Origin of the sequence: Streptomyces sp. NPDC046821 (genome assembly GCF_040645335.1) — a bacterium.
Classification (GTDB): domain Bacteria; phylum Actinomycetota; class Actinomycetes; order Streptomycetales; family Streptomycetaceae; genus Streptomyces.
Genome location: NZ_JBEYYB010000004.1, coordinates 284966 through 340764, shown reverse-complemented (window position 1 = coordinate 340764; position 55799 = coordinate 284966). Strand labels below are relative to the sequence as shown.

Below are 55799 nucleotides of genomic sequence, written 5' to 3'. Positions count from 1 at the left end.
CGTTCGCCGCCGGGGCGTTCGACAAGGACAAGAAGGACACCGCGAGCGCGGGCCCGTGCGAGAAGCCCGCGGCCGGCAAGGTGAAGCCGCTGAGCTGGAAGAAGGAGCCGGCGCTCGCCATCGACAAGTCGGCGAACTACACGATGAACCTGGCGACGACCTGCGGCGACATCGGCCTCGACCTGAAGGCGAAGCAGGCCCCGCACACGGTGAACTCCTTCGACTTCCTCGCAAACAAGGGCTTCTTCGACCACACCAAGTGCCACCGGCTCACCACCAGCGGCATCTACGTACTGCAGTGCGGTGATCCGAAGGGCACCGGCGCGGGCGGCCCGGGTTACACGATCCCGGACGAGAACCTGAAGGACAAAAGCCTGAAGGGGAACGTCTATCCGGCGGGCACGGTGGCGATGGCCAACCAGTACAACGCCCAGGCGAAGAAGGGCCGGAACACCGGCGGCAGCCAGTTCTTCCTGGTCTACCAGGACAGTCAGCTCCCGCCTGACTACACACCGTTCGGGACCATTTCCGATTCCGGCATGAAGGTGCTCAAGAAGATCGCCGCCGCTGGTGAGAGCTCCGGCCAGGGCGACGGCGCCCCGAACGCCGACGTCGTGATCAACAAGGCGACCGTGACGAAATCCTGACCGCCCGAGGTGAAATTTCGGTCGCGCGGGATGCGGACAGCCGCCCCGCCGGTCGCCTATGTTGGCCGTGACGAAACTGTGGACGATGCCCGGGGCACCAAGGCGCCTCGCAGGCATCATGTGGAGGAGGCGCTGTGAGCAGCGACCCGTGGGGCCGCGTCGACGAGACGGGGACCGTGTACGTGCGTTCGGCCGACGGCAGCGAGCGTGAAGTCGGTTCGTGGCAGGCAGGTTCTCCTGATGAGGCCCTCGCCTACTTCAAGCGCAAGTACGACGGCCTCGTCGTCGAGATCGGGCTCCTCGAGCGCCGGGTGCAGACGACCGACCTGTCGGCGAAGGACGCCACGACCGCCATCGAGCATCTGCGCGAGCAGGTGACCGACGCGCACGCGGTCGGTGACCTGGAGTCTCTGGCCAAGCGCCTGGACAAGCTCGTCGAGACCGTCGAGGCGCGCCGTGAGGAGCGCAAGGTCCAGAAGGCGAAGCAGTCCGACGAGGCGCGGCACGCCAAGGAGGCCCTGGTCGTCGAGGCCGAGGAGCTGGCCCAGTCCGAGCAGTGGCGGTCGGCCGGTGAGCGGCTGCGGGCGCTGGTGGACACCTGGAAGGGGCTGCCGCGGCTGGACCGCAAGTCGGACGACGAGCTGTGGCACCGCTTCTCGCACGCGCGCTCGGCGTTCTCGAAGCGCCGCAAGGCGCACTTCGCCTCGCTGGACGCGCAGCGCGAGGATGCCCGTCAGGCCAAGGAGAAGCTGGTCGCCGAGGCCGAGTCCCTGTCGGGCTCGCAGGACTGGGGGGCCACGGCCGCCCGGTACCGCGAGCTGATGACGGACTGGAAGGCCGCCGGCCGTGCCCAGCGCGAGCACGAGGACGACCTGTGGAACCGTTTCCGCGGTGCGCAGGACGTGTTCTTCGCGGCGCGCAGCTCGGTCTTCGCGGAGCGCGACGCCGAGCAGGGCGAGAACCTCAAGCTCAAGGAGGAGCTGGCCGACGAGGCCGAGAAGCTTCTGCCGATCGGGGATCTGAAGACGGCCCGTGCCGCCTTCCGCTCGATCAACGAGCGCTGGGAGGCCATCGGCCACGTGCCGCGCGACGCACGGCCCAAGGTCGAGGGCCGTATGCACGCCGTGGAGCGGGCCCTGCAGGAGTCCGAGGAAGCGGAGTGGCGTCGTACGAACCCGGAGGCGCGTGCGCGTGCCGAGGGGCTCACGGGCCAGCTGCAGGCCGCGGTCGACAAGCTGCGGGGTCAGATCGACACGGCGCGTGCGCAGGGCAACAACGCGCGGGCCGACAAGCTTCAGAGGGAGCTGGACGGGCGTCAGGCGCTGCTGGACCAGGCTCTTAAGGGGCTGCACGAGTTCGGAGGCTAGGCGCTGGGCGCTTCGCGCTGAGCTGGATGTATGTGGGGCCCGGGCTTTGTGAGCCCGGGCCCCACTTTTTGCGCCTTCTCGTCTGCTCGGTTCTGTCGTTGCGCGGGTGCGGATAGTGGTCCGTCCTCGCGCAGTTCCCCGCGCCCCTTCCGGGGCGCGGGACTTCAGGGGCGCGGGCTCTACGGGCGCCTTGCCGACGTCACCCGATACACGTCGTAGACGCCCTCCACTCCCCTGACGGCCTTCAGGACGTGGCCCAGGTGTTTGGGGTCGCCCATTTCGAAGGTGAAGCGGGAGGTGGCCACCCGGTCGCGGGACGTCTGGACGGCCGCGGACAGGATGTTGACGTGCTGGTCCGACAGGACACGCGTGACGTCCGAGAGCAGCCGCGAGCGGTCCAGGGCCTCCACCTGTATGGCGACGAGGAAGACCGAGGACTGCGTGGGCGCCCACTCGACGTCGAGGATCCGCTCGGGCTCGCGGGACAGCGACTCGACGTTCACACAGTCGCTGCGGTGCACGGAGACGCCGCTGCCGCGCGTGACGAAGCCGATGATGGGGTCGCCGGGGACTGGCGTGCAGCAGCGGGCCAGCTTGACCCACACGTCCTCGACGCCCTTGACGACGACGCCCGGGTCCGCGTTCGACCTGCGCTTGGAACGGCCGCGTGACGGGGGCGCGCTCTCGGCGATGTCCTCGTTGGCGGCCTCTTCGCCGCCGAGGGCCTGCACGAGCTTCTGGACGACGCTCTGCGCGGTGACATGGCCTTCGCCGATCGCCGCGTACAGGGACGAGATGTCCGGGTAGCGCATCTCGTGCGCCAGGGTCACCAGTGAGTCGCCCGTCAGGATGCGCTGGATCGGCAGGTTCTGCTTGCGCATGGCCCGCGCGATGGCGTCCTTGCCCTGCTCGATCGCCTCTTCGCGGCGCTCCTTGGAGAACCACGCGCGGATCTTGTTGCGCGCCCGCGGCGACTTGACGAAGCCGAGCCAGTCGCGGGACGGGCCCGCGCCGGCGGCCTTGGAGGTGAAGACCTCCACCAGGTCACCGTTGTCCAGGGTCGATTCGAGCGGCACGAGCCGCCCGTTGACCCGCGCTCCTATGGTGCGGTGGCCGACCTCGGTGTGGACCGCGTACGAGAAGTCGACCGGGGTCGCGCCCGCCGGGAGCGCTATGACGTCGCCCTTCGGCGTGAAGACGAAGACCTCGTTGCGCGAGAGGTCGAAGCGCAGGGACTCCAGGAACTCGCCCGGGTCCTCGGTCTCCTTCTGCCAGTCGAGCAGCTGGCGCAGCCACGCCATGTCGTTGAGGTGGTCGTCCTTGCCGGTGGTCCGCGGCGCGTCGCTGCGCACCTTGGAGGTACCGGCGACGGCCTCCTGCTTGTACTTCCAGTGCGCGGCGATGCCGTACTCGGCGCGGCGGTGCATGTCGAACGTGCGGATCTGCAGCTCGACGGGCTTGCCGTTGGGGCCGATGACCGTCGTGTGCAGCGACTGGTACATGTTGAACTTGGGCATCGCGATGTAGTCCTTGAACCGCCCAGGAACCGGGTTCCAGCGGGCGTGGACGGTGCCCAGTGCCGCGTAGCAGTCGCGGACCGTGTCGACGAGGACGCGGATGCCCACCAGGTCGTAGATCTCCGCGAAGTCACGGCCGCGGACGATCATCTTCTGGTAGACGCTGTAGTAGTGCTTCGGGCGGCCGGTGACGGTCGCCTTGATGCGGGCCGCGCGCAGGTCGCTCTGCACCTCGTCGGTCACTATGGCGAGGTACTCGTCGCGCTTGGGCGCGCGCTCGGCCACCAGACGCACGATCTCGTCGTACATCTTGGGGTAGAGGATCGCGAAGGCGAGGTCCTCCAGCTCCCACTTGATGGTGTTCATGCCCAGGCGGTGCGCCAGCGGAGCGTAGATCTCCAGCGTCTCGCGGGCCTTCTTCTCCTGCTTCTCGCGCTTGAGGTAGCGCATGGTGCGCATGTTGTGCAGGCGGTCGGCGAGCTTGATGACCAGGACGCGGGGGTCCTTGGCCATGGCGACGACCATCTTGCGCACGGTCTCGGCCTGCGCGGCCTCGCCGAACTTGACCTTGTCCAGCTTGGTGACGCCGTCGACGAGGAGGGCGACCTGGTCACCGAAGTCCCGGCGCAGGGTGTCGAGGCCGTACTCGGTGTCCTCGACGGTGTCGTGCAGCAGCCCGGCCATGAGCGTGGCCGGGTCCATGCCGAGCTCGGCGAGGATCGTCGTCACCGCGAGCGGGTGCGTGATGTACGGGTCGCCGCTCTTGCGCTTCTGCCCGCGGTGCCAGCGCTCGGCGACCTGGTAGGCCCGCTCGACCTGCCGGAGCGTGGACGTCTCGATCTTCGGGTCGTTGCTGCGCACTATCCGCAGCAGCGGCTCCAGAACGGGGTTGTACGGGTTCGAGCGCTGCACGCCGAGGCGGGCCAGGCGGGCGCGGACGCGGTTCGAGGAGGCGGAACGCGCGGGCTGTCCGGCGGCCGGGCGCGCCATGGGGGGCGGCGGCGACGGAGTCGGGGTGACCCTGGCGGAGCCCGGCACGGGGCGCTTCTCGGCGGGGGGCTCGGGGCGTGGCTGCTCGGCCGCCTTGCCGCCGGGGGTGCCGGTGGCGCCCTGCCCGGCCTGCTCGGACGTCACAGGCACGACGGCAGCGGCAGCCTGCTCGGCCTGCTGATCGGGCTTGGCGGCTGGGGCTGTCCCCAGGCGTTCAGCGCTGGGGGAGAGTGGCTTGGCCTCGTCTGGCAACGGCGCTCCTCGTGCGCGACGGGTCCCCGGTTCAGGTCCCGGGAGCCCATGGTATCGACACTAGGCCCGTCCCTCGCCTCCGGCGAAGAGAACGGCTTTCAACTGGGGGAACGCCGAAGGCGGGCACCGGATTCCTCCGGGCCCGCCTCGACGCCTGTGAACAGGTGCTCAGACCGTGAGCAGGGCGTCCAGCGGTACGCCGTCAAGAGCGGGAAGCAGCCGTTCCCGGCCGCCCAGGAAACCCAGCTCCATCAGGACGGCCACGCCGGCGACCTCGGCGCCCGCGCGCCGGATGAGCCGCAGCGAGGCCTCGGCAGTGCCGCCGGTGGCGAGGACGTCGTCGATCACCATGACGCGGTCGCCCGCGGTCAGGTCCTCGGCGTGCACCTCGATCTGCGCCGACCCGTACTCCAGGTCGTACGACTGGGCCAGCGTCGCCCCGGGGAGCTTGCCGGCCTTGCGTACGGGGATGAAGCCGAGCCCGGCGCGGACGGCGACCGGGGCGCCCAGGATGAACCCGCGCGCCTCGAGGCCGACGATCTTGGTCGCGCCGTTCGCGACGCAGATCTCCGCGAGCGCGTCCGTGAGGGCCGCGAAGGCCGCCGGGTCCGCCAGGAGCGGGGTGATGTCCTTGAACATCACGCCCGGCTCCGGGTAGTCCGGCACGTCACGGATGCGGCTGAGCAGCAGCGTGCTGACGTCGGCTAGCTCGGTCATCGGCGCTTCCCGGACGGGCGGCCGCGGCCGCGGTTGCGGGACGCGGGCTGGTGACGGGGGCCGACGACCGCGGTGGCGGCGTCGCCGTCCTCCGGGTCACCGGTCTCGTCGTCGTAGTCGCCGTCCTGGGGCTCCGGGGTCTCGGCGGACCCGCCCGCGGCCGCCGCCGACGCGCGCTTGGCGAGCACGCGCTTGCGGAGCGCCTTCATCTGCGGGTCGCGCTCCTTGAGGTCCGCGACCAGCGGGGTGGCGATGAAGATCGACGAGTAGGCACCGGCCGCGAGGCCGACGAACAGCGACAGCGAGATGTCGTTGAGCATTCCGGCGCCGAGGAAGCCGCCGCCGATGAACAGCAGGCCCGCCACCGGCAGCAGCGCGACGACCGTGGTGTTGATCGAACGCACCAGCGTGCCGTTGATCGACCGGTTGGCGACCTCGCTGTACGTGAAGCGGGTCTGCTTCGTGATGTCCTTCGTCGACTCCTTGAGGGAGTCGAAGACGACGACCGTGTCGTAGAGCGAGTAACCGAGGATGGTCAGCAGACCGATCACCGTGCCCACGGTGACCTCGAAGCCGACCAGGGCGTAGATCCCGACCGTGATCGTGATGTCGTGGATCAGCGCGATCAGGGCCGCGATCGCCATCCGCCATTCGAAGGCGATGGCCAGATAGATCACCACGAGGATCATGAACACGATCAGGCCGGTCCATGCCTTGTTGGCGATCGTCTCGCCCCAGCTGGGTCCGACGAGGTCGGCGTTGATCTTCGACGCGTCGACGTGCAGATCCTTGGAGAGGTCCGCCTTGATCTGGTCCGACTTGGCGGTGTCCACACCGGAGATCTGGATGCGCAGGCCGCCGGTGCCGAGCTCCTGCACGATCACGTCGTGCCCGGAGGCTGCCTTCGCGGCCTCCTCCGCGGCGGGCGCGGAGACGCTGGTCTTCGGGGTGGTGAAGACGGCGCCGCCCTCGAACTCGATGCCCATGTTCAGGCCGCGCACCGTGAGGCCGAGGATGGCCGCGACGGTGATCAGGATCGAGACGCCGTACCAGATCTTGCGCTTGCCGATGAAGTCGTAACCGACTTCACCGCGGATGAGCCGGGCGCCGAGGTGGCCGAGCTTCGACATCTCACGCCTCCTTCGGGTCGACAGAGCCCATGGCGGAGCCGGGGGCACGGCGGGTGCGGCGCAGCGGCGGCTTGGCGCCGAGCCGCTTCGGGTCGAGCCCGGACCACGGATGTCCGTTCGCGAAGAACTTCTTGCGGGCCAGGATCGTCATGAGCGGCTTGGTGAAGAAGAAGACGACGACCACGTCGAGCACGGTGGTGAGGCCGAGCGTGAACGCGAAGCCCTGCACCTTGCCGACGGTGACGACGAACAGCACGGCCGCGGCCAGGAACGACACGAAGTCGGAGACCATGATCGTGCGGCGGGCGCGCGGCCAGGCGCGCTCGACGGAGGGGCGCAGGGAGCGGCCCTCACGGATCTCGTCCCTGATCCGCTCGAAGAACACGATGAACGAGTCGGCGGTGATACCGATCGCCACGATGGCGCCGCAGACCGCCGGCAGGTTCAGCGCGAAGCCGATGGCCGGACCGAGCAGCGTCATGATCACGTAGGTCAGGATCGCGGACGCGCCGAGCGAGGCGAGCGCGATCAGCGACAGGCCGCGGTAGTAGACGACCAGGTAGATGACGACCAGGGCGAGGCCGATGGCGCCGGCGATCAGACCGGCCTGCAGCTGCTCGCCGCCGAGGGCCGCGGTGACGGTCGTGACGCTCTGCTCCTGGAAGGAGAGCGGCAGAGCGCCGTACGACAGGACGTTGGCCAGGTCCTGGGCGGACTGCTGGTCGAAGCTGCCGGAGATCTCCGCGCTGCCGCTCAGGGTCGAGCTGACGCTCGGGGCCGAGACCACGTCACCGTCGAGGACGATGGCGAACTGGTTCATCGGGGGCTGCTGCTGCGAGAGCTTGCTGGTGATCGCCGAGAACTTCTTGGAGCCACCGCCCGTGAAGTCCATGTTCACGACCCACTGGCCGGACTGCTGGTTGATCGTGGCCTGGGCCTTGTCGACGTCCTTACCGTTCACCTCGGCGGGGCCGAGGATGTACTTCTCCCACTGGCCGCCGTTCTGGCCACAGGCCACGGCGTTGTCCGTGGGGAGGACGCCGGTGGTGACGCGGGTGCGGGCCGCCTTGTCGGTGCAGTCGAGTTCCATGAACTTCTTCTGCAGCGCGGCGGTGGCCGCGTCCGGCGTCGGGGTGGCCGGCGGAGGCGTCGGCTTGCCGCTGGCGGAGGCGCTCGGCGACGGGGAGGCGCCGGCCTTGAGAGCGTCGGTGACGGGGCGGCCCTGCGAGGTCGCGGACGGGCTCGGCGTCGCGGACGGGGCGCCGGAAGCCGTGCCCTTGCCGCCGTCGGTCGCCTTGTCGGTGGCCTTGCCCGGGTTGCCGGTGGCCTTGCCGGCGCCGCTCGACGGGCTGGCGGAGGGCTTGGGGGTGGGCTGACCGGCGGCGACGGTGAGCACGGGGCGGAAGTAGAGCTGGGCGGTCGTGCCGACCTGCTCGCGCGCCTGCGCCTCGTTCGTCCCCCGGGGGATGTTGACGATGATGTTGTCGGAGCCCTGGGTCTGCACCTCGGCCTCGGAGACACCGAGTCCGTTGACACGGCGCTCGATGATGCTCACGGCCGTGTTCATGTTGGTCTGGTTGACCGCGTTCTTCTGACCCGGCTCGCTCTTCGCCTTGAGCGTGATGCTCGTACCACCGGCGAGGTCGATGCCCAGACGCGGCGTGTGGTGGCCGGACAGGAACATCCCGCCGGTCAGTGCCACCATCGCGATGAGCATGATGGCCAGGGTGCGGCCCGGCCTGCTCTGGGCGCCTCGACTTCGGCCCTTCTTGGGTGCTGCCACCTTCTCGTTCTCCCTCTCCATCCGTCCGGCAGCGGGTTACGTGCCTGGACGGTCATGAAATGGTGTCGAGAATCCGTGCGGAAATCACACGTCCGGGACCGCGGCACGCGGTCGGGCGCGCGCGGTCCTGGGGCTGTGACTACTTCGCGTCGGACTCGCCGTCGGTCTTCTTCGGCTCGGTGCCGTCGGCCTCGGGGGCTGCGTCGTCGGCAGCCTCGTCCTTCTTGCCGAGGTCGATGCGCGAGTCGTCGGACTCGTCGGCGGTCTTGTCGGACTCGGTGAGGGAGGACGCGTCGTCCGGCACGACGGTGCCTTCGAAGGCGTCGTGCTCGTCACTCTCGGTGCCGTGGACGATGCGGTTGTACTCGTCGTCGTCGAGGACGGCGCCGATCGCGTTCTTCGCGTAGCAGGCGTGGACGCCGGGGGCCACCTCCAGGAGGACCATCTCGTCGTGGACCTCCTTGACGGTGGCGTACATGCCGCCGATCGTGCGGACGCCGGAGCCGGGCTGCATCTGGTCCCGCATCTGGCCGGCCGCCTGCTGCTTCTTCTTGGCAGAGCGGGTCATCAGGAACATGGCCCCGATGAGCACGATGAACGGGAGGAGGGTCACGATATTCACGGGACGGAAATTTCCTTCGCACGACCGCGCACTTGGGCGGCCTGTTGATGGGGGTGGGCACGCCGTCCACTAGGGCGGCATCGGCGGAGTCTAGGCGAGTCCGCGCTCAAGGAACAACGCTCAGCATGGCACCGGGGTTCCTGACTCCGCGACTACCCTGCGCGATCAGGCCCCGAAGAGGTCCTGTTGTCCGCTTGTTCCCCTGTTCTGCTGGGGCGGCGTGAGCCCGAGGTGCACCCAGGCGGCGGGCGTGGCGACACGGCCACGCGGCGTACGGGCCAGCAGCCCCTCCCGTACGAGGAAGGGTTCGGCCACTTCTTCGACCGTCTCGCGCTCCTCCCCCACGGCCACCGCGAGCGTCGACAGGCCCACCGGTCCGCCGCCGAAGAGCTTGAGCAGCGCCTCCAGGACGGCGCGGTCCAGACGGTCGAGGCCGCGCCCGTCGACCTCGTACACGGAGAGGGCTGCGCCGGCGATGTCCTGGGTGATGTGCCCGTCCGCCTTCACCTGCGCGTAGTCACGGACGCGGCGCAGGAGCCGGTTGGCGATACGGGGCGTGCCGCGGGAGCGGCCGGCGATCTCGGCGGCGCCGTGGGGGTCGATCTCGACGTCGAGGAGGTTCGCGGAGCGGTGGATGACGCGCTCCAGCTCGGCGGGCTCGTAGAACTCCATGTGCGCGGTGAAGCCGAAGCGGTCGCGCAGCGGCGGCGGCAGCAGGCCCGCGCGCGTGGTGGCGCCGACGAGGGTGAAGGGGGGCAGTTCCAGCGGGATGGCGGTGGCGCCCGGGCCCTTGCCGACGATCACGTCGACCCGGTAGTCCTCCATCGCCATGTAGAGCATCTCCTCGGCGGGCCGGGACATGCGGTGGATCTCGTCGAGGAAGAGGACCTCGCCCTCCTGGAGGGAGGAGAGGATCGCGGCGAGGTCGCCCGCGTGCTGGATGGCCGGGCCGCTGGTGATGCGGATCGGCGCGCCCATCTCGGCGGCGATGATCATGGAGAGGGTGGTCTTGCCGAGGCCGGGCGCTCCGGAGAGCAGGACGTGGTCGGCGGTGGCGCCTCGCGCGCGTGCCGCCCGCAGGACCAGGTCGAGCTGTTCGCGCACCTTCTCCTGGCCGATGAACTCGCCCAGGTCCTTGGGGCGCAGGGCGGCCTCGACGGCCTGGTCCTCCCGGTCGGCGACCGAGCCCACCAGGCGCTCCCCGGCGGAGGCGGCGAGCCCTTCCGCGTCGGGTGCCGCGTCGGTGGTGTCGTCCCAGTTCATGAGGTGTGCCTCGCGATGGTGGTGGTTCGGGCGGGGTGGGGTGCTTGTCCTGCCGACGCGCATGCGGTGTGACGCGGCGTCAGCGGGTGCGGTTCAGCGTCTGGAGCGCGGCCTTGAGGAGCTTGCCGACCTGCGGAGTGCCGTCCTCCGCCTCGGCCTGCGGGGCGACCGCCTCGATGGCCTCGTCGGCCTCGCGGGTCGCGTAGCCGAGTCCGATGAGCGCGGCGTGCAGCTGGTCGCGCCAGCCGCTGGTGACGGGGGCGCCGACGCCCGTACCGGTGCCGAGGGGCGCGCCGAGCCGGTCCTTGAGTTCGAGGAGCAGCTTCTGGGCGCCCTTCTTGCCGATGCCGGGCACGGCGGTCAGCGATTTCTCGTCACCGGAGGCGACCGCGCGGCGCAGCGCGTCGGGGCTGTGCACGGCGAGCATGGCCTGCGCGAGCCTCGGTCCGACACCGCTCGCGGTCTGGAGCAGCTCGAAGGTCTGGCGCTCGTCGTCGTCGGCGAAGCCGTAGAGCGTGAGCGAGTCCTCGCGTACGACGAGGGAGGTGGCGAGCTTGGTCTGCTGGCCGATGCGGAGCGCGGAGAGCGTGTTCGGCGTGCACTGGACGGCCATGCCGATGCCGCCGACCTCGACCACCGCGGTGTCGGGAGCGAGGGCGGCCACGGGTCCGCTGACGAAGGCGATCATGCCGTACGGCCTTTCGGTGCTGTGGCTGGTTTCGACGCGTGCAGGGCGACGGCCTGCTGGAGCCTGTTCTGCGCGGGGGCTCGCCAGATGTGGCAGATGGCGAGGGCCAGGGCGTCGGCCGCGTCGGCGGGCTTGGGGGGTGCGTCGAGTCTCAGGAGGCGGGTCACCATGACGCCGACCTGCGCCTTGTCGGCGCGGCCGCTGCCGGTGACGGCGGCCTTGACCTCGCTGGGGGTGTGCAGGGCGACGGGGATGCCTCGGCGGCTGGCGCAGAGCATGGCGACCGCGCTGGCCTGGGCGGTGCCCATCACCGTCCGCACGTTGTGCTGGCTGAACACGCGCTCCACGGCGACGAATTCGGGCCGGTACTCGTCGAGCCACTGCTCGATGCCCTGCTCGATGGCGACGAGCCGATGGCCCAGCTCGGCGTCCGCCGGGGTCCGTACGACGCCGACGCCGCGCATCGTCAGGGGCCGCCCCGCGACCCCCTCGACCACGCCGACGCCGCACCGGGTCAGCCCCGGGTCCACACCGAGTACGCGCACCCCGCCCCCTTCTCCGAAGACCTGTTCGTGCAGGCTATCGGGTGCCTCTGACAATGCGACGGGCCGACGGGGTGTGTCCCGTCGGCCCGTCGCTGTGCCCGTGTGTCAGGCGTCGACCTTCTCCATGACCTCGTCGCTCACGTCGAAGTTGGCGAAGACGTTCTGCACGTCGTCGCTGTCCTCGAGCGCGTCGATGAGCTTGAAGATCTTGCGCGCGCCCTCTTCGTCCAGCTCGACCTGCATGGTCGGGACGAAGTTGGCCTCGGCGGAGTCGTAGTCGATGCCGGCCTCCTGGAGCGCGGTGCGGACCGCGACCAGGTCGGTGGCCTCGCTGAGGACCTCGAAGGTGTCGCCCAGGTCGTTGACCTCTTCGGCGCCGGCGTCGAGGACGGCGCCGAGGACGTCGTCCTCGGCCAGCTCACCCTTGGGGACGATCACGACGCCCTTGCGGTTGAACAGGTACGAGACGGAACCGGGGTCGGCCATCGAGCCGCCGTTGCGGGTCATGGCGACGCGCACGTCCGACGCGGCACGGTTGCGGTTGTCGGTGAGGCACTCGATGAGCACCGCGACACCGTTGGGACCGTAGCCCTCGTACATGATCGTCTCGTAGTCGGCGCCACCGGCTTCGAGACCGGCACCGCGCTTGACGGCCGAGTCGATGTTCTTGTTCGGGACCGAGCTCTTCTTGGCCTTCTGGATGGCGTCGAAAAGGGTCGGGTTGCCGGACACGTCGGCGCCGCCCGTGCGGGCCGCGACCTCGATGTTCTTGATCATCTTCGCGAAGAGCTTGCCGCGCTTGGCGTCGATCACGGCCTTCTTGTGCTTCGTCGTAGCCCATTTAGAGTGGCCGGACATCTGCCTGTCTCCTTCGCGTAACCAATCCAGTACGAACTCCCCCCGGCCCGGCAGGGTCTGGGGAACCCCAAGAGATCCTACAAGGACCCGGCGGCCTGCTTCGCCCGCACCATGTCGACGAACAGCGCGTGCACCCTGTGGTCGCCGGTGAGCTCGGGGTGGAAGGACGTGGCCAGCGCGTTTTCCTGGCGTACGGCGACGATGTGGCCGTCGTACTCCGCGATCACCTCGGCCTTGGCGCCCACCGACTCGACCCAGGGCGCGCGGATGAAGACGCCCTCGACGGGGCCGCCCTCCACACCGCGCACGTCGACGGCCGCCTCGAAGGACTCGTTCTGACGTCCGAAGGCGTTCCGGCGCACGATCATGTCGATCCCGCCGACCGTCTCCTGGCCCGAGCGCGGGTCGAGGATCTTGTCGGCGAGCATGATCATGCCCGCGCAGGTGCCGTACACCGGCAGGCCTGCGCGCACGCGTGCGCGCAGGGGCTCCATGAGCCCGAAGAGGACGGCCAGCTTGGAGATGGTGGTCGACTCGCCGCCGGGGATGACGATGCCGTCCACCTCGGCGAGTTCCTCGGGCCGTCGCACGGGCCTGGCCACGGCGTCGGCCGTGGCCAGGGCGACGAGGTGCTCCCGTACGTCGCCCTGGAGCGCCAGGACCCCCACTACGGGAGTCGTCATCACCAGCCCCGGTTCGCGTAGCGCTCGGCCTCGGGGAGGGTGTCGCAGTTGATGCCGACCATGGCCTCGCCCAGGTTGCGGGACGCGTCCGCGATGATCTTGGGGTCGTCGTAGAAGGTCGTGGCCTTCACGATGGCGGCGGCGCGCTTGGCCGGGTCGCCGGACTTGAAGATGCCGGAGCCTACGAAGACACCCTCGGCGCCGAGCTGGCGCATCAGGGCGGCGTCGGCGGGCGTGGCGACGCCACCGGCGGAGAACAGGACCACGGGCAGCTTGCCGAGCTCGGAGACCTCCTTGACGAGCTCGTACGGGGCGCGCAGCTCCTTGGCGGCGGCGTACAGCTCGTTGTTGTCGAAGCCGCGCAGCTTGGCGATCTCGTTCTTGATCTGGCGCAGGTGGCGGACGGCCTCGACGACGTTGCCCGTGCCGGCCTCGCCCTTCGAGCGGATCATGGCCGCGCCCTCGGCGATACGGCGCAGGGCCTCGCCCAGGTTGGTGGCGCCGCATACGAAGGGGGTCGTGAACGCGAACTTGTCGCTGTGGTTGATCTCGTCGGCCGGGGTCAGCACCTCGGACTCGTCGATGTAGTCGACGCCGAGCGACTGCAGGACCTGGGCCTCGACGAAGTGGCCGATCCGGGACTTGGCCATGACCGGGATGGAGACGGCCTCGATGATCTCCTCGATCATGTTCGGGTCCGACATCCGGGCCACGCCGCCGTCCTTGCGGATGTCGGCGGGCACCCGCTCGAGCGCCATGACGGCCACCGCACCGGCGTCCTCGGCGATCTTCGCCTGCTCGGCGTTGACCACATCCATGATCACGCCGCCCTTGAGCTGCTCGGCCATGCCGCGCTTCACGCGCGCGGTGCCGGTGGTTTCGACGGACTGGGGGGTGCTGGACACGGATGACCTCGCTCGATGGAAAGGGGGGTTGCTACTCCCCAGATGAAACTTCCGGGGACCAGTCCACATCAAGGGCCAATGTTCGACCGGTGGATCGTTCTCCGCAAGCGGACCCGGTCGCTCCGTCGCCACCCAGCTACGTCGCTACGTGGTCGGCCGGTCGGCGAGCGCGACGGGCGGCTCGTCGTCCATCTCGAAGGCCAGCGGGAACGGGGCGTGGCCGGCGAGCCGGAACCAGCGCACCTTGCGATGCCGGCGAAGGGCGCGTGCCGCGCGTACGGCGTCGTTATGGAAGCGCCGGGCCATGGGCACCCGGCGGACCGCCTGGGCCAACTCCTCGACGGCGGCGGGGCCGCCAGGGGCGGCGCGTACCGCCTCCATCTGCCCCTCCTCCCCGAGGACCGCCCGCAGCGCCTGGCTCAGCTCGCTCTCGGCGACCTCACGGTGGTCCTCCTCGGCCTGCCGCGCCGCGTGTGCGGCCTCGTACAGGACGATCGAGGCGGCGGGGTCGAGCACTCCGGAGGTGGCCAGTTCCTGCGCCACGGAGGCGCGCCGCAGCAGTTGGGCGTCCAGGGCGGCGCGGGCCGCGTCGATCCGGGCGTGCAGCCGGTCGAGGCGCCCTGCGGTCCAGCTCAGGTAGAGGCCGACCGCGAAGAGGAAGACCGCGATCCAGATCAAAGTGGAGGTCACGGGCCCAAAGGCTACAGCTGCGGGCCCCGGCGGCGGTCAGGCCGTAGGTGACGGCCGGTCAGGTGCGGGTGTGACGGGCGGTCAGGCGCGTAGGTCGAAGGGGGCCGGCGTGTGCTTCGTAGAGGGCAGCCCAGCGCGTGCGCGGCGCGCCGGCGGGCGACCGGCCGGGCTCCGCCACCCCGCCCGCGCGGCCACGACGCAAGGGCCGTCGTCCAGGACCCCGCCCATGACGTGTCCGCACGGACTCCGCCGCCGCGCTCGCACCGCCACGACGTGCCGCGCTCACACCGCCACGACGTAAGGGGCGCCAGCCATAGCCGACGCCCCTTACAAACCCCCGTAACGCATTCCCGGCGGAACGCCCGCGTCAGTCCCGCGCCAGCCCGAACCGTGCCCGCAGCCCGCTGCGTTCGTCCGTCGCCACCGCAGCCGCGCCCGTCGTCACCGTTTCGTACACGGACAGGATGTCGGCCCCCACCGTCGACCAGTCGAAGCGCCGCACGTGCTTGCTGCCGCGCCGGCTCAGTTCCTCGCGACGGCCCGCGTCGCCGAGGAGCCGGATCGCGGACGCGGCGAGCGCGTCCGCGTCCTCGTTGGCGAACAGCTCGCCCGCGTCGCCCTGGTCGAGGACCTGGGCGAACGCGTCGAGGTCCGAGGCCAGGACGGGCGCGCCCGCCGACATGGCCTCGACGAGGATGATGCCGAAGCTCTCGCCGCCCGTGTTGGGCGCCACGTACACGTCGACGCTGCGCAGCAGCCGGGCCTTGTCCTCGTCGCTGACCATGCCGAGGAACTCGACCTGACGGCGCATCTCTTCGGGGAGGCTGGCCACCGCCTCCTCCTCGTCACCGCGTCCGGCCACGAGCAGCCGGGTGCCGGGCCGCTCGGCCAGGATCTTCGGCAGGGCCTTCATGAGGACGGGAAGTCCCTTGCGGGGCTCGTCGATCCGCCCGATGAAGCCGATCGTGCCTCCCTCCCACTCGGGCTTGGGCCGGGCGCGGGCGAAGAAGTCCACGTCGACGCCGTTCGGGATGACCACGGCGTCGCCGCCGAGGTGCTCCACGAGCGTGCGCCGCGCGTACTCGCTCACGGCGATGCGTGCGCTGATCTTCTCCAGGGCGGGCTGGAGGATCGGATACGCGGCGATCATGGCGCGCGAGCGCGGGTTCGACGTGTGGAACGTGGCGACGATCGGCCCCTGCGCGGCCCAGCAGGCGAGCAGCCCGAGCGACGGCGAGGCCGGCTCGTGGATGTGGATCACGTCGAACGTGCCGTCGTGCAGCCAGCGCCGCACGCGCGCGGCGCTCAGGAAGCCGAAGTTGAGCCGCGCGACCGATCCGTTGTACGGCACGGGGACGGCGCGGCCGGCCGAGACGACGTACGGCGGCAACGGCGTCTCGTCGTCGGCCGGTGCGAGGACCGAGACCTCGTGCCCGAGGGCGATGAGGTGCTCCGCGAGGTCGCGGATGTGGAACTGGACGCCGCCCGGCACGTCCCAGGAGTAGGGGCAGACGATGCCGATCTTCACGTGCGGCGTTCCTCCAGGTCGGCGAGCCACAGGCGCTGCAGCATGTGCCAGTCCTCCGGGTGTTCGGCGATCCCTGTGGCGAAGGCGTCGGCCAGCGCCTGTGCCATGACAGACGTCTTCTCGGCGCGCGTACCTGTCTGGGGCACCTCGACGGGCGGGTGGACGCGTCCGCGCATGACGGGCGAGTCGTCGTACCAGAGGGTCACGGGCAGCAGGAGGGCGCCGGTCTGCTGGGCGAGTATGGACGGGCCGGCGGGCATCCGGGCGGTGTCGCCGAAGAACCTCACCGGGACGCCGGACTCGGAGAGGTCGCGGTCGGCGACCAGGCAGACCAGGCCGCCCGCGCGCAGGCGGCGGGCGAGCGTGCCGAAGGCGGAGCCGCCGCTGTGCGGCAGGACCTCCATGCCGAGGCTCTCGCGGTACGCCACGAAGCGGTCGTACAGCGTCTCGGGCTTGAGGCGCTCGGCGACCGTCGTGAACGGAGTCTCCAGCTCGGTGGTGACCCACGCGCCCGCGAGGTCCCAGTTGCCGAGGTGGGGCAGGGCGAGGATGACGCCCTTGTCGGCGGCGAGGCCGTCGGTGAGGTGGTGCACGTCGGCGACGTCGAAGCCGTTCCTGATCCGGTCCGGGCTCCAGGACGGCAGGCGGAACGATTCCATCCAGTAGCGCAGGTAGGAACGCATACCCGCCCTGGAGAGCTCCTTGAGGCGCTCCGGGGTCGCGTCGGGGACCACGCGCGCGAGGTTGGACTCCAGGCGCAGGACGCTCTTGCCGCGCTTCTTCCACGCGATGTCGGCGATGGTGCGGCCCAGGCGGGTCGCGGCGGGCTCGGGGAGCTTCTTGACGGTGCTCCAGCCGGCTCCGTACAGCGCGTCAGTCAGTCGCTCTCGGGCGGTGCTCACGAGGCGGTCCCGCTTTCCTGCGCGGCCGCGGCGTCGGCCTCGGCCGACTCCCTGCGCACGGTCACCATCCGCTGGATCAGCGTCACGAAGCTGCCCGCCGCGACGACCCACAGGGCGATCGGCAGCAGGACCTGGATGCCGGGCACACCGAACTTGTGCAGCCCGGCGAGGCCGGCGCAGACCAGGGTGATCACGAGCCGCTCGGCACGCTCCACCAGGCCGTTCACCGCGACCGGCAGACCGATCGCCTCACCGCGCGCCTTGGTGTACGACACGACCTGGCCGCTGGCGAGGCAGAAGATGGAGACGGCGCACAGCATGTTGTCGTCGCCGGATCCCGCGTACCAGAGGGCGAGGCCGCCGAAGATCGCGCCGTCGGCGACGCGGTCGAGGGTGGAGTCGAGGAAGGCTCCCCAGCGGCTGGTGCGGCCGAGCTGGCGCGCCATGTTGCCGTCCACGAGGTCCGAGAAGACGAACAGCGTGATGACGATCGTGCCCCAGAAGAACTCTCCGCGGGGGAAGAAGACCAGCGCGCCCGCCACGACCCCGGCCGTACCGAGGAGCGTGACCGCGTCGGGGCTGACCCCACGACGGATGAGAAACGCGGCGAACGGTGTGAGGACACGCGTGAAGAATGCACGCGCGTACTTGTTCAGCATGGCCTTCCCGAGGGTCGGATGGCCGCGCGGCCCTTCTGGCCACCGGCTGGCCCATCGTAGTCACGCACATGCGTGAACGGCCGTCGGGCACCCGCGCGCCTCGCGTGATCATGGTCGAGGGGATCACGCGCGTCCGGCGCCGTCGCGTACGACGTATGGACGCACCGTGACGGGAGTGGAAAGCTCGAAGACAACCGCGGGCGTCGCCGGAGCCGCCACCGCGGGTCCCGCGTTCGTCCGCGCCCCAGTAGGGACCCCCTCTTCAGGAGGGGCGCCACCTCACCGTGCGCGTAACCGGGAGGCAGGGCATGGGCGACAAGGCGAACACACACACCGGAGCCGCCGGAAGGGCTACAGCGGCCGACCATCCCGCATCCGTGCGGAATGTGGTGCTGGTCGGCCACAGCGGATCGGGCAAGACCACACTGGTGGAAGCTCTCGCGCTGACAGCGGGAGCGGTGAACAGGGCGGGCCGGGTGGAAGACGGCACCGCGGTTTCCGACTACGACGAGATCGAGCACCGGCAGCAGCGCTCGGTGCAGCTCTCCCTCGTCCCTCTCGAATGGGGCGGGTACAAGATCAATCTTCTGGACACGCCGGGATACGCGGACTTCGTCGGGGAGCTGCGGGCCGGCCTGCGCGCGGCCGACGCGGCGCTCTTCGTCGTCTCGGCGTCGGACGGCCCGGAGACCATGGCGGGCGCGACGCGCATGGTGTGGGAGGAGTGTGCGGCGGTCGGGATGCCGCGCGCCATCGTGGTGACGCACCTGGAGGCGGCCCGCTCCGACTTCGAGCAGATGACCCGTACCTGCGAGAAGTTCTTCGGCGGTGACGACCCGGACGCGGTCATCCCGCTCTATCTGCCGCTGCACGGCGAGCCGGGGCCCGACGGGCACGCGCCCGTGACCGGCCTGCTCGGCCTGCTGTCGCAGCGCGTGTTCTGCTACGCGTCCGGTCAGCGCGAGGAGTCCGATCCCGACCCCGCTCAGCTGGCGCTCATCGAGGAGGCCCGTAACCGGCTGATCGAGGGGATCATCGCCGAGAGCGAGGACGAGACCCTCATGGACCGGTATGTCGCCGGGGAGGAGCTCGACCAGAAATCCCTGGTGGAGGACCTGGAGCGGGCCGTCGCGCGCGGCGTGTTCCACCCGGTCCTGGCCGCCGCCCCCGCCCTGCCGGGCGCCCGGCAGGGTATCGGCACGGTGGAGCTGCTCGACCTCATCACGCGCGGGTTCCCCACTCCCCTGGAGCGCGCGGCTCCGGTGGTCACGACGCCGGCGGGCGACTCGCGCACGGTGAGCGCCTGCGATCCGGACGGCCCGCTGGTCGCCGAGGTCGTCAAGACGTCGTCCGACCCGTACGTGGGCCGCGTCTCGCTGGTACGGGTGTTCTCCGGAACGCTGCGCGCCGACGACACGGTGCATGTCTCGGGCCACGGTCTCGCCGACCGCGGGCACGAGGACCACGACGTCGACGAGCGCATCGGCGCCCTGTCGGTGCCGTTCGGGAAGCAGCAGCGGCCGCTCGGGCAGGTCATCGCCGGTGATCTCGCGTGCGTGGCCAAGCTCAGCAGGGCGGAGACCGGCGACACCCTCTCGTCCAAGGACGACCCGCTCCTCATGGAGCCGTGGGACATGCCGGACCCGCTGCTTCCGGTGGCGATCCGGGCCCACAGCAAACCGGACGAGGACAAGCTCTCGCAGGGTCTGTCGCGACTGGTCGCCGAGGACCCGACGATGAGGCTCGAACAGAACCAGGACACCCACCAGGTCGTCCTGTGGTGCCTCGGCGAAGCACATGCCGACGTCGCCCTGGAGCGGCTGCGCAACCGGTACGGCGTCCAGGTCGACGTCGTCCCGCACAAGGTCTCGCTCCGGGAGACGTTCGCCGGCACGACGTCGGGACGCGGGCGCCATGTGAAGCAGTCCGGCGGGCACGGGCAGTTCGCGATCTGCGAGATCGAGGTGGAACCGCTGCCGGGCGGCTCCGGCATCGAGTTCGTGGACAAGGTCGTCGGCGGCGCGGTGCCCCGCCAGTTCATCCCGTCCGTGGAGAAGGGCATCAGGGCGCAGGCCGCGAAGGGTGTGGCGGCCGGTTATCCGCTCATCGACGTGCGGGTCACGCTGCTCGACGGCAAGGCGCACTCGGTGGACTCGTCCGACGCGGCGTTCCAGACGGCGGGCGCGCTGGCGTTGCGGGAGGCCGCGGGTGACGCGCGGATCCACCTCCTGGAGCCGGTCGCCGAGGTGACGGTTCTCGTCTCGGACGAATTCGTCGGAACGGTGATGAGCGACCTGTCGGGGCGGCGCGGCCGCGTGGTCGGGACGGAACAGGCCCCCGGGTCACGCACCGTCGTCCGGGCCGAGGTCCCGGAGATCGAGATCGGCCGTTACGCGGTGGACCTGCGGTCCCTGTCCCACGGCACCGGACGCTTCAGCCGCGCGTACGCCCGGCACGAGCCGATGCCTCCGCAGCTGAGCGACCGGATCCGCGAACAGGCGCAGGACGTCTCCTAGTTGGCGACTAGTTGGCGACCTTCCGGCCGCCCGACGGCAGGCCGCCCGCCCGGCCCCCTTCCGGGCGGGCGGCTTCCGCCGTCCCCTGACGGATGTCGGTGCGCCCGGATACGCTGATGACCTGATCAAGTCGATCACCTGATCAACAGGTGTGCGGGGCAGGGAAGTCGGGAAGGCCGCAGAGCGTAGGCGGGCGGCGATGGGGGCGGCAGTGGCGGACGACGTATTCGACTTCAGGCCCGGGGCCCAGGTGCCGTTGCACGGGTCCGCGGGCCAGACCGCGGCCACGTACGCCCTCGCCTCGGCGGCGTACCGGGACGCGAAGGTGGAGACGCTCCTCGACGCCAACGGCGAGTGGCACAAGTCCGAGGTGAAGAAGGGCATTTGGTCGCTGGCCGCGCCGAATCTGGGCGAGGCGTTCTCGCGGGCCGTCCAGGGCCGGCTGCTCGGCGGCGCCCGCAAGCCCCTGATCCAGTCCTTCGGCACCGATCCGCAGGTCGTCGTCGAGCACTGTCTCGCGGCCAACCGGATCCGCAGGCAGCGCGACAGCTGGCTGACGGCCGTGATGGCGCTGTGCGGACTGATCTTCCTGCCCGGTCTGATCGCGTGGCTGCTCGTCTTCCAGGCACGGCGCGCGATCAGCAAGCACGCGAACAAGCGCACGGCGGCCATGTTCACGACGCTGATGGTGGCTGCCGCCGCCGTCGCCGTGATCTTCCTGGTCAAGCTGCCGCTGTCCGGCGTCTGGGCCTGGTACCTGCGGGCTGCCGTCGTGGCGCCCGTGATCGGCTGGCTGTGGGCCCGGCAGATCTGCGAGCGCACGGCCCAGGACATGCGTGAGCGCTGGGACAGCCTGCTCTCCGGCGGCGGCATCGGCGCGAAGATCCCGGAGGCGGTGCCCGGCAGCCCCGGCGAGACGGCCGCCGAGCAGCTGCGCCAGGGACTGGCCAAGCTCAGCGCCGAGCAGCAGTCGAACGCCGTGTTCTACGCGGGCCCGAAGGGCATCCTCGGCATGGGCACGCGCTGGGGCAGCTGGCAGCTCGCGGAGGAGCTGGTGCCGCGCGAAGAAGGCGCGGAGATCCACCCGTTCCGCAGCTGGGACGTCGTACGGGCGATCCACGACCAGCTGAAGCTGCTGGAGCGCGGCCCGCTGCACACGGGCGGTTTCCCGACCCCGTCGATACGGCACTGGATCGTCTCCCCCATCGGGGAGAACGCGAAGAACGTGGCGCGCCCCAGCGGCACCGACGTCGAGGCCTTCCAGGTCAAGAGCCACGAGATACAGCGCATCTGCAACGAGCAGCAGTTCGGCAGCGGCGACCGCCACTATCTGGGCGTCCAGTTCACGCTCTGGGACGGCCAGTTGGTGATCACGATGCTGATCACGGTGACGGTCCTGCACGAGACACTGCGCATCGAGATCACGGGCCACGCGCTCGGCCCGGTGCACTCCCTGTTCACCACGAAGTCCGAGCCGAAGACGAAGGAAGTCGCCAAGCCCATCAAGTTCTGGGAGACGGTGGAGCGGAAGCTGCCGCTCATCGAGCCCGACGAGGTGGTCCGGCTCGCGGTGCGCGCCCCCTTCACCTGGTACCCGCCGCTCCTGGACTACATAGGCGGCAAGCTGGTCCTCCCCGAGCCGTTCGGCCTGCGCCACGCGTGGGCGGACAAGCCGTGGCGGCACCGCTTCATGGCGGACGACGCGCTGCGCACGGCCACCCCGGTCCTGCGCGTCGTGCACGCGGCGGCGATCAAGGTCCTGGAGGAGAACGGCGTGAACACCGAGCAGTTCGGCACACGCTCGGGCGTCCTCAGCGGCCTGGTCCAGGCACCTACGCCCACGAAGGCGGACGTGTACGAGGCCTAGGCCAACGGTCAGCCGACGACACCGGTCACCGCTGCCATAAAAATCGCCCACCCCGGCGGACGGTCCGGGGCGGGCGATCAAGCGGTCGGGCAGTCGGTCGGCCGGTCAGCTTCCGTCGGCGTCGGGCCAGGCCTTGGCCAGCGCCGTCCTCGTGTCTCCAAGGAGCTGCGGCAGCACCTTCGTGTGCCCCACCACGGGCATGAAGTTGGTGTCGCCGCCCCAGCGCGGAACGATGTGCTGGTGCAGATGCGCGGCGATGCCGGCCCCGGCCACCGCACCCTGGTTCATCCCGATGTTGAAGCCGTGCGCGCCGGACGCGGTGCGCAGGGCGGTCATCGCACGCTTCGTGAAGAGCGCCAGCTCGGCGGTCTCGGCGTCGTCCAGGTCCGTGTAGTCGGCGACGTGCCGGTACGGCAGCACCATCAAGTGGCCGCCGTTGTACGGGTAGAGGTTGAGGATCGCGTAGACGCTGGTGCCGCGCGCCACGATCAGGGCTTCCTCGTCGGTCAGGGCGGGTGCGGCGCAGAAGGGACAGCCGTCGTCGGCCCCCGGTCCCGTCGGCTTGTTCTCACCCTGGATGTAGGCCATCCGATGCGGCGTCCAAAGGCGCCCGAACCCGTCCGGCTCACCCACCGGCCCCGTGTGCTGCTCCGGCTCACTCGTCATGAGGTGCAGCATATGGCTTCGCCCGTTCGGCCCGTGTCGGAGGGGCGGGTACCCGGACGCGCGGAGATCCTTGCCCCATGGACGACAGCCGGCGGACGCCGTGGGAGCGACGGATGGAGGTCCCGCTCTCGCTGGCGTCCCTGCTGTTCCTGACTTCGTACGCGGTCCTGGTCCTGGGCCCCGGTCTCCCGGGGGCCGTGCGCCATCTCTGTCTCGCGGCGATCATCACCGCGTGGGCCGTCTTCATCCTCGACTTCGCCGTCCGGTGGCGTGCCGCCCGCTGGCGTCTCGCGTTCGTGCGCGCGCACTGGCTGGACGCGGTGATCGTGCTGCTGCCGCTGCTGCGCCCGCTCCAGGTCGTACGGACCTACGACGCCGTGCGGCAGCGCCGCGAGCGACCGCGGCTCGGCCTGCACGCCCGCGTGGTCGTCTACGCGGGCCTGTCCGCGACGCTCATCGGATTCGCCGCGTCGCTGGCCGAGTACCAGGCCGAACGGTACGCGCCGCACGCCAGCATCCGTACCTTCGGGGACTCGGTGTGGTGGGCGTGCGCGACGCTGGCCACGGTCGGGTACGGCGACGTGGTGCCGGTGACCCCCACCGGACGCGTGGTGGCCGTGGCCCTGATGGGCTGCGGGCTGGCGCTGCTCGGGGCGGTCACGGGCACGTTCGCGTCCTGGCTGCTCAAGACGTTCGCGCGCGAGGACGACGAAAGGCCCCCGGGAAATCTCCCGGGGGCCTCCTGACGTCGTACGCCCGTCAGCTGCGGACGTCGCGCCGCTGACGTCACGCGGCCGGCATCAGACCTGCACGCGCTCCTCGACGACCTTGACGATCTTCTCGATCGCCTCGTCGACGGGGATGCCGTTCTCCTGCGTGCCGTCGCGGTAGCGGAAGGAGACGGCACCGGCGGCCATGTCCTCGTCACCCGCGATGATCATGAACGGCACCTTCTGCTTCTGCGCGTTCCTGATCTTCTTCTGCATACGGTCCGAAGAGGAGTCCACGTCGACGCGCAGCCCCTTCTTCTTCGCCTTGGCCTGGAATTCCTGGAGGTACGGGATGTGCGCGTCGCCGATCGGGATGCCGACGGCCTGCACGGGCGCGAGCCACGCCGGGAAGACTCCCGCGTAGTGCTCGAGGAGTACGGCGAAGAACCGCTCGATGGAGCCGAACAGGGCGCGGTGGATCATGACCGGGCGCTGCTTGGTGCCGTCGGGGCCGGTGTACTCCAGGTTGAAGCGCTCCGGCAGGTTGAAGTCGAGCTGCACGGTCGACATCTGCCAGGTGCGGCCGATGGCGTCCTTGGCCTGGACGGAGATCTTCGGGCCGTAGAAGGCGGCGCCGCCCGGGTCCGGGACCAGCGGGAGGCCCTGCTTCTCGGCGACCTGCCGCAGCGTCTCGGTGGCCTCTTCCCAGATCTCGTCCGAGCCGACGAACTTCTCCGGGTCCTTGGTGGACAGCTCCAGGTAGAAGTCGGTCAGGCCGTAGTCGCGGAGCAGGCCGAGGACGAAGGTGAGCGTCTTGTCGAGCTCCTCCGCCATCTGCTCCTTGGTGCAGTAGATGTGCGCGTCGTCCTGCGTGAAGCCGCGGGCGCGGGTCAGGCCGTGCACGACGCCCGACTTCTCGTACCGGTACACGGTGCCGAACTCGAAGAGGCGCAGCGGCAGTTCACGGTAGGACCGGCCGCGCGCATCGAAGATCAGGTTGTGCATCGGGCAGTTCATGGGCTTGAGGTAGTAGTCCACGCCCTCGTCGAGCTGCATGGGCGGGTACATGCCGTCGGCGTACCAGTCCAGGTGGCCCGAGGTCTCGAAGAGCTTCCCCTTCGTCGCGTGCGGGGTGTAGACGAACTCGTAGCCCTCCTCCTCGTGCCGGCGGCGCGAGTAGTCCTCCATGACCCGGCGGACGATGCCGCCCTTGGGGTGGAAGACGGCGAGGCCGGAGCCGATCTGGTCCGGGATGGAGAACAGGTCCAGCTCGTTGCCCAGCTTGCGGTGGTCGCGCTTCTCGGCCTCGGCGAGGAACTCCAGGTGCGCCTTCAGCTCGTCCTTCGACGGCCAGGCCGTGCCGTAGATGCGCTGGAGCATCGGGTTCTTCTCGCTGCCCCGCCAGTACGCGGCCGCGTTCCGCATGAGCTTGAACGCGGGGATGTTGCGCGTGGTCGGCAGGTGGGGACCGCGGCAGAGGTCCTTCCAGCACAGGTCGCCGGTCTTGGCGTCGAGGTTGTCGTAGATGGTCAGCTCGCCGCCGCCCACCTCGACGTTCGCACCGTCGTCCGTGGACGCGGAGCCCTTGATGCCGATGAGCTCCAGCTTGTACGGCTCGTCGGCGAGCTCCTCGCGGGCGGCCTCGTCGGTGACGACGCGGCGCGAGAAACGCTGGCCGCGCTTCTGGATCTCCTGCATCTTCTTCTCGATGGCCTTGAGATCCTCGGGCGTGAAGGGCTTCTCCACGTCGAAGTCGTAGTAGAAGCCGTCCTTGACCGGCGGGCCGATGCCCAGCTTGGCCTCGGGGAACAGCTCCTGCACGGCCTGCGCCATCACGTGCGCGGTGGAGTGGCGCAGGATGTTGAGGCCGTCCTCGGAGGAGATCTCGACGGGCTCGACCGCCTCGCCGTCGCGCACCTCGTACGCGAGGTCCTTCAGCTCACCGGCCACACGGGCGGCGACGACGGTGCGCTCGCCGGCGAAGAGCTCGGCGGCCGTAGTGCCCGTCGTCACCACGCGCTCTTCCCGCTCGGAATCGCGTTGGATGATCACACGGACGTCTGACACCGGACTTCTCCTACCTGAGGGGGCGTGTTCCACGAGCCGACGCGTACGCGATACACGTACACATCGGCTAGATGGATCGTACCGAGCCCGGGGCCCTCCTCGCGAAACAGTCTCCACAGCGCGCTCGCGGCAGCCCCCCGCCGCCTCACTCGTCCCCGGTGCACGCCTCCTCGAAGAAGTCCAGATTCTCCTGGAGCGACTTCATCAGCCGGTCCCGCTCGGCCTCCTCCACCTGCACCGGAACCACCCCGCTCGCCCCGGTCAGCCGCCGGAACCCGCCCCGGCTCTCAAGCCGCCCGTGCACCCGGATCGGCAGCCCGACAAGATGCGCGTGCCCGGCCGTCCGGTACGCGTCCTCGTCCAACGTGATCCGTACGTGCGGCACCTCCGCGCCCCCGATGACGTGCAGCCGTACCGTTCCCTCCCCACCCGGCCCCGACCGGCGCATCCGCACGACGGTGCCGGTGATGCGGACGGCGACCGACGGCTCGGCCCGCAGATAGCGGGAGCTCGCCTCCCTCAGTACGGCCAGGTCACCGGGCGAGAACTCGACGGGCGCGTCCCCGGCCGTGCACTCGTCGGGCACCCCGGCCGACGGCGACCACTCGATGCCGACGCTGGCCCCCTCCGTACCGCGGACCAGCGCGACGAGCGCTTCGACGAGTTCATGACTGACGCCCGCCGCGACCGCGCCGTCGAACGCGTCCATGCCGCCGGTGGCCCGCCGGTAGTCGATGGCCTCGCGCGCCGCGTACAGCGCCTGATGGAGGCGGACCGCGAGGGCGCGGCTCGTGGCGACGGGCGCGAACGCGGTGAGGCCGCGCCCGCCGGGGGCGTCGCCGACGAGGACGTTCTCCAGGGACGCGGCGGCGGGTCTGCGGTGGCGCGCGCCGTAGTAACCGGCCCGCTCCCGCGTGGCGAGCGCGGCGGCCAGCAGCATCTGCCGGGCGGCGCCGCGCAGTTGCTCCTCCACCGGCCAGGTCGCGCTGCCCGCGGGCCCGGCCGGGACGTCGCGCCACCAGCGGATCTCGTCGCTCGGGACGGCGAGCGAGACGAGGACCTCCCGCGCACAGGGCGCACCGCTCCGTTCCAGCGCCTCCAACGCCTCGCCCAGCAGTTCGTCGCTGTCGGGGAAGGCGCGGCTCTCGGGCACGAGAAGGCTGGTGCGTCCGGAGCCGCCGGGCAGCGTCCAGCGCACGTACCGTCCGCCGGCGCCGCCGCGGCGCTCCCAGCCGTGCCGGCCGAGCAGCGCGTTGAGCACGACGGGGTCGACCTGCGCCGGTTCGGGGCCTTCGAGGTCGGCGGGGTGGGACCGGGCGGGGTTCAGGGCGCGGACGCGCTCGTCGATCGGGCGGTGCTGCATAGGGTCTCCCTCCCCTTGGTCAGGGGTCCCGCTCACGTCAGGGTCTCCCGCCCGTCCCGACCCGCGTCATGATCTCGCAGAGCGCGCGGTCGTCGAAGATCCGCGAGGTCGGGATGCGCACGGTGGTACGGCGTCTGCCGGTCACGGGGTGACCGGCGAGGTTGGTCCAGTAGCAGCAGTGCCGCAGGTCGAGCCGTTCGTGGCCGGCCCGCAGCCAGTCGTCCTGCGAGCGCGGCACGATCATCACGACGAGGATCTTGTGCACCGACACGGGCGTGCGGGCGAGCTTCTCCAGGTGCGCGTTGTCGAGCGTGAAGGAGAAGGACGGCCCGGCCGGATTCGGCTGAAGCTGGTACGTGCACTTGAGCTGCACCTTGATGGTGACCTCGTCGTCGACCGTGTGCCCGGGGGCGCTGTGGCTGACGTGCCAGTCGATGCCGTTGTCCGGGAACGGCTGGGAGAGCGAACAGCCCGCGGCTGCCGCGACGGCGTGCAAGTAGCCCACCTGGAGCGTCTCCATGCAGGCGGTGGTGGCGAGTGTGCCGCGCGGCGGTGCGATCCGCTCGGGCAGCAGCCCACCCTGTTCGGGCTGCGCGAGCGCCATGACGAACTGGCCTTCCGAAACCGGTGATTCCCCTCGGCGGGCCTCTGAACTGCCATGACCCGTATCTGTGTTGTCTCCGTCCGGCGTACGACGCAAACAGCCCGGGTATCACCGAACCGGGCAGTCGGCACACGTCAAGGGGGCGTCAACTGCCACATGCGAACGAGGAGTTGCATTGACATGACGTGCTGGTACGAGGGTCCCCTGGCAGCTTTCGACACCGAGACCACCGGCGTGGACGTGGAGAGCGACCGCATCGTGTCGGCCGCGATCGTCGTGCAGGACGCCCCGGGCTGCCGGCCGCGCGTGACGCGCTGGCTGGTGAATCCGGGCGTTCCGGTACCGGCCGGGGCGACCGAGGTGCACGGCCTGACGGACGAACACCTGCAGCTCAACGGCCGCTGGCCGGCGCCCGCTATGGAGGAGATAGCCAGACTGCTCGGCGACCAGGCGGCGATGGGCCGCCCGCTGGTGGTGATGAACGCGCCGTTCGACCTGACGCTGCTCGACCGGGAGTTGCGCCGCCACCGCGCGTCCTCGCTCGGCCACTACCTGGAGCGCTCACCGCTGTGCGTCCTCGACCCGCGGGTCCTCGACAAACACCTGGACCGCTACCGCAAGGGCCGCCGCACCCTGACGGACCTGTGCGCCCACTACGAGGTGACCCTCGACGGCGCCCACGACGCGGCGGCCGACGCCCAGGCGTCCCTCGACGTCGTACGGGCGGTGGGGCGCAAGTACGCGTCCCGCCTGGAGCGCCTCTCCCCCGCCGAGCTGCACACACTTCAGGCGGTGTGGCACGCGGCGCAGGCGCGCGGGCTGCAGGCGTGGTTCGCGCGCAGCGGCAGTCCGGAGACGGTGGATCCGGCGTGGCCGATGCGGACGGAACTGCGCGAGGCGGCCTGAGAGTTGCCTGCCCGGCGCAGGGTCTGGGGAACAGAAAAGCCGGTCCGTCTGCTGACGGACCGGCTTTCTCCGGGGTGGGCGATACTGGGTTCGAACCAGTGACCTCTTCGGTGTGAACGAAGCGCTCTCCCACTGAGCTAATCGCCCGGGAACGGGTTGAACCATACAGGCCCCGCGGGGTTTCCTTCAAACCGGTTCGGTCAGGCCGCGTGCAGCAGGGCGGCGAGCCCGCGCCGCCCGGCCCTCATCATCAGCGCGTGGTTGACGCGGAACAGCGGCCGGCCGACGACGGCGAGCTTCCGCATGAGGGGCTTGGTCACCTCCACCTCCTGCTCGTAGAAGGCGCGCGTCCCGCCCGCGTGCGCCCGCACCGTCCAGCGCGCCCAGCCCTCAAGGTCCCCCGACAGGGCGATCTCCAGGATTCCGTCGGCCGGTTCGTGGCGCCGCTCGACGGCGGTCACGACCAGGTCGTACGGGAGGAGCGAGCGGAAGCGGGCGGTGCCGCCGCCGTCCTCGCGCAGCTGCACCTCGCGCACCTGGGGCCACCACTCGAGATAGTCCTCGCCGCGCGCGAGGGCCGCGTACACGTCGGCGGGTCGCGCGGGCAGGTCCCAGACGCTGCGGAAGCGGTAGTGGCTCCAGTCCATGCCACGAGTGTGCCCGGCCCCGGCACGCGGGAGACGCAGGTGAATTGACGCGGCGTCGGATGCCATTGATTCACCGTCAGAACTCCCGGATTCCGGGCGAACTCCTTGCTCTTACTGAATCCGCGTTAACTTTCGACAGATTGTCGAATTACGGAAGGAACGACCGGACTTTCACCGGGCAGGCGTATGGATTACGGGAATCCCGGTTCCGCTCATCGGACACCGACGGCACCCCGCGAACCGAAAGCGCTTGCCGATCATGGCACACGGAGACGGAAACGCCGAGGACCCTGGAGGCTGATGCCTCCAGGGTCCTCGGTCCGGGGTGGGCGATACTGGGTTCGAACCAGTGACCTCTTCGGTGTGAACGAAGCGCTCTCCCACTGAGCTAATCGCCCGGGCGCAGAGAGAACATTACCGCATGTCAGCGGGTGCTCCGACCAGCCCCGGCACCTCCGCCACGACCCTCACGGGCCACCCCGGTCACTCCTTGATCCGCCACGGCATCTCGAAGCCGAACTTCCACACGTAGATCGCGAGCAGTACGGCGATGATCACCAGGCCGACCGTGGTCAGGATGATGTTCCGGCGGCGCACCGCCGGGTCGAGCGCACGCTGCGCGGCCTCGGTGACCTTGCGCTTCGTCCAGCGCAGCACGAGCTGAGCCCAGACGAACTCGGTCGCCCAGATCGCCATGCCGCCGAAGATCACCAGCCAGCCCGGACCGGGCAGCGGAAGCATGATCACGCCGGCCACCACGACCGCGAGACCGACGACGAAGACGCCGACCTGCCAGCTCAGGTGCAGGGTCCTGCTGGCCTTGATGAACCCCGGCGCCCGCGAACCGAGCCCCGACTCGGCCCGGTCCCCGTCTCCCGCCGCCGCGACCGCGGATTCAGACTCAGCCGACTCGTCACTCCCCGTATTCATACGGGCAAACCTACCCGACGGATTCATGTCACCGGAATGGCCGTTCCACGCAGAGAAACACTGCGCCGTACGAGCTACCTAAAGACACCCAAAACCCTCAGAGGGGTTTACAACGACACCGTAGGTGGCATGTCGATTTCGCCGACGTGCGAATCCCCGAGCGCACACTGAGCGAAAGGCCCTGGCGCTTATGAACACCACGGTCAGCTGCGAGCTGCACCTGCGCCTCGTTGTGTCGAGCGAGTCCTCACTGCCTGTACCCGCAGGACTGCGGTATGACACGGCCGATCCCTACGCCGTGCACGCCACGTTCCACACCGGAGCTGAAGAAACGGTCGAATGGGTGTTCGCCCGCGACCTGCTCGCCGAGGGCCTGCACAGGCCCACAGGCACCGGCGACGTCCGAGTCTGGCCCTCGCGTAGTCACGGCCAAGGCGTCGTCTGCATCGCTCTCAGCTCTCCGGAGGGCGAGGCTCTGCTCGAAGCCCCTGCGCGGGCGCTGGAGTCGTTCCTGAAGAGGACCGACGCGGCCGTGCCACCCGGCACGGAACACCGCCACTTCGATCTCGACACGGAGCTCTCACACATCCTCGCCGAAAGCTGAGGCCTGGAGCAGGCTCCGGCGCACACTGCCGGAGTCACGCACCGTGAGAGCCGCTCGACGCCGTCCACTCGGGGAGACGGACCGAGCCACAACAACCGCATACGGCATACACCGGCGCCGCCGTCGTGGGTTCCTCCACGGGGGCGGCGCCGCTGTGCCTCGGGGCCGAGGGCGGGCGCCACACCGCCGGGCCGACCTATAACATCGGCCAGCATCGGCGGGCACAGGCCCGACCCCCCAGGCCAGGGAGCAAATCGTGCTGATCACCCACGACACCCGGTGCGCCCTCGACACCGTGGTGGATCTGGTGAACACCGCGCCGGACGACGAGCAGGCCGCCGACGGCCTTGCCGATGTGGCGGCCCTTGGTGACTTCGTACGAAAGAACGACATCAGTGACGTCGGGGTGCTCGCCGAGCGTGACCTCGACGCCGTACGGCACGTACGGGGGCGGTTCGCCGCCGTCTTCGCGGCTCCCGACCCGCACGCGGCCGCCTCGCTCATCAACGAGCTCGTCGCCGCCGCGGGGACCACGCCGCGCCTGACGGACCACGACGGCTACGACTGGCACGTCCACTACTTCGCGCCGGGCGCGTCCGTGGCCGACCATCTCGCGGCGGACTGCGGGATGGCGCTGGCGTTCTTCGTGGTCGCCGGGGAGCAGGAGCGGCTGCGGCGCTGCGAGGCGCCGGACTGCCGGCGCGCCTTCGTGGATCTCTCGCGGAACCGGTCCCGCCGGTACTGCGACAGCCGTACATGTGGAAACCGCTTGCATGTGGCCGCGTATCGGGCACGGCGCAAGGAAGCGGCGCGCTGAAGCGGGCGGCCGGTCCCGCAGCACGGGATCGGTCACAGCACGAACAGGTCGTGCAGTGAAGCCAGCAGCAGCAGGACGCCGATCACCGCCAGAAAGATCATCAAGGGCGGTTGTGACAGTGCGAAGAGGCAGCCGCGGCGCTCGTCGGCCGGGAGGCCGTCGGGTCGGTCGTCGGCCTGTGGGGCGGCAGGGCCCGGTGTGGTGTCCAGCATCTCGCGGTGATGATGGCGCAGCCGACGTATCCCTGGCGATCAACACGCACGAATTGAACGGGAGTTAGCCGAATCCCGTGATCATGTGCAGCTGGACGACCGAGAAAAGTCCATCTGCCTCCGTTTTCCGTCCATGGCCGGTGACCTGGAGCGCTCGCGAGACTCGGCACCCCTGTCACGCATGTGCACCGGAGGAGGCGCCGATGTCCGTCGAGCCGACCGAGACCGCCAGGCTCCTGAAAGCTCAGGAGCCCCCGGACGAGGTCAGATCCGCCGGGGCCGCGAGGGCTCCCAGCCGGAGACGCCTCATGGCCGCCACGTTCGGGGCCGCCGCCGTCATGGGTCTGGGCGCGGTCCCCGCGGTCGCCGCACCGGGGGCCGGCGAAGGGTGGCGCCGGATTCCGCATCGTGGCATCCGGCCCGACGACCCGGACGGCCGCGATCCGCTGGCCAACCCCCGGCGCGGCTTCCGCTACGAGATGTCGTACAACGCCGTCGACCTCACGAGCCCGTGGTCGAACGAGGCGGACCACTCCCCCGACGCGGCCCGCACGCTGGAGATCCTGGAGGGCAAGTACGGCCCCGGGGCGAATCTCACTCAGCTCTACTTGTACCTCTGGGACTTCGCGACCACGGCGATCCCGCAGAGCGCGCTCGACAACATCGAGAGCGTCTTCCGCGGACTGCGCAGCAAGGGGTACGCGGCAGTCCTGCGGTTCGCGTACGACGACGGTGTGCGGTCCGATCGGCGCTACACCGTCCAGGACATCCAGCGTCACATCGGCCAGCTGGCGCCGCTGATCGCGCGCAACAGCGATGTCGTCGCCGTGTGGCAGGCCGGATTCCTCGGCGCCTGGGGCGAATGGCACGGGAGTTACTACCAGCACGAGAACTACCCGGACGCCGTGACCGCGATCATGACGTCGCTCGTCGACGCCCTTCCCGACGGAACGCACACACAGGTGCGGTACGCGGAGAAGCGGGCGATGATCACCAACCAGGCCATCCTGGACCGGGTCGGCTTCCACAACGACTACGTCACCCTCGGCGAGGGCCTGTGGGACTACTTCGTTCCGGACAATCCGGGCTGGAACACGTACGTCGATGTCGCCCCGGCCCATGTCATGGACGGTGAGATGCCGTGGGACAAGGGGCAGAGCGCCGATCCGTACGCCTGGAGCACCGTCATTCCGGGGGTCGCGGCGGCGCGCAGGCTGCAGACGCTGCGCTGGGACAGCCTCTCCATCGTGCACAACGCCACGGTCACCGTCCCGGCCTGGAGGACGGCGGCGCTCACCGAGCAAGAGGTACGGGACGCGCTGCTGCCGGTGTCCGACGGGTACTTCCGTGACCGGGGCGGCCGGGCCGTGGAGCGGACGCAGTTCGAGTATCTGCGCGACCATCTCGGGTACCGGATCGAGGTGCGCGAGGCGCGGCTCGGCCTGCCGGAGCTGTCCCGTCGCCGGCTGCCCGTCGAGGTCGACCTCGTCAACCGTGGTTTCGCCGCGCCCAAGCACGCGCGTCCCGTCCGGCTGGTGCTCCTCGACGGCGAAGGCCGGACGGTGTCGTCGGCGGAGACCGGCGCGGACTGGCGGACCTGGCAGCCGCAGGGGCGGGCGGAGACGGACGACGACCACTCGGGGCCGGCCGTGACGACGGTGCGCGGCACGCTCGAGGTGCCCTCGGGCACCCGGGGGCCGCACAGCGTGGGCCTGGCGCTGCCCGACCCGGCGTTCCCCGGCCGCGGCCGGGCCGTGCGCTGCGCGAACGCGAGCGTGACCTGGACGCACGACGTGAATGTGATCGGGACGGTGGGGATCGGCGGACGGTGAGGCCCGCGCCGCCGTCGGCTCCCGGAATCCAGGGCCTGCGTTTCCGCGTGCCGCGTTCCTAGATCCCGTATTTCTTCAGGATCTCCTCGACGTCGCTGAAGTCATCGGCTGCGGATTGCGTGCCGGACTTCGTCTTCGTGGTGGGGTGGGTCGCCGTGGGCTTGGCGACCTGCCCCTGCCCGAGGGAGGGGGCGGACGCGGTCGGCGCCACGGCCTTGCTACGGGAGGCGGCCTCGGTGGCCTTGTGCTCCTCGCCGGTGCCGGCTCTGCGTCGCTCCACGGCCCGCGTCCCCGCGAACAGGAGCCACGCGCCGCCGAGCACGCCGAAACCGGCCCACGCCGTCGGACTGAAGGCGGTGTCCGCCACCCAGCCGACCACGCCGGTCATCACGAGCCCGATGGGCACCAGCGAGTAGGCCGCTATCCGCGCGGCCCGCAGGAAACGCTTCCGGTACGCGGTGACAGCGGCGATGCCCAGCCCTGCCACGGACACGGCGGAACAGACGGTCTCGGCAATCATCCGGTCCTCCTGGCTCTGGCGGCGGGCGACGGGCGTTCCGTCCTTTCCATCCTGCACCGCCCCGGGTGCCGGAGGCCACGCTTCCCGCGCCACCTCAGGGACATTTCCGGGGTACCCCCTAGTCCCCTGGGCCCCAGCGCCCACAGCAGTGCCGGTTGGGGTCCCCGGCGCCCGGCTGGAAGACTGGCCCCATGAACGACGCCTCCGCCGCCTCCGCCCCTCAGGGCCGCCCCGTCCTCGACGTCTGGTGCGAGCTCCAGTGCCCCGACTGCCGCACCGCCCTCGACGACGTGCGCGCGCTGCGGGCCCGCTACGGCGACCGCATCGACCTGCGCCTGCGGCACTTCCCGCTGGAGAAGCACAAGCACTCCTTCGCCGGCGCGCAGGCCGCGGAGGAGGCGTTCGAGCAGGGGCAGGGCTGGCCCTACGTGGAAGCCGTACTCGGCAGGGTCGAGGAACTCGACCGCAAGGGCGAGCCGTTCCTCGTCGGGGTCGCCGGTGAACTCGGCCTGGACGCCGAGGAGTTCGACACGGCCCTCGTCGACGGACGGCACATCCTGATCGTCGACGCGGACCAGGCCGAGGGCAAGGCGATCGGCGTGACGGGTACCCCCACGTACGTCGTCGGCGGCGAGCGGCTCGACGGTGGCAAGAGCCAGGAAGGGCTCCGCGAGCGCGTCGAGGAGATCGTGGACCGGCTGCTCGGATCCTAGGGAATCTCCCGCACCGCCTGCCCCTCAGAGCAACGGTTTGTGCAGGTGGAACAGGGTCGCGCGGTAGCCGAGCGACTCGTACAGGCGGAGTGCCGGGGTGTTGCCCGCGAAGACGTTGAGCCCGATCCGGGTGAGGCCGGCGGCGCGCGCCTCGGCCTCCGCGAGGAGCATCAGGGAGCGCCCGTGGCCGCGCCCGCGCTGCCCGGCGGCCACCTCGACGTCGTAGACGTAGGCGCGCTCCCCGCCCAGCGCGACCCACAGCGTGCCCACCACCTCACCGTCCGCCTCCAGCACGCTCAGGGCGGCGTCGGGGGTGCCGAGCCCGCCCCCGAGCAGCGCCTCATGGTCGGCCTCCGCCTTGGTACGCGCCTCGGCCTCCGGAACGCCCCGCTCGACCAGGCTCCGCACGTACCCGGCGCGGGTGTGCGCCTCCCACTCGGTGAACTCGGGGCCGGTCATCCGCCGTCCGGTACTGCCCGGCGGCAGTGCGGTGGGCTGGGCGGGGAGTTCCTTCTCCATGTTCCGGTTGCGCTCGACGTAACCGAGAGCGGTGGCGAGGCCGAGGCCCCGGTCGGCTGACGCCGGGATCGAGACCTCGATGCGGTGGCAGCCCCAGCCGCGTGCCACCTCCTCGGCGGCGAGTGCCGCGACGGTGCCGCGGCCCCGGCTCCGGTCCGCCTCCTCGATCCGCAGAGCACTGATCAGGGCCACCCCCGGACCGAAGTCGGCGTGGGTGGCGAGACGCAGTTCGCCGACGGGGCGGCTGTTCACGCACACGCGGTAGTGGCGTGAGCGCGCCCCGTCGGCGTCGCGCTGAAGCGGCTCGGTCGGCCGCAGGGTGGTGGTCATCAGGGGTGTTGTACCCGCCTGGGACCCACCCGTTCACCTGGTTTTACGGGTCGAGGTCGTCCGCCGCGCGCTCGTCGAAGACGCGCATCGCCTTGGCGGTGACGGGGCCCGGTGCGCCCGGCAGTTCACGCCCGTCGACCCGGTGCACGCCCTGCACGTCGCGGAGCGTGGACGTCAGGAAGATCTCGTCGGCGCGCTCCAGGACGTCCAGCGGCAGATCGGTCTCCTTGGCGCCCGTCCACTCGACGGCCAGCGCGCGCGTGATGCCCGCCAGGCAGCCCGAGGCGACCGGCGGAGTGTGGATCTCCCCGTCCAGGACGACGAAGACGTTCGACCCGGTGCCCTCGCACAGCTGCCCGACCGTGTTGGCGAACAGCGCCTCGGAAGCGCCCTGTTCGCGCGCGCGAGCGAGCGCGACGACGTTCTCCGCGTACGACGTGGTCTTCAGGCCGGTCAGCGCGCCGCGTTCGTTGCGCGTCCACGGGACCGTGACCGTGGCGGTGGAGTCGGGGCGCCGGGTCGTCTCGCCGAGGGCCACCACGAGCGTCGGCCCGTGCTCACCCCGGTCGGAACCCAGCGGCGAGAGCCCTCCGGTGTACGTGATCCGCAGCCGGCCGAGCGGCATCGGGTTGGCGTCGAGCACGGCTTCACAGGCCCGGCGCACCTCGTCGAGGTCGGGCTCGGGCAGGCCGAGGCCGCGCGCCGAACGGGCGAGCCGCAAGAGGTGGCGGGTCAGCGCGAACGCCTTCCCGTCCACCGCCTTCACGGTCTCGAAGATGCCGTCGCCCACGGTCAGCCCGTGGTCGAACACCGAGACACGGGCAGCCTCGAGGTCCTGAAGTGTGCCGTCGAGCCAGATCTTCACCGGGTGATCCCTCCACTTTCGTCGTACGAGCCCGACGCTACAGCGAGCAGCCGGGAAGCCTTCAGTTCCGTCTCACGCCACTCGCCCTCGGGGTCGGAGCCCCACGTGATGCCGGCGCCGGTGCCGAACCGCAGGACGCCGTCGGCGCGGTCGGCCCAGAACGTGCGGATCCCGACGGCCAGCTCACCGGTGCCCCGGTCGGCGTCGACCCAGCCGATCCCGCCGCAGTACGGGCCGCGGGGCGCCGTCTCCAGGGAGTCGATGATGCGCAGGGCGCTCGACTTGGGCGCGCCCGTGACCGAGCCGGGCGGGAAGGTCGCGTCGATCAGGTCGCGCCAGCCCGCGCCCTCGCGCAGCTCACCGCGGACGGTGGAGACGAGGTGGACGAGCCCCGGGTGCTTCTCGACGACGCACAGTTCCGGGACGGTCACCGAGCCGGTCGCGCACACGCGTCCGAGATCGTTGCGGACCAGGTCCACGATCATCACGTTCTCGGCATAGTCCTTCCCCAGGAGGTCCGCCTCGGTGCGGCCCGTGCCCTTGATCGGCCCGGACTCGACGACGCTCCCGTCACGGCGCAGGAAGAGCTCCGGGGACGCGGTGGCTATCTCCACCCCGTGCGCGGGCAGCCGAATCGTTCCGGCGTACGGAGCCGGGTTCCCGCGCGCGAGGAGTGCGGTGAGCGCGTCCACGTCCGCGTCAGGGGGCAGCGGCGCGGACAGGACGCGGCAGAGGTTGGCCTGGTAGACCTCGCCGCGCGAGATGTGGTCCCGGATGCGCCGTACGCCCTCCGTGTACGCGGCGCGGTCGAGGGAGGTCGTCCAGTCGCCGGCCGCGGGCCCCTTCCAGGCGCCGGGGACCGGTGCGGGCACCGGCTCCTTGCGCACGCTCGCGAAGCGGGCGCACACGAGACGCCCCTCGAAGTCGGCGGAGACGGCCCAGAACCCCTCGGAGTCCAGGGCCTCTGGATCGCTGGTCACGTCGCACAGATCGGTCGCTACGAGGTCGCCGAAGCGGGCCAGCGGGGGGAGGTCTTGAGGGAGGTCGTGCACGTCTTCGAGTCTATGGCGGGTGTCCTCCGCGTGACCTGGGCCGGTCGCACCGCAGCACGCTGCGCAAACGCGTTTTTGTGCTGGCCCAGGAATCCGCTAGAGTTCAACACGTCGCCGGGACGCGCAAGCGGAACGGAAACGACAAGCGGACGTAGCTCAGTTGGTAGAGCGCAACCTTGCCAAGGTTGAGGTCGCCAGTTCGAACCTGGTCGTCCGCTCAGGACGTGGGGGATCTTCCCGAACCCTCACAATCCTGGTGGAGTGGCCGAGAGGCGAGGCAACGGCCTGCAAAGCCGTCTACACGGGTTCAAATCCCGTCTCCACCTCCATGCGCGATTAGCTCAGCGGGAGAGCGCTTCCCTGACACGGAAGAGGTCACTGGTTCAATCCCAGTATCGCGCACTGGATCTTCGGACTCCGGTCCGTATCTGATCCGTCCCGCGCGATTAGCTCAGCGGGAGAGCGCTTCCCTGACACGGAAGAGGTCACTGGTTCAATCCCAGTATCGCGCACGCAGTAACCGCACCACCTGGCATTACCCCTCGCGGCGCCTGATAGAGTCTGGCCCGTTCCCGCGCGATTAGCTCAGCGGGAGAGCGCTTCCCTGACACGGAAGAGGTCACTGGTTCAATCCCAGTATCGCGCACCAGCAAGAAGCCCCCGGCCTTTCGGTCGGGGGCTTCTTCGTGCTCTCGGGGGCTCAGGAGGAGAAGAGCATCCGGCCGAAACCGCCCTTGTGGTGGTGACCCCCGTAGTGCCCGCCGTGCTGCGGGGCACCCCAGGCCGGGGCGGGCGGCGCCGGGTACGCCTGCGGGGCCGGGGGCGCGGGCGGCATCGGCTGCTGCCACTGGGACTCGAGACGGGTCAGGGCCTCCAGCTCGCCGTAGTCGAGGAAGATCCCCCGGCAGCCGCTGCACTGTTCGATCTGGACGCCGTTGCGGTTGTACGTGTGCATCGGTGCGTGGCACTTGGGGCACTGCATCGTCGGCTCAACTCCTCGCCGTTCGGCACTTCTTCGCCGGGACACTTCCCGGCACCGGTCGACTGCACCCTACTTCGCGCTGTCGCTCGCCAACTCGGCCGGTACGGAGGCCATTCGGCCGCACGCGTCGACCAGCGCCTCCTCCGCCTCGTCCAGCGCACGGCCGGCCGCGGTGGCCTTGGCCACGGCGAGGGACGCGGTCTGGACGGTCAGGGCGTGGGCCGGTACGTCGAGAGCCGGCCATGGGTCGCCCTGGAGCGACGGTGCGCCACCGGTCGCCTGATAGGCGGTGAGGAACCTTGTCCACTCGTCGGCGGGCAGCAGTCCGCACGCGAACCAGGCCGCCGGGCGTGCCAGGTCCCAGGCCGGGTCCCCGGTCCCGAGGTCGTCGACGTCGATCAGGAGCCAGGGGCCGGCGCCGGCGGGACGGCGGACGAGCTGGCCGAGGTGCAGGTCGCCGTGGCACAGGGTGGCCGTCTGCGGGGCGGGGGCCTCGGCGCGGGCCCAGGGCGGCAGGCCCGCCCAGGCGCGCAGGATCGGGGCGGATGCCGGATGCGGCGCGGCGGCCAGGAGGCGGGCGACGGCGAGGGCCGCCTTGGCCGGGCCGCGCATCGGCGGGAGCGGGCCGGGGAGTCGCGGTACGGGCACGGTGTGCAGGCGGGCCAGAAGGGTGGCGGCGTCTTCCCAGGGGGCGAGCTCGGGGGCGTCCGGGTCCACGGGGGTGCCATACGGCCAGAGGGTGACGAGCCGGTCGTGGAGGTTCTCGGCTACGGGTCTGAGCGGTGGGAGGAGGATGCCGGGGAGGGCCGCCGCGACGGCGAGGCGGGTGTTCAGATCGGTGGGGTCCGTGCCGGAGGCGTGGGCCTTGGCCACGATGTCGCCGTGACGGACGACGGCGCCGTCCGGGCGGTCGGCGAGGACGGTGGCGGGGGCGCCGGTGGGTACGCCGGCAGCCGGCTCCGGGCAGGCGCAGGCTTTCTGGGCGCGGTGCGCCGCGGCGCGTGCCGCCTCGTCGAGCGCGGGCAGCAGGACGGGTGCGTTCATCGGTGTCCCCCCGGGTGGTGTCACGGCGAGCGTACGGGCGCGGGCGCCTCTCGGCGGCTGTGGCCTCCCCGTACGCGGGCGGCACGATGACTACGCAGGCAGAACGACGTATCCGCCGCCGGAATCCCACGTACACGGGCAGAACAATGGCCGCGCAGCTCCCCAGCTGCGCGGCCATCATGTGCCGTCCGCCGCACCCCCGTCCCCACGGGGTTTCATGGCCGGATGTCCCCGCCCGGACCGCTCTTCCGGGCCTGGGGCGCCGCTCAGCGCCCCAGCATCACGCCCACGGACGACGCTTGATAGACCACTGCGTCCCAGCCGCCGAAGACGACTACGAGCAGGGCCGCCAGAGGAAGAACCATGGCCGCCGCCACCAGCGGGTGACGGCGCTCTGTACGACGGCCGCCGAACGCGGCGAAAGCCCTGCGTCCCTGCGTGCGGACCATCGTCCGCGGTGCCGTGTACGCCATGGTTTCTCTCCTGGCCAAGATCTTCGGTTTGGCAGCGGCGGGTGCCTGACCTCGGGGGACGAGTACCGCACCCGCCGCTTGACCTCGAATCTATTCGCGTCGGCGCCCAAGGTCGTCATGCCCTCGTACCGATTGCCTGGCCTCCCGGAGGATGAGCGGCGGGCGGCCGACTACTCCCCTGGGTGGAGATGAAGACCTAGGACTCAGGGTCGTCCCCGAGGGGGTGGGCGGCGCGGGCCACCGCCTCGGAGGGCTGTTCGCGCGGGACCGGCTGTTCGACCAGGGCGAGGACCCTTGTCGCCATGAACCGTGCCGTGCGCACCACGGAACCGGAGCGGGTGACTTCGCTCACTTCCACGACTCCTCTGCGGACCGCCGTCTCGACCCGGCGCCCCGCCCGGCTCGCCACCACCTCGTACGTACGCGTCGTGTCCCCCGCGTCGACGACTATCTCCACTCGGTCACCCTTCACAGGACCAATCCCCCTTCTACGACGGACCGTTGGTGATCAAGGAAGGTTCGGGCAGCCCCTCTCCCGCTCCCCCTGAGCACTCCTCAAGTCTCCCACCGGGCACTGACAATCGATCGGAGCGTGAGGGCGCGGCCTATGCACGCACCCGGCCGCGGAAACGTAAGCTGTGGCTCGTCAAACGGACCGGGCAGCGGGGATGGACATGGCGATGATGCGCCTGAGGCGCGAGGACCCGCGTGTCGTCGGCTCGTTCAGAATTCACCGGCGGCTCGGCGCGGGCGGGATGGGCGTCGTCTACTTGGGCTCCGACCGGCGCGGACAGCGGGTCGCGCTGAAGGTGATCCGGCCCGATCTGGCGGAGGACCAGGAGTTCCGGTCGCGGTTCGCGCGCGAGGTCGCCGCCGCCCGCCGGATCAGGGGTGGTTGCACCGCCCGGCTCGTCGCGGCCGATCTCGACACCGACAAGCCGTGGTTCGCCACCCAGTACGTTCCCGGGCCCTCCCTGCACGACAAGGTCGCCGAGGAGGGGCCGCTGGCCGCCTCCGACGTGGCGGCGGTCGGTGCGGCGCTCTCCGAGGGGCTCGTGGCCGTGCACGAGGCGGGGGTCGTGCACCGCGACCTCAAGCCGTCGAACATCCTGCTGTCGCCCAAGGGCCCGCGCATCATCGACTTCGGCATCGCCTGGGCGACCGGAGCCTCCACGCTCACCCATGTCGGGACGGCGGTCGGCTCCCCCGGGTTCCTCGCCCCCGAGCAGGTGCGGGGCGCGGCCGTCACGCCGGCCACGGACGTGTTCGCGCTCGGCGCCACGCTCGCGTACGCCGCGATGGCCGACTCGCCCTTCGGGCACGGCAGTTCCGAGGTGATGCTGTACCGCGTCGTGCACGAGGAGGCCCAGCTGCACGGCGTACCGGACGCACTGGCGCCGTTGATCCGGGCCTGTCTCGCGAAGGATCCGGAGGAGCGGCCGAGCACGCTTCAGCTGGCGCTGCGACTCAAGGAGATCGCGGCCCGTGAGGCGCAGGGGCTCGGGGACACCAGGCCGCCCGCGCCGCGCGGGGACGTCGACCGGCCTACGGGACGGCTCACCGAGCAGTACACGGAGCAGCACACTCAGCGCCGGACCACGCAGGGCACTCCCCTGCCGCGACCGAGTAACGGTTCCTCCCGGACCGGTGGGAGCACGCGGCCGGGTTCGACCCGCAGTACGACCCGGTCGGGTTCCCGGCCTGCGCCCCGTAGCAACGGGGGGCGGCAAGGGCCGAGGACGACGGGTACGGGCACGCGGCGGCCCGCCAATCCGCGGCTGCTGCGCCAGCGGCTCTTCGTGTTCGTCGTGGTGACGCTGCTGGTGGCGCTGGGGATCGCGGCGGCGCAGGGCTGCCAGGGGCCGTCGCGCGGGCTCGGTGAGCCGCGCGGCGACGTGCACGCCTCGAAGACGCTGCCCCTGCCCTACCTCTGAGGAACTGTCACGCTCTGAGGAACGGTCACGCCTGGGGGCGGCCCGTGGCCACCGCGTAGAACGCGACGGCGGCCGCCGCTCCCACGTTGAGCGAGTCGACGCCGTGGGCCATCGGGATGCGGACCCATTCGTCGGCGGCGACGAGGGCCTGGGTGGAGAGGCCGTCGCCTTCGGCGCCGAGCATCAGGGCCACTCGGTCCATCTTGTGCGGGGCGACCTCGTCGAGGCTCTTCGCCTTCTCGTCGGGCGTGAGGGCCAGCAGGTTGAAGCCGGCTTCGCGCACCGATTCCAGGGACTTGGGCCAGTGCTCGAGGCGCGCGTACGGGACCGAGAAAACGGCGCCCATGGAGACCTTCACCGAGCGGCGGTAGAGCGGGTCCGCACAGTCCGGGGAGAGCAGGACGGCGTCCATGCCGAGGGCGGCCGCGCTGCGGAAGATCGCGCCGATGTTGGTGTGGTCGTTCACCGCCTCCATGACGACGACGCGGCGCGTGGTCGCGAGGAGTTCGCCGGCGGTGGGGAGCGGCTTGCGCTGCATCGAAGCGAGGGCGCCGCGGTGCACGTGGTAGCCGGTGACGCGCTCGGCGAGGTCGGGGCTCACGGCGTAGACCGGGGCCGGGACCTCGTCGATGACGTCGCGCATGACGTCGACCCACTTGGCCGAGAGCAGCATGGAGCGCATCTCGTACCCGGCTTCCCGGGCGCGTCTGATGACCTTCTCGCCCTCGGCGATGAAGAGGCCTTCGGCGGGCTCGCGCCTGCGGCGGAGCTCGACGTCGGTCAGGCCTGTGTAGTCGCGCAGGCGCGGGTCGTCGGGGTCGTCGATGGTGATGAGACCTTGGGGTTCAGCCACAGGTTGATACTGCCTTGTCCTGGGTGCGGTGCCAACGGTTCAGAGCAACTTCTGTTACCGCTGGTTACAGGTGGGGGGTCCGGGCGGGGTCAGACGGTGGGGTTCGGGCCCACCGTGACGACGTCGCCGATGACGATGACTGCCGGGGGACGCACCTCGTGGGTGCGGACGGCTTCCTCGACGGTCTCCAGTGTCGCGTCCACGCGGCGCTGGGCGGCGGTCGTGCCCTCCTGAATCAGGGCGACCGGCGTCCCGGCGGGCCTGCCGTGGGCGATCAGGGTCTCGGCGATGCGGCCGATCTTGTCGACGCCCATCAGGACGACGAGGGTGCCGCGCAGCTTGGCGAGGGCCGGCCAGTCGACCAGCGAGCGCTCGTCGTCGGGCGCGACATGGCCGCTGACCACGGTGAACTCATGCGCGACGCCCCGGTGGGTGACCGGAATCCCGGCCGCGCCGGGCACGGAGATCGAGCTGGAGATGCCGGGCACGACCGTGTACGGAATGCCCTCGGCCTCGAGGGCGATGGCCTCCTCCATGCCGCGCCCGAAGACGTACGGGTCGCCGCCCTTGAGGCGGACGACCGCCTTGCCCTGCTTGGCGTGCTCGATGAGGGCGTTGTTGATGGCCTCCTGGGCCATGTAGCGCCCGTACGGGATCTTCGCCGCGTCGATGACCTCGACGTGCGGCGGGAGTTCGTCGAGCAGGTCGCGGGGGCCGAGGCGGTCCGCGATGACGACGTCGGCCTCGGCGAGGAGGCGGCGGCCTCGGACGGTGATCAGGTCGGGGTCGCCGGGCCCGCCGCCGACCAGGGAGACCCCGGTGGCGCGGGTGCGGTGGTGCGGGGCGACGAGGGTGCCGTCGCGCAGGCCCTCGACGATCGCGTCGCGCACGGCCGCCGTGTGACGGGGGTCGCGGCCGGCGGCGGAGGTCGTCAGGACGGCGACGGTGACGCCCTCGGAGCGGCCGGTGGCCGGCGTCCAGGCGGTGGCCGCGTCGGCGTCGTCGGAGCGTACGCACCAGACGCGGTGGCGCTCGGCCTCGGCGGAGGCGGCCTCGTTCGCGGTGCGGTCGCCGGTGGCGATGAGGGCGTACCAGGCGTCGGCGAGGTCGCCGTCCGCGTACTCGCGCCTGGACCAGGTGAGTTCGCCGGTGTCCGCCATGGCCTCGACCGAGGGGGTGGCGGTGGGCGAGATCAGGTGGATGTCGGCGCCGGCGGCGATGAGGGCCGGGAGGCGGCGCTGGGCGACCTGGCCGCCGCCGAGTACGACCACCCGGCGGCCGGTGAGACGGAGGCCTACGGGGTACGCGGGGTGTTCTGCGGCCATGGCGTGTGCGGCTCCTCGTGCGGGTGGCGCGTGTGACGGGTGATGCCTGGACGAAAGGCTCGCTGCGGCGCTGGAGCGGGCCTTTGACGTGCGGTTTTGCGTGGAATCAGACTACGGGGCGGGCACGGCGGTGTCTTCGCCGTGCCCGCCCCGTCCCGAATGGCGGGCGCCTTCCCGGTGCTTCTCAGTGCTTTCCGGTGACGCCCTCGGAGTCGGACCTACTTCTCCGTGACGCCCGCGGAGTCGAACGTCGCCACCTCGTGCATCGCGCGGGCCGCGCTCTGGACGATCGGCAGGGCGAGGAGGGCGCCCGTGCCCTCGCCGAGGCGCAGGTCGAGGTCGACCAGGGGGCGCAGGCCCAGCTTGTTCAGGGCCGCCACGTGACCGGGCTCCGCGCTGCGGTGACCGGCGATGCAGGCCGCGAGGACCTCGGGGGCGATGGCGCGCGCGACGAGGGCCGCGGCTCCCGCGCTGACGCCGTCCAGGATGACCGGGGTGCGCAGCGACGCGCCGCCGAGCAGGAGGCCGACCAACGCCGCGTGCTCCAGGCCGCCGACCGCCGCGAGGACGCCGACCGGGTCGGCCGGGTCCGGCCGGTGGAGGTCGAGCGCGCGGCGGACGACCTCGACCTTGCGGGCGTGGGTCTCGTCGTTGATGCCCGTGCCGCGGCCGGTGACCTCGGACGGGTCGGCGCCGGTGTAGACGGAGATCAGGGCGGCGGACGCCGTCGTGTTGGCGATGCCCATCTCGCCGGTGAGGAGCGCCTTGTTGCCGGCGGCGACGAGGTCGCGGGCCGTCTCGATGCCGACCTCGATGGCCGCCTTGACGTCCTCACGGCTGAGGGCGGGACCGGTGGTCATGTCGGCGGTGCCGGCGCGCACCTTGCGCGGCAGCAGGCCCGGCGTCGCCGGGAGTTCGCCGGCCACGCCCACGTCGATGACGCAGACCTCGGCGCCGACCTGGTTCGCGAACGCGTTGCAGACCGCGCCGCCGCCGAGGAAGTTGGCGACCATCTGGGCCGTGACCTCCTGGGGCCACGGGGTGACGCCCTGGGCGTGCACGCCGTGGTCGCCCGCGAAGATCGCGACGGCCGCGGGCTCCGGGATCGGCGGCGGGCACATCCGGGAGAGGCCGGAGAGCTGGGCCGAGATGATCTCCAGCATCCCGAGCGCGCCGGCCGGCTTCGTCATGCGCTTCTGCCGCTCCCACGCCTCGCCGAGCGCCTTGGCGTCCAGCGGGCGGATGTTGGAGACGGTCTCGGCGAGCAGGTCGTGCGGGTCCTCGCCGGGCAGGGCACGACGGCCGTACGTCTCCTCGTGGACGACCCAGGACAGCGGGCGGCGCTTGGACCAGCCGGCCTGCATCAGCTCGGGCTCGTCCGGGAACTCGTCGACGTAGCCGACGCAGAGGTAGGCGACGACCTCGAGGTGTTCGGGCAGGCCGAGCGCGCGGACCATCTCTCGCTCGTCGAAGAACGAGACCCAGCCGACGCCGAGGCCCTCGGCGCGGGCCGCGAGCCACAGGTTCTCGACGGCGAGCGCGGAGGAGTACGGGGCCATCTGCGGCTGCGTGTGACGGCCGAGGGTGTGGCGGCCGCCGCGCGTCGGGTCGGCGGTGACGACGATGTTCACCGGGGTGTCGAGGATGGCCTCGATCTTCAGTTCCTTGAACTGCTTCGCGCGGCCCTTGGGCAGCGACTTGGCGTACGCGTCGCGCTGACGCTCGGCCAGTTCGTGCATCGTGCGCCGGGTGTCGGCGGAACGGATGACGACGAAGTCCCAGGGCTGCGAGTGGCCGACGGAGGGCGCCGTGTGGGCCGCCTCCAGGACGCGCAGCAGGACCTCGTGCGGGATGGGGTCGTTGCGGAAGCCGTTACGGATGTCGCGGCGCTCGCGCATGACGCGCAGGACCGCTTCGCGCTCGGCGTCGTCGTAGCCGGGGGCTGCGGCGGGGCATTCGGCGTCGTCGGCCGGGGCGTGGGCCTCCGGCTGGTCGCCGGGGGTGTCCTGGGCGGGGACGTGTGCGGGGCCCTGCGTCGGGTCCTGTGCGGGTCCCTGCGCGGGGTCCGTGGCGACGGCCTGATCGGCGGTCTGCTCGGCCGCGGCGGATTCGCGGGGGGCGGGGACGAGGATTTCCGGTTCGCCTTCGGCGACGACGGGGGCGGGGGCCTCGGGCGCCTGAGCAGCGTCGGGGGTGGCCTCGGGGGCGGCGGGCGCGTCGGCTGCGACGGGGGCGGCCTGGGGCTCGGCTTCCGGGGCGGGCGCGGGCTGCGGCTCGGCGGTGTCGGACGTGTCTGAGACCTCGGGGACCTGGGAGGCGTCGAGGGGCTCGGGGGCCTCGGTCGCCTCAGGGGACTCGGCGGCTTCGGCGGCCTCGGGGGCCTGAGGGGTCTCCGAAGTCTCGGGGGCCTGGGGGGCTTCGGGGCCTTCGGGGGCCTGCGGCGTCTCGGCTGCGGGCTCCGCCTGCGGGCCGGCTTCGTGCTCGGCGGGGGCCTGGGGCTGGGCCTGATCCTGCGTATCGGCTGCCGCCTCGGGGAGGACGGCCGGATCGGCCGGTGCCGCGGGCACCTCGTTCGTCTCCGCGACCTCGGCGACCTGCGCGGTCTCGGGGGCCTCGTTCGTCACCGGCACCTCCTCGGCGACCGGTGCCGCGGGCACCGCCTGTGCCTCGTTCACTACCTGAGCCTCACTCACCACCGACGCCTCGCCGTTCACGGCAGACGCTTCGGGGGTCTCTGCTGTCTCGGACGCCACGTGGACCTCGTGGGCTTCCTGTACTTGGGGGATCTGCTCCGCCGATGCCTCCGGGGCCGCTTGGGCCTGGGGAACCTGCGGAACCTGTTCCGCGTCGGCGGCCTCGTCGACGGCGACCGGCACCGGAGCGACCTGCGCCACCACCTCGGGCGACTCGGCCTCCGGCATCGGCGGTACGACCATGGGCTGCGGCGGCGTCGGCGCCAGGTGCGGGGTGGTCGGGACCGTCCCCTCCACCGGCACGAACTGGCCGAGCGGCTGGGCCTGCTGGTCCACGTGACCCTGAGGAGCCTGACCCTCAGGAGCCTGCGGGAAGTGCTGACCGGGAACCGCCTCGGGCGCCACGGCGAACTGACCGGAGTGCGGGTCGACGGGCATCTCGCCCGGGTGCCCGCCCACCTGCTGGGGCCCTGCGTACGCAGCCTGCGCCGCGAACTGCGCACCCTCGGGCGCCAGCGCGACCGGCGCGAACTGCACGCCGTTCGGAGCCGAGGAGTAGTCCACCGGGTACCCGGCCGCCGCACCGGCTGCCTGCGCATCGGTGAACAGCCCGCCGTCGAGCGCCCCGGCGAACGCCGGAATCTCCTCCGGAACCGCGAACTCCTGGGCGGCGACGGCCTCGGCACCGGGCACCGGCTGCGGAACCTGAGCCGCGTGCGCGGCCTGCACCTGCTGGGGCCCCTGGCCCTGCTGCGGAACCTGCTGCGCTGCCGACTGCGGAGCCTGCGGCGAAACCTGTTGCGGAACCTGCCCCTCCACCGGCACCTGCGCGAACGCGGCGGCCTCCCCCACGGTCTGCTGGGTCGGCGCGGCCGGTGTGACGGGAGTGGCCTCCGGGAGCACCGTTTCTGCTGCGGCGTCAGAGGTCGCGGGCGCCTCGAACGGCTGGGGCGCGCCCCAGGGAGCGCCGGCCTGCGGCGGGACATCGCCGAGCTGCGGCGCCGGGGCGCCCGTCTCGTCGCGCGGGATGTCCAGGTACTCGGGTCCCGTGGTGGGCGGGCCCGCCTGACGTACCGGCGGGGTGTGCGGGCCGCGGTCGGCGAGCGAACGGACGGGGCTGCCCGTGCCGTCGGGCACCGCGGGGCCCATGTGCAGCGGGCGACGTGCGGGGCCGGGGTGCGGGGCGGGCGAGGTCCCCGGCACTCTGACGCCGTTCAGGTCGACCTGGCCGCTGTCCCGGCCCGCCGTCTCGTGCGGGCCCGGCTCGTGCGGGGCCGGCATCGGGGCGGCGTGCGGCTCGCCCCAGGCACCCTGTGAGCCCGGCATGAGCAGCATCTCGTCGTCTTCGGTCGTGGCTTCGGCGGGATCGAGGTAGGTGTACGCACCCGGGGCGGGGACGCCCGGCTGTTCCACCGTGCCTGCGTTCTCCGGCAGCCCCTCGCCCGGAACCTGGCCGGTGTCGGTCATGCGTACCCCTCGCCCATCGGTTAGTGCTTCTTCGGCAGCCCCGGGCCTCCGTCGGCCCGGGATGCGACCCCTTTGACCGGAACGGCGCACCGACCGCCCGTCATGAAGAACGAGCGTGAGTGCCGTGCGGCACGAGCCGGCTGAGGACAACAGGTATTGTCCCGGCCACCCGGCTGCCACCGCACCTGGATCCGGCACGGCCCGTTGTGGACTGCGCCACGTTGCGCGCGTCCTCCGGTCCTGCCGTACTACACGTACTCCAAAAGTGGCGTGTTTTCCGGACATTGACCAACAGGAAGCCGGGCGTCCGGGTGCAGTACAACGATCGGCCAGCCTACCTGGCGCCCTTGAGCGACAGGGTCACGGGTTGCGGTCGGACAGCTGGCCAGAGAGCAGGAACCCCACGGTCCGCTTCTTCTCGGTCCAGGCTCGAGTGTCCAGCTCGACGGACTGCAGGAGTGAGCACTCGACGCGGTAGCCGTGCTCCGTCAGGTCCCTGCCGATGAGTTCGGCGGCGTCGCGTGTCGCGGCGTGCGTGACGATGCGCCGGGGCCGCCGGTCCGCGACGGCGGAGACGACCGCCGCTCCCCCGCCTCCCACCCGTACGACGTCGGGTTCGGGCAGGTTTTCGAGGATGTGCGGGGCCGTGCCGTGGACGATCTGCGGCTGCACTCCGAAGCGGCGGGCCGCAGCGAGGGTGCGGGCGCAGGCGTCGGGGTCCCGGTCGACGGCGATGACGGCGGCGCCGAACCGGGCGGCCTCCGCGGTGAACGCGCCGCTGCCGGAACCGATGTCCCAGACGAGGTCGCCCACGCGGGGCCCGGTGCGGGCGAGTTGGGCGGCGCGCAGCGGCTCGGTCTCACCTTCGCCGAGGCCGCCGCCGTACTCCGCCGCGGGCAGGGCCCAGCCGCGAGGGGTGTCCGAGGGGGCGCCGCCGGCGAGCCAGGCGCCGTCGTCCGGGGCGGCGGCCGGGCCGCCGATGACGATGACGACGTTCGGGTCGCGCCAGGTGTGGTCGGCGGCCTTGTCACTGGTCACGACGGTGACCTGTTCGCGTTCGGTGCCGAGTTCCTCGCAGATGACGAAGGTGCGGTGGACGCCTTCGAGGAGCAGTCCGAGTTCGGCGGGTCCTGCGCCGGGCGAGGTGAGGACGGCGACCTTTGGGTGGGCGCGGCAGACATTGACGGCGCGGCGCAGGGTGCGGCGGTGGGCGACGACGACCTGGGCGTCGTCCCAGGGCATCCCTGCGCGGGCGAAGGCCTGGGCGACGGAGGAGACGGCGGGGACCACTTCGACCTCGAGGCCGAACTCGGGTGCGCGCAGGGTGCGTACGACTCCGAAGAAGCCCGGGTCGCCGTCGGCGAGGACCACGGCCGTGCCCCGGTGGCCGGCGATGCGGCGGGCGGCGAGCGCCACGCTGCCGAGCCTTATGCGCTCGGCGCGGCCCGGGACCTCGGGCAGGGCGAGGTGGTGGCCCGCGCCCGCCACGAGGGTGGCGGCGCCGAGCGCGGAGCGTGCCGCCGCGGTCAGCGGCGAGCCGTCCCAGCCGATCACCGTGACCCGGTCGGCCATCGTCGTCAGTCTCCTGGGTGGTGTCGCGGGTCGGACGGGCTCGGTGAGCGTACCCGGTGGGCCTTGGAGCGGGTGGGGTCAGTTCCAGTCGGAGAAGGCCGTGTAGCCGCCGGTCTCGGCGAACTCGTCGCTGACTCCGTCGAGGTCCTCGGGCAGCAGGCTCCACACGATGAAGTCGGTCCGCAGGTCCTCCCAGCCGCCGTCCTCGGTACGCGTACGCGCTATGCAGGCGTTCCGCAGGACTCCCTCGCTGATGCAGCCGATCTTCTGGGCGACCTGCTGGGAGGCGGTGTTGTCGGCGGCGGTGCGCAGTTCGACGCGCTCCATGCCCTGTTCGCGGAAGAGCCAGCGGGCGGTGGCGAGGGCGGCCTCGGACGCGTAGCCCTCACCGCGGGCCCAGGGGGCGACGATGTACGACAGTTCGGTGGAGCGCACGCGCCAGTTCGTCCTGCCGAGCCGGACGACGCCGACGAGGCGCTGGGTGAGGAACTCGGTGACCGCCAAATCGATTCCGCGGCCTGCCGTGCGTTCGGCGGGGGCGTGATCGGTGATCCAGGTGCGGGCCTGATCCTCGGTGAAGGGCTGGGGTACGGAGGTCCAGGCGGCGACCATCTCGTCGTTCATCATGTCGGCGAGGGCGGGGACGTCGTCCTCTTCGAGGGCGCGCAGGACCAGCCGCTCCGTGCTGATGGAGATGTCCGGGAAGCCCCGGCTTTCCGTCGTCATGGCGCCGCTCCGTAACCTTCATGGCCTGGTGAAGTGCCCAGCATGCAGCATGAAGGCACATAACTGCACCACGGGGTCCTCTCCTGGTGCGGAAGAGGACCCCGTGTGGGTGCGGGTGACGTCGGCCGGTGGAGACCGGCCGTGTGACGTCGTGTGTCAGAGGGTGAAGCTCACCGGTCAGAACGAGGGCAGGACGGAGCCCTTGTACTTGTCCTCGATGAACTTCTTGACCTCGGGCGACGTCAGGAGCTTCGCGAGCTTCTTGACGCGCGGGTCGTTCTCGTTGCCCTTCTTGACGGCGAGAACGTTGTTGTACGCGTTGTTCTTGACCGACTCGAGCGCGAGGGCGTCCTTGGCGGGCTTGAGGCCGGCACCGATGGCGTAGTTGCCGTTGATCACCGCGCCGTCGACGTCCTGCAGGGAGCGCGGGGTCTGCGCCGCCTCGACCTCCTTGAACTGGAGGTCCTTCGGGTTCTTCGCGATGTCCTGCGGGGTGGCCGTGGCCTCCGAGCCCTTCTTCAGGGTGATGACCCCGGTCGAGGCGAGGAAGCGGAGCGCACGGCTCTCGTTGTCCGCGTCGTTCGGGAGGGCGACGGTGCCGCCCTTCTTCAGCTCGTCGAGCTTCTTGAACTTCTTGGAGTAGAGGCCCAGGGGCTCCAGGTGGACGACCGCCACCGACTCCAGGTGCGTCCCGTTCTTCTTGTTGAAGTCGTTCAGGTACGGAACGGTCTGGAAGTAGTTGGCGTCGACCGAACCGTCCTCGGTGGCGTTGTTCGGCTGGACGTAGTCCGTGAACTCCTTGACCTCGAGGTTGAGGCCGGCCTTCTTCGCCAGGTGGTCCTTGATGTAGTTCAGGATCTCGGCGTGCGGGACGGGGGTCGCGGCCACGACGAGCGGGTCGGACGCCTTCGGCTTGGCGTCGCTCTTGCTGGCGCCGCAGGCGCTCAGGCCCAGGGTGAGGGCGCCGGTGGCGAGGACAGCAGCAGCGATCTTGGTGGTGTTACGCACGAAAAGTGCCTTTCTCCATGGGTGGTGCAACCCGCCGGGGAGACGGGGAGTCAGGGGTTCTCAGCAGTTCTCAGGGGTTCTCAGGAGCTCAGCTGGTCTTGCCCGGGGTGGCTTCGGCGGCGACCGCCTTGCCGGGCACGAAGGCGCTGCGGGCGCGGAAGCGGAGCGGTTCGCCGCCCTTGCCGGCGCGGCGGTGCAGGACGCGGGCTCCGCTGTCGCCGGCGAACTGGATGACGGCGATGGCCACGGCGAGGATCGCCACGATGATCCACATGATCGAGGACTCGAAGCGCTGGTAGCCGTACCGGATGGCGAGGTCGCCGAGGCCGCCCGCGCCGACCGTGCCGGCCATGGCGGTGTAGCCGATGATGGCGACGACCGTCGTGGTGGTGGCCGAGATCAGCGACGGCAGCGACTCGGGCACGAGCACCTTGCGGACGATGGTCCAGGTGTTGCCGCCCATCGACTGCACGGCCTCGACCAGGCCGCCGTCGACCTCGCGCACGGACGTCTCGACGAGCCGCGCGAAGAACGGGATGGCGCCGACGGCGAGCGGCACGATGGCGGCGTCGCGGCCGATCGTGGTGCCGACGATCGCACGCGTGAAGGTCATCAGGGCGACCATCAGGATGATGAAGGGCATGGACCGGACGACGTTCACGACCTGTCCGATGACCTTGTTCACCAGGGAGTTCTGGAGCAGTCCGCCACGGTCGCTGAGGACGAGCAGGATGCCGAGCGGGAGCCCGCCGGCGACGGCTATGAGCGTGGACCAGCCGACCATGTAGAGGGTGTCCCAACATGCCTGGGACAGCAGCGGCTGCATCTCCGACCAGGTCACTTGGTGACACCTTCCTTCAGCAGTGCGGAGGGCCCCTGGGCCGCACCCTTGACGATCTCGACCTGAAGGCCCTGCTCGCGCAGGAAGCCGATCGGGACGACGTTCTCCTCGTAGCGGCCGGGCAGTTCGATGCGCATCCGGCCGACCTGCTTGCCGCCGACGGTGTCCATCGCGGCGCCCAGGATCGAGATGTCGATGTTGTACGTGCGCGACAGCTGGGAGATGACCGGCTGGGTCGCGGACTCGCCGTGGAAGGTCACGTCGATGACGGTGCGGTCCTTGCCCGACGCGTCGCCGCTGACGGGGAAGAGCGCGGAGGCGAGCTGGGAGCCGGGGGTCGCGAGGAGTTCGCTGACGGTGCCGGACTCGACGACGCGTCCGCCTTCCATGAGGGCGGCCGAGTCGCAGACGGTCTTGACGACGTCCATCTCGTGCGTGATGAGGAGAACGGTCAGGCCGAGCTGGCGGTTGAGGTCGCGCAGCAGTTCCAGGATGGAGCGGGTGGTCTCCGGGTCGAGGGCGCTGGTGGCCTCGTCGGAGAGCAGCACCTTCGGGTCGCCGGCCAGGGCGCGGGCGATGCCGACGCGCTGCTTCTGGCCGCCGGACAGCTGGGCCGGGTACGCCTTGGCCTTGTCGGCGAGGCCGACGAGGTCGAGGAGTTCGAGCGCCTTGCGGGACCGGGCCGCTCCGGACTGGCCGAGGATCTCGAGCGGCAGCTCGATGTTGTCCTGGACGGTGCGGGAGGACAGCAGGTTGAAGTGCTGGAAGACCATGCCGATGTGGCTGCGTGCCTCGCGCAGGGCCTTGCCGGCGCGGGGGCCGCGGCCTGCGAGGGCGGTGAGGTCCTGGCCCGCGACCGTCACCGTGCCTGAGGTGGGGCGCTCCAGGAGGTTGACGCAGCGGATGAGGGAGGACTTGCCGGCGCCGGACTGGCCGATGACGCCGTAGACCTCGCCCTCACGTACGTGCAGATCGACGCCGTCGAGGGCGGTGACCTCTCGACCGCGCGAGCGGTAGACCTTCGTGAGGCCCTGGGTGGTGATCACTTGGATTCCGTCACTGTCGATGAAGCGGCGCGGGTGAGCGCCTGCGGCGGGCAGTCATGCTTCGGGATCGGCCTGGGCGCAGCACGGTTCTCGCTGTCGCGGTGGAACCTGGGGAACTGCGCGCGGGACGCGGACCGGTCGCGTACGGGAGGTACGGACGGGGCGCGCGGGCTGTCGCTTCGGGGCGCGAGATTCAGGCGATACAGGGACCCTCAGAAGGCGCACATTCGACACATACAACGAGCACCGGGCGTCATCGTCGCCTCGGTCGCAAGGGTGCGGCTGCTCGTCGTGGTCATGCGAAAAGTAAAGCAGACGTGAGCAGAGATGCCCGAACCGCTGTCCGAATAGCGGACAGGCGTGGACGGTCAACGTCCGCCCACAGAAGACCGGTCCGGCACCCGCGTGTCCAGCTCCGACATGGGGCGAAGGCCCTTACCGACCGGTATGCCTGAGACCCGAGGACAGGTGCCGTGTGGCCAACGCCACGGCGGGCGGGCCGACCCGGGGCCGCGCGCTCCGGACGTTTCCGGCCGTAATAGGGTCGCGACATGCTTGATGCCCTGACGGTCGTGACCGCCGTCGCCGCGCTCGCGCTCGCCGCCTGGTGCGGCTTCGCCGCCTACCGCGACCAGCCGACCAAGGACTGGCACTTCATCGGCATGGCCGTGGTGTCACTGCTCGCCACCGTCCAGCTGATCGTCGGCATCGTGCAGCTCGCGCGCGGCGAGAAGCCGGAGCAGGGCACGGTGATCTTCCTGGCCTATCTGCTCGGCGCGTTCGCGTGCATCCCCGCGGCCGGCTTCATGTCGCTCGGGGAACGCACCCGCTGGGGTTCGGTCACGGTGGCGGCCGGCGGCATCGTGCTCGCCGTGCTGCAGGTGCGGCTCTACGACATCTGGGGAGGCTGAGGTGTCCACGACCTCACAGAGCGAGAGCAACAGCGGCAGCGACAGCGCGCCGCGCAAGCAGAAGCTGACCAGCGGCCCGGGAACGCTCCTGGTCTGGCTGTACGGCGTGATGGTGGTCGGCGCGGTCTCGCGCTCGGCCGTCCAGATCTCGACGGACTTCGGCCACGCGCCGCTCGCCTATTCACTGTCGGCGGTCGCGGGTCTCGTCTACGGCTTCATCACCTACTCGCTCGTGCGCGGCGGGGAGACGGCCCGCAAGGCGGCGCTGGTGTGCTGCGCCGCCGAGCTGGTGGGCGTTCTGACCGTGGGGACCTGGACGCTGGCGGATCCGTCGGCGTTCCCGGACTCCACGGTCTGGTCGGACTACGGCATGGGATATCTGTTCATCCCGGTGCTGCTTCCGGTGACCGCCATGTTCTGGCTCAACAAGGCGCGCAAGGCCGCTGCTTAGTCACTCAAGGCCGCTGCCCGGCTAGGCACTGGTGGCGTACGCGCCCGCTTCCGCGTCCTTGGCGAGCGTCACGAGCGTGAGCCGGTCGTCCACGCGCCGCTTGTCCACGGGTACGTAACCGTGCTTGCGGTAGAGCCGCAGGTTGTGTTCGCTGCGGTGGCCGCTGAAGAGCTGGAAGCGCTTGGCGGCGCCGGTCGCGCCGAGCTTCGCCTCGACGGCGATGAGCAGCCGTCCGCCCAGGCCGTGACGCTGCATCCGGGGATGCACGACGAGCTTGCCGATCCGGGCGGTGCCGTCCGCGTCGACGGACCCGCGTACCGCGGCCACGACTTCCTCCCCGAGCCGGGCCACCAGGACCGTGCCGCCCGCGAGTTCGGCCTTGACCGAGTCGAGCGGTTCCGTGAGCGGCTCGATGGAGTAGTCGCCGTAGAGCTCGGCCTCGCTCTGGTAGCAGAGGTACTGCAGTTTGAGGATCTTCTCGGCGTCCTGCTCCGTCGCCGCAGCGATGATCACGCTCATGCCCATGTGCGCACGCCTCCCGCCTGCCCCGCCGGTTGTCTACCGCTCCTTTCCCCAGGGTTCAGGAGCGGCAACCTTTGCGGTCAGCATTCTGCGCAGGCATCCGAGGCAACGGGAACGCTCCGGACCGAGGCTGCCTTGTGACATACCCAACTCATCCGCGATCTCCCGGTATGTGGGGTCTTGTGGTGACAGGAACGCGCCGACGATGCGCGGGCAGCGGCCGGGGAGCCTGCGCACCGCCGCGCGCAGCGCACGGTCACGTTCGCCGGTCAGCGCCCGCTCCTCCGGGTCGTGGGCGAGGGCGTCGGCGGGTTCGGAGTCGTACGGGATCTCGCGGTGCGTGGCGTGCCGGGTGCGGCGGGCCTCGGATCTGACGGTGGCGGTGGCCCACGCGGCGGGGTCGGCGGGCGGGCCGTCGGTGCCGAGGCGCTCCAGGAGGCGCAGCCAGACGGCCTGTTCGAGGTC

At 70.9% G+C, this 55799-nt stretch carries 53 protein-coding genes and 7 tRNA genes (2 of these 60 running past the window's edge); 18 read left to right on the top strand and 42 right to left on the bottom strand.

Going from position 1 to position 55799, the window contains the following annotated elements:
• Positions 1 to 647 carry the 3' portion of a peptidylprolyl isomerase gene (locus ABZ893_RS10325; RefSeq protein ID WP_361399832.1) on the top strand. It extends 151 nt beyond the left edge of the window, so only the last 647 of its 798 coding nucleotides appear in the window; the start codon falls outside the window, past its left edge; its stop codon occupies positions 645 to 647.
• A gap of 134 nt (positions 648 to 781) precedes the next feature.
• Positions 782 to 2014: a DUF349 domain-containing protein gene (locus ABZ893_RS10320; protein ID WP_361399830.1), complete on the top strand. Its 1233-nt coding sequence runs from the start codon at positions 782 to 784 to the stop codon at positions 2012 to 2014.
• A gap of 179 nt (positions 2015 to 2193) precedes the next feature.
• Here the strand turns inward: ABZ893_RS10320 and ABZ893_RS10315 are convergent, their stop codons facing one another.
• From ABZ893_RS10315 to pgsA, 15 genes are all read right to left on the bottom strand, one after another.
• Positions 2194 to 4773, bottom strand: a complete 2580-nt coding sequence (locus ABZ893_RS10315) for a bifunctional (p)ppGpp synthetase/guanosine-3',5'-bis(diphosphate) 3'-pyrophosphohydrolase (RefSeq protein ID WP_361399828.1) — start codon at positions 4771 to 4773, stop codon at positions 2194 to 2196.
• 168 nt (positions 4774 to 4941) lie between these two features.
• Positions 4942 to 5490, bottom strand: coding sequence for an adenine phosphoribosyltransferase (locus ABZ893_RS10310; protein ID WP_361399826.1), 549 nt, complete (start codon positions 5488 to 5490; stop codon positions 4942 to 4944).
• On the bottom strand, positions 5487 to 6620 hold the full coding sequence (gene secF, locus ABZ893_RS10305; protein WP_361399824.1) for a protein translocase subunit SecF: 1134 nt from the start codon (positions 6618 to 6620) through the stop codon (positions 5487 to 5489). Before secF ends, ABZ893_RS10310 begins: the two co-directional genes overlap by 4 nt.
• Position 6621: 1 nt before the next feature.
• Positions 6622 to 8403, bottom strand: a complete 1782-nt coding sequence (gene secD / locus ABZ893_RS10300) for a protein translocase subunit SecD (protein WP_361399821.1) — start codon at positions 8401 to 8403, stop codon at positions 6622 to 6624.
• A gap of 139 nt (positions 8404 to 8542) precedes the next feature.
• The gene (yajC, locus tag ABZ893_RS10295) at positions 8543 to 9025 is read right to left on the bottom strand and encodes a preprotein translocase subunit YajC (protein ID WP_361399818.1); all 483 of its coding nucleotides are present in this window, start codon (positions 9023 to 9025) and stop codon (positions 8543 to 8545) included.
• Positions 9026 to 9190: 165 nt separating this feature from the next.
• Positions 9191 to 10288, bottom strand: a complete 1098-nt coding sequence (ruvB, locus tag ABZ893_RS10290) for a Holliday junction branch migration DNA helicase RuvB (protein WP_361399815.1) — start codon at positions 10286 to 10288, stop codon at positions 9191 to 9193.
• 79 nt (positions 10289 to 10367) lie between these two features.
• Positions 10368 to 10976, bottom strand: a complete 609-nt coding sequence (gene ruvA, locus ABZ893_RS10285; protein ID WP_361399812.1) for a Holliday junction branch migration protein RuvA — start codon at positions 10974 to 10976, stop codon at positions 10368 to 10370.
• On the bottom strand, positions 10973 to 11521 hold the full coding sequence (gene ruvC / locus ABZ893_RS10280) for a crossover junction endodeoxyribonuclease RuvC (RefSeq protein WP_361399809.1): 549 nt from the start codon (positions 11519 to 11521) through the stop codon (positions 10973 to 10975). Before ruvC ends, ruvA begins: the two co-directional genes overlap by 4 nt.
• 105 nt (positions 11522 to 11626) lie before the next feature.
• Positions 11627 to 12379: a YebC/PmpR family DNA-binding transcriptional regulator gene (locus tag ABZ893_RS10275; protein ID WP_361399806.1), complete on the bottom strand. Its 753-nt coding sequence runs from the start codon at positions 12377 to 12379 to the stop codon at positions 11627 to 11629.
• A 77-nt stretch (positions 12380 to 12456) separates the two neighbouring features.
• Entirely contained in the window at positions 12457 to 13062 is a 606-nt protein-coding gene (gene pdxT, locus ABZ893_RS10270) for a pyridoxal 5'-phosphate synthase glutaminase subunit PdxT (protein WP_361399803.1), read from the bottom strand.
• Positions 13062 to 13967: a pyridoxal 5'-phosphate synthase lyase subunit PdxS gene (gene pdxS / locus ABZ893_RS10265; RefSeq protein WP_361399800.1), complete on the bottom strand. Its 906-nt coding sequence runs from the start codon at positions 13965 to 13967 to the stop codon at positions 13062 to 13064. The genes pdxT and pdxS overlap by 1 nt, the downstream gene beginning before the upstream one ends.
• Positions 13968 to 14111: 144 nt before the next feature.
• Positions 14112 to 14657 (bottom strand): hypothetical protein, encoded by a 546-nt coding sequence (locus tag ABZ893_RS10260; protein ID WP_361399798.1) that lies wholly within the window; start codon positions 14655 to 14657, stop codon positions 14112 to 14114.
• 367 nt (positions 14658 to 15024) lie between these two features.
• A complete protein-coding gene (locus tag ABZ893_RS10255) occupies positions 15025 to 16185 on the bottom strand; it encodes a glycosyltransferase family 4 protein (RefSeq protein WP_361399795.1) in 1161 nt (386 codons plus the stop codon).
• The gene (locus tag ABZ893_RS10250) at positions 16182 to 17087 is read right to left on the bottom strand and encodes a phosphatidylinositol mannoside acyltransferase (protein WP_361399792.1); all 906 of its coding nucleotides are present in this window, start codon (positions 17085 to 17087) and stop codon (positions 16182 to 16184) included. The genes ABZ893_RS10255 and ABZ893_RS10250 overlap by 4 nt, the downstream gene beginning before the upstream one ends.
• On the bottom strand, positions 17084 to 17746 hold the full coding sequence (pgsA, locus tag ABZ893_RS10245) for a phosphatidylinositol phosphate synthase (protein WP_361399789.1): 663 nt from the start codon (positions 17744 to 17746) through the stop codon (positions 17084 to 17086). Before pgsA ends, ABZ893_RS10250 begins: the two co-directional genes overlap by 4 nt.
• Before the next feature lie 308 nt (positions 17747 to 18054).
• Here pgsA and ABZ893_RS10240 point away from each other — a divergent pair, with 308 nt between their 5' ends.
• Both ABZ893_RS10240 and ABZ893_RS10235 read left to right on the top strand, forming a co-directional pair.
• A complete protein-coding gene (locus ABZ893_RS10240) occupies positions 18055 to 20262 on the top strand; it encodes an elongation factor G-like protein EF-G2 (RefSeq protein WP_361399786.1) in 2208 nt (735 codons plus the stop codon).
• A gap of 199 nt (positions 20263 to 20461) precedes the next feature.
• The gene (locus tag ABZ893_RS10235; RefSeq protein ID WP_361399783.1) at positions 20462 to 22129 is read left to right on the top strand and encodes a hypothetical protein; all 1668 of its coding nucleotides are present in this window, start codon (positions 20462 to 20464) and stop codon (positions 22127 to 22129) included.
• Positions 22130 to 22234: 105 nt separating this feature from the next.
• Here the strand turns inward: ABZ893_RS10235 and ABZ893_RS10230 are convergent, their stop codons facing one another.
• Positions 22235 to 22807: an HIT domain-containing protein gene (locus tag ABZ893_RS10230; protein WP_361399780.1), complete on the bottom strand. Its 573-nt coding sequence runs from the start codon at positions 22805 to 22807 to the stop codon at positions 22235 to 22237.
• A gap of 65 nt (positions 22808 to 22872) precedes the next feature.
• Here ABZ893_RS10230 and ABZ893_RS10225 point away from each other — a divergent pair, with 65 nt between their 5' ends.
• Positions 22873 to 23541, top strand: coding sequence for an ion channel (locus ABZ893_RS10225; protein ID WP_361399777.1), 669 nt, complete (start codon positions 22873 to 22875; stop codon positions 23539 to 23541).
• Positions 23542 to 23595: 54 nt separating this feature from the next.
• Here the strand turns inward: ABZ893_RS10225 and thrS are convergent, their stop codons facing one another.
• From thrS to ABZ893_RS10210, 3 genes are all read right to left on the bottom strand, one after another.
• Positions 23596 to 25572, bottom strand: a complete 1977-nt coding sequence (thrS, locus tag ABZ893_RS10220; RefSeq protein WP_361399774.1) for a threonine--tRNA ligase — start codon at positions 25570 to 25572, stop codon at positions 23596 to 23598.
• Between the two features lie 145 nt (positions 25573 to 25717).
• Positions 25718 to 26935, bottom strand: a complete 1218-nt coding sequence (locus ABZ893_RS10215) for a hypothetical protein (protein ID WP_361399771.1) — start codon at positions 26933 to 26935, stop codon at positions 25718 to 25720.
• A gap of 37 nt (positions 26936 to 26972) precedes the next feature.
• Complete coding sequence (locus ABZ893_RS10210; protein WP_361399768.1) at positions 26973 to 27539, bottom strand: DUF4365 domain-containing protein; 567 nt, start codon at positions 27537 to 27539, stop codon at positions 26973 to 26975.
• Positions 27540 to 27719: 180 nt separating this feature from the next.
• On the opposite strand from ABZ893_RS10210, the gene ABZ893_RS10205 reads away from it, so the two are divergent.
• Entirely contained in the window at positions 27720 to 28445 is a 726-nt protein-coding gene (locus tag ABZ893_RS10205) for a 3'-5' exonuclease (RefSeq protein ID WP_361399765.1), read from the top strand.
• 75 nt (positions 28446 to 28520) lie between these two features.
• On the opposite strand, the gene ABZ893_RS10200 is transcribed toward ABZ893_RS10205, so the two are convergent.
• The 4 genes from ABZ893_RS10200 to ABZ893_RS10185 all read right to left on the bottom strand — a co-directional run bounded on the left by ABZ893_RS10200 (position 28521) and on the right by ABZ893_RS10185 (position 30022).
• Positions 28521 to 28592 (bottom strand) — tRNA-Val (locus ABZ893_RS10200).
• Positions 28593 to 28645: 53 nt separating this feature from the next.
• A complete protein-coding gene (locus ABZ893_RS10195) occupies positions 28646 to 29092 on the bottom strand; it encodes an SRPBCC family protein (protein ID WP_361399762.1) in 447 nt (148 codons plus the stop codon).
• A gap of 326 nt (positions 29093 to 29418) precedes the next feature.
• Positions 29419 to 29490: transfer RNA gene (locus tag ABZ893_RS10190), tRNA-Val, on the bottom strand.
• Positions 29491 to 29575: 85 nt separating this feature from the next.
• Positions 29576 to 30022, bottom strand: a complete 447-nt coding sequence (locus ABZ893_RS10185) for a TIGR02611 family protein (RefSeq protein WP_361399759.1) — start codon at positions 30020 to 30022, stop codon at positions 29576 to 29578.
• Positions 30023 to 30212: 190 nt separating this feature from the next.
• Between ABZ893_RS10185 and ABZ893_RS10180 the strand changes: the two genes are divergently transcribed.
• Together ABZ893_RS10180 and ABZ893_RS10175 are read left to right on the top strand one after the other, a co-directional pair.
• Positions 30213 to 30626, top strand: coding sequence for an SsgA family sporulation/cell division regulator (locus ABZ893_RS10180; RefSeq protein WP_003959770.1), 414 nt, complete (start codon positions 30213 to 30215; stop codon positions 30624 to 30626).
• A 256-nt stretch (positions 30627 to 30882) separates the two neighbouring features.
• Positions 30883 to 31443, top strand: a complete 561-nt coding sequence (locus ABZ893_RS10175) for a CGNR zinc finger domain-containing protein (RefSeq protein WP_361399757.1) — start codon at positions 30883 to 30885, stop codon at positions 31441 to 31443.
• Positions 31444 to 31475: 32 nt separating this feature from the next.
• Here the strand turns inward: ABZ893_RS10175 and ABZ893_RS10170 are convergent, their stop codons facing one another.
• Positions 31476 to 31655 (bottom strand): hypothetical protein, encoded by a 180-nt coding sequence (locus tag ABZ893_RS10170; RefSeq protein WP_361399754.1) that lies wholly within the window; start codon positions 31653 to 31655, stop codon positions 31476 to 31478.
• 203 nt (positions 31656 to 31858) lie between these two features.
• Between ABZ893_RS10170 and ABZ893_RS10165 the strand changes: the two genes are divergently transcribed.
• A complete protein-coding gene (locus ABZ893_RS10165) occupies positions 31859 to 33487 on the top strand; it encodes a DUF4874 domain-containing protein (RefSeq protein ID WP_361399751.1) in 1629 nt (542 codons plus the stop codon).
• Between the two features lie 58 nt (positions 33488 to 33545).
• On the opposite strand, the gene ABZ893_RS10160 is transcribed toward ABZ893_RS10165, so the two are convergent.
• Positions 33546 to 34007: a hypothetical protein gene (locus ABZ893_RS10160; protein WP_361399748.1), complete on the bottom strand. Its 462-nt coding sequence runs from the start codon at positions 34005 to 34007 to the stop codon at positions 33546 to 33548.
• 191 nt (positions 34008 to 34198) lie between these two features.
• On the opposite strand from ABZ893_RS10160, the gene ABZ893_RS10155 reads away from it, so the two are divergent.
• On the top strand, positions 34199 to 34720 hold the full coding sequence (locus tag ABZ893_RS10155) for a DsbA family protein (RefSeq protein WP_361399745.1): 522 nt from the start codon (positions 34199 to 34201) through the stop codon (positions 34718 to 34720).
• A 24-nt stretch (positions 34721 to 34744) separates the two neighbouring features.
• On the opposite strand, the gene ABZ893_RS10150 is transcribed toward ABZ893_RS10155, so the two are convergent.
• The 3 genes from ABZ893_RS10150 to ABZ893_RS10140 are packed head-to-tail and all read right to left on the bottom strand — an operon-like array spanning position 34745 to position 37486.
• Positions 34745 to 35569 carry a GNAT family N-acetyltransferase gene (locus ABZ893_RS10150; RefSeq protein WP_361399742.1) on the bottom strand — a complete coding sequence of 275 codons (825 nt, stop codon included), beginning with the start codon at positions 35567 to 35569 and terminating at the stop codon, positions 34745 to 34747.
• Positions 35570 to 35612: 43 nt separating this feature from the next.
• Complete coding sequence (locus tag ABZ893_RS10145; protein ID WP_361399739.1) at positions 35613 to 36434, bottom strand: aminodeoxychorismate lyase; 822 nt, start codon at positions 36432 to 36434, stop codon at positions 35613 to 35615.
• Positions 36431 to 37486: a chorismate-binding protein gene (locus ABZ893_RS10140; RefSeq protein WP_361399736.1), complete on the bottom strand. Its 1056-nt coding sequence runs from the start codon at positions 37484 to 37486 to the stop codon at positions 36431 to 36433. The genes ABZ893_RS10145 and ABZ893_RS10140 overlap by 4 nt, the downstream gene beginning before the upstream one ends.
• Before the next feature lie 145 nt (positions 37487 to 37631).
• Between ABZ893_RS10140 and ABZ893_RS10135 the strand changes: the two genes are divergently transcribed.
• The 5 genes from ABZ893_RS10135 (at position 37632) to ABZ893_RS10115 (ending at position 38135) form a co-directional block, all read left to right on the top strand.
• Positions 37632 to 37704 (top strand) — tRNA-Gly (locus tag ABZ893_RS10135).
• Between the two features lie 37 nt (positions 37705 to 37741).
• Positions 37742 to 37815, top strand: a tRNA-Cys gene (locus ABZ893_RS10130).
• A gap of 1 nt (position 37816) precedes the next feature.
• Positions 37817 to 37888: transfer RNA gene (locus ABZ893_RS10125), tRNA-Val, on the top strand.
• Between the two features lie 38 nt (positions 37889 to 37926).
• Positions 37927 to 37998, top strand: a tRNA-Val gene (locus ABZ893_RS10120).
• Between the two features lie 62 nt (positions 37999 to 38060).
• A tRNA-Val gene (locus ABZ893_RS10115) sits at positions 38061 to 38135 on the top strand.
• 51 nt (positions 38136 to 38186) lie between these two features.
• Here the strand turns inward: ABZ893_RS10115 and ABZ893_RS10110 are convergent.
• The 4 genes from ABZ893_RS10110 to ABZ893_RS10095 form a co-directional block, all read right to left on the bottom strand.
• A complete protein-coding gene (locus ABZ893_RS10110; RefSeq protein WP_361399733.1) occupies positions 38187 to 38468 on the bottom strand; it encodes a zf-TFIIB domain-containing protein in 282 nt (93 codons plus the stop codon).
• Between the two features lie 69 nt (positions 38469 to 38537).
• The gene (locus ABZ893_RS10105; RefSeq protein WP_361399731.1) at positions 38538 to 39512 is read right to left on the bottom strand and encodes an aminoglycoside phosphotransferase family protein; all 975 of its coding nucleotides are present in this window, start codon (positions 39510 to 39512) and stop codon (positions 38538 to 38540) included.
• Between the two features lie 266 nt (positions 39513 to 39778).
• The gene (locus ABZ893_RS10100) at positions 39779 to 39985 is read right to left on the bottom strand and encodes a hypothetical protein (RefSeq protein ID WP_361399728.1); all 207 of its coding nucleotides are present in this window, start codon (positions 39983 to 39985) and stop codon (positions 39779 to 39781) included.
• A 196-nt stretch (positions 39986 to 40181) separates the two neighbouring features.
• A complete protein-coding gene (locus tag ABZ893_RS10095; protein ID WP_361399725.1) occupies positions 40182 to 40457 on the bottom strand; it encodes a hypothetical protein in 276 nt (91 codons plus the stop codon).
• Positions 40458 to 40653: 196 nt separating this feature from the next.
• On the opposite strand from ABZ893_RS10095, the gene ABZ893_RS10090 reads away from it, so the two are divergent.
• The gene (locus tag ABZ893_RS10090; RefSeq protein ID WP_361400203.1) at positions 40654 to 41919 is read left to right on the top strand and encodes a serine/threonine-protein kinase; all 1266 of its coding nucleotides are present in this window, start codon (positions 40654 to 40656) and stop codon (positions 41917 to 41919) included.
• 25 nt (positions 41920 to 41944) lie between these two features.
• On the opposite strand, the gene ABZ893_RS10085 is transcribed toward ABZ893_RS10090, so the two are convergent.
• The 8 genes from ABZ893_RS10085 to ABZ893_RS10050 all read right to left on the bottom strand — a co-directional run bounded on the left by ABZ893_RS10085 (position 41945) and on the right by ABZ893_RS10050 (position 53450).
• Positions 41945 to 42772 carry an RNA methyltransferase gene (locus ABZ893_RS10085; RefSeq protein WP_361399723.1) on the bottom strand — a complete coding sequence of 276 codons (828 nt, stop codon included), beginning with the start codon at positions 42770 to 42772 and terminating at the stop codon, positions 41945 to 41947.
• A gap of 89 nt (positions 42773 to 42861) precedes the next feature.
• Complete coding sequence (gene cobA / locus ABZ893_RS10080) at positions 42862 to 44097, bottom strand: uroporphyrinogen-III C-methyltransferase (protein WP_361399721.1); 1236 nt, start codon at positions 44095 to 44097, stop codon at positions 42862 to 42864.
• A 218-nt stretch (positions 44098 to 44315) separates the two neighbouring features.
• The gene (gene cobT / locus ABZ893_RS10075) at positions 44316 to 48257 is read right to left on the bottom strand and encodes a nicotinate-nucleotide--dimethylbenzimidazole phosphoribosyltransferase (protein WP_361399718.1); all 3942 of its coding nucleotides are present in this window, start codon (positions 48255 to 48257) and stop codon (positions 44316 to 44318) included.
• Positions 48258 to 48617: 360 nt separating this feature from the next.
• Positions 48618 to 49829: a precorrin-6y C5,15-methyltransferase (decarboxylating) subunit CbiE gene (gene cbiE / locus ABZ893_RS10070; RefSeq protein ID WP_361399715.1), complete on the bottom strand. Its 1212-nt coding sequence runs from the start codon at positions 49827 to 49829 to the stop codon at positions 48618 to 48620.
• A gap of 78 nt (positions 49830 to 49907) precedes the next feature.
• On the bottom strand, positions 49908 to 50555 hold the full coding sequence (locus tag ABZ893_RS10065; protein ID WP_361399712.1) for a GNAT family N-acetyltransferase: 648 nt from the start codon (positions 50553 to 50555) through the stop codon (positions 49908 to 49910).
• Between the two features lie 177 nt (positions 50556 to 50732).
• On the bottom strand, positions 50733 to 51563 hold the full coding sequence (locus ABZ893_RS10060; protein WP_361399709.1) for a MetQ/NlpA family ABC transporter substrate-binding protein: 831 nt from the start codon (positions 51561 to 51563) through the stop codon (positions 50733 to 50735).
• Between the two features lie 88 nt (positions 51564 to 51651).
• Positions 51652 to 52404 carry a methionine ABC transporter permease gene (locus tag ABZ893_RS10055; RefSeq protein WP_361399706.1) on the bottom strand — a complete coding sequence of 251 codons (753 nt, stop codon included), beginning with the start codon at positions 52402 to 52404 and terminating at the stop codon, positions 51652 to 51654.
• On the bottom strand, positions 52401 to 53450 hold the full coding sequence (locus tag ABZ893_RS10050; RefSeq protein WP_361399703.1) for an ATP-binding cassette domain-containing protein: 1050 nt from the start codon (positions 53448 to 53450) through the stop codon (positions 52401 to 52403). Before ABZ893_RS10050 ends, ABZ893_RS10055 begins: the two co-directional genes overlap by 4 nt.
• 551 nt (positions 53451 to 54001) lie before the next feature.
• Between ABZ893_RS10050 and ABZ893_RS10045 the strand changes: the two genes are divergently transcribed.
• Together ABZ893_RS10045 and ABZ893_RS10040 are read left to right on the top strand one after the other, a co-directional pair.
• A complete protein-coding gene (locus ABZ893_RS10045; RefSeq protein ID WP_361399700.1) occupies positions 54002 to 54361 on the top strand; it encodes a hypothetical protein in 360 nt (119 codons plus the stop codon).
• A gap of 1 nt (position 54362) precedes the next feature.
• Positions 54363 to 54812, top strand: coding sequence for a hypothetical protein (locus ABZ893_RS10040; RefSeq protein WP_361399698.1), 450 nt, complete (start codon positions 54363 to 54365; stop codon positions 54810 to 54812).
• A 21-nt stretch (positions 54813 to 54833) separates the two neighbouring features.
• Here ABZ893_RS10040 and ABZ893_RS10035 read toward each other — a convergent pair whose 3' ends face one another.
• Together ABZ893_RS10035 and ABZ893_RS10030 are read right to left on the bottom strand one after the other, a co-directional pair.
• On the bottom strand, positions 54834 to 55337 hold the full coding sequence (locus ABZ893_RS10035; RefSeq protein ID WP_361399696.1) for a GNAT family N-acetyltransferase: 504 nt from the start codon (positions 55335 to 55337) through the stop codon (positions 54834 to 54836).
• 33 nt (positions 55338 to 55370) lie between these two features.
• On the bottom strand, positions 55371 to 55799 hold the 3' portion of the coding sequence (locus ABZ893_RS10030) for a sigma-70 family RNA polymerase sigma factor (protein WP_361399693.1). It continues 90 nt past the right edge of the window; 429 of the gene's 519 nt are visible here — the last part of the coding sequence; its start codon lies off the right edge, out of view — the gene reads right to left on this strand; its stop codon occupies positions 55371 to 55373.

Excerpts from the sequence above, each read along its gene's own strand:
- ABZ893_RS10310 (WP_361399826.1), bottom strand. The coding sequence starts at position 5,490 with ATGACCGAGCTAGCCGACGTCAGCACGCTGCTGCTCAGCCGCATCCGT.
- secF (WP_361399824.1), bottom strand. The coding sequence starts at position 6,620 with ATGTCGAAGCTCGGCCACCTCGGCGCCCGGCTCATCCGCGGTGAAGTC.
- ruvB (WP_361399815.1), bottom strand. The coding sequence starts at position 10,288 with ATGAACTGGGACGACACCACCGACGCGGCACCCGACGCGGAAGGGCTC.
- ruvA (WP_361399812.1), bottom strand. The coding sequence starts at position 10,976 with ATGATCGCCTTCGTCAGCGGACCCGTGGCCGCCCTCGCTCCCGACACC.
- ABZ893_RS10275 (WP_361399806.1), bottom strand. The coding sequence starts at position 12,379 with ATGTCCGGCCACTCTAAATGGGCTACGACGAAGCACAAGAAGGCCGTG.
- pdxT (WP_361399803.1), bottom strand. The coding sequence starts at position 13,062 with ATGACGACTCCCGTAGTGGGGGTCCTGGCGCTCCAGGGCGACGTACGG.
- pgsA (WP_361399789.1), bottom strand. The coding sequence starts at position 17,746 with ATGCTGAACAAGTACGCGCGTGCATTCTTCACGCGTGTCCTCACACCG.
- ABZ893_RS10240 (WP_361399786.1), top strand. The coding sequence starts at position 18,055 with ATGGGCGACAAGGCGAACACACACACCGGAGCCGCCGGAAGGGCTACA.
- ABZ893_RS10235 (WP_361399783.1), top strand. The coding sequence starts at position 20,462 with ATGGGGGCGGCAGTGGCGGACGACGTATTCGACTTCAGGCCCGGGGCC.
- ABZ893_RS10230 (WP_361399780.1), bottom strand. The coding sequence starts at position 22,807 with ATGCTGCACCTCATGACGAGTGAGCCGGAGCAGCACACGGGGCCGGTG.
- ABZ893_RS10225 (WP_361399777.1), top strand. The coding sequence starts at position 22,873 with ATGGACGACAGCCGGCGGACGCCGTGGGAGCGACGGATGGAGGTCCCG.
- ABZ893_RS10215 (WP_361399771.1), bottom strand. The coding sequence starts at position 26,935 with ATGCAGCACCGCCCGATCGACGAGCGCGTCCGCGCCCTGAACCCCGCC.
- ABZ893_RS10210 (WP_361399768.1), bottom strand. The coding sequence starts at position 27,539 with ATGGCGCTCGCGCAGCCCGAACAGGGTGGGCTGCTGCCCGAGCGGATC.
- ABZ893_RS10205 (WP_361399765.1), top strand. The coding sequence starts at position 27,720 with ATGACGTGCTGGTACGAGGGTCCCCTGGCAGCTTTCGACACCGAGACC.
- ABZ893_RS10195 (WP_361399762.1), bottom strand. The coding sequence starts at position 29,092 with ATGGACTGGAGCCACTACCGCTTCCGCAGCGTCTGGGACCTGCCCGCG.
- ABZ893_RS10185 (WP_361399759.1), bottom strand. The coding sequence starts at position 30,022 with ATGAATACGGGGAGTGACGAGTCGGCTGAGTCTGAATCCGCGGTCGCG.
- ABZ893_RS10180 (WP_003959770.1), top strand. The coding sequence starts at position 30,213 with ATGAACACCACGGTCAGCTGCGAGCTGCACCTGCGCCTCGTTGTGTCG.
- ABZ893_RS10170 (WP_361399754.1), bottom strand. The coding sequence starts at position 31,655 with ATGCTGGACACCACACCGGGCCCTGCCGCCCCACAGGCCGACGACCGA.
- ABZ893_RS10165 (WP_361399751.1), top strand. The coding sequence starts at position 31,859 with ATGTCCGTCGAGCCGACCGAGACCGCCAGGCTCCTGAAAGCTCAGGAG.
- ABZ893_RS10160 (WP_361399748.1), bottom strand. The coding sequence starts at position 34,007 with ATGATTGCCGAGACCGTCTGTTCCGCCGTGTCCGTGGCAGGGCTGGGC.
- ABZ893_RS10155 (WP_361399745.1), top strand. The coding sequence starts at position 34,199 with ATGAACGACGCCTCCGCCGCCTCCGCCCCTCAGGGCCGCCCCGTCCTC.
- ABZ893_RS10150 (WP_361399742.1), bottom strand. The coding sequence starts at position 35,569 with ATGACCACCACCCTGCGGCCGACCGAGCCGCTTCAGCGCGACGCCGAC.
- ABZ893_RS10110 (WP_361399733.1), bottom strand. The coding sequence starts at position 38,468 with ATGCAGTGCCCCAAGTGCCACGCACCGATGCACACGTACAACCGCAAC.
- ABZ893_RS10105 (WP_361399731.1), bottom strand. The coding sequence starts at position 39,512 with ATGAACGCACCCGTCCTGCTGCCCGCGCTCGACGAGGCGGCACGCGCC.
- ABZ893_RS10100 (WP_361399728.1), bottom strand. The coding sequence starts at position 39,985 with ATGGCGTACACGGCACCGCGGACGATGGTCCGCACGCAGGGACGCAGG.
- ABZ893_RS10090 (WP_361400203.1), top strand. The coding sequence starts at position 40,654 with ATGGACATGGCGATGATGCGCCTGAGGCGCGAGGACCCGCGTGTCGTC.
- cobA (WP_361399721.1), bottom strand. The coding sequence starts at position 44,097 with ATGGCCGCAGAACACCCCGCGTACCCCGTAGGCCTCCGTCTCACCGGC.
- cobT (WP_361399718.1), bottom strand. The coding sequence starts at position 48,257 with ATGACCGACACCGGCCAGGTTCCGGGCGAGGGGCTGCCGGAGAACGCA.
- cbiE (WP_361399715.1), bottom strand. The coding sequence starts at position 49,829 with ATGGCCGACCGGGTCACGGTGATCGGCTGGGACGGCTCGCCGCTGACC.
- ABZ893_RS10065 (WP_361399712.1), bottom strand. The coding sequence starts at position 50,555 with ATGACGACGGAAAGCCGGGGCTTCCCGGACATCTCCATCAGCACGGAG.
- ABZ893_RS10045 (WP_361399700.1), top strand. The coding sequence starts at position 54,002 with ATGCTTGATGCCCTGACGGTCGTGACCGCCGTCGCCGCGCTCGCGCTC.
- ABZ893_RS10035 (WP_361399696.1), bottom strand. The coding sequence starts at position 55,337 with ATGGGCATGAGCGTGATCATCGCTGCGGCGACGGAGCAGGACGCCGAG.